Here is a 57,671-nt window from a genome sequence, read left to right on the forward strand (position 1 = left end):
AAGTTGATGGATGTGTGGTGGGGCCCCTATAAGACTCCAAAAAGGCCCCTCTAAATTATAGTTTTCGAACAGTATTATTAATTGCGACAATATAATCACTATCAAACGCATGGCGCAACCCTAAAGAATAAGCAATAACAGCCAATCCAAGTATACTGGAATCTTTATACAGTGCAGGTAATAATAAAAAGATTCCCAGCACAGTTGCTCCTTCTAGCGCTCATTAAAAAATGTAAAACCCACTGCACCAAAGGGTCCTTTAGTCATAAGCTTCACTAATTGTTGTGCGGTATATTTCGGTGAATATTTCATGTCATTTTGAAGCCACCAAATTGCCATCCCAACAACACAGGAAGTGAAGAAACGCAATACCATATCCTTTGGAATATCTGAGTCATGTTCTCCAATTTTAAGCTCAATGTAATTTCGTTCAAGGTTATCCATAATAGTCTGCTGCATTTGTAGGTTAAAATCATGAATACCATGAGGCCCGAACATGGTTTTATAAAAGTCTGCATGTTTTACCATACACTCAAATATCGATTGTAAAACTTCTTCGAGTTTCGAAAGATCTATTTGATGTCCCTGCACATGGGCATATAGGACCATTTTACTTGTCAACTCTTCTAGTGCACCCTCGCTAAGCTTTGCTAACAAATCTTGTTTATCTCTGTAGTGTGAGTAAAATGTTGCCCGATTGATGAGTGCCTCATCTGCGATGTCTTGAATGGTAATAGCATCGTATCCCTTTTCCGCTATCAGTTTGATAAAAGCATCATTTATAAATTTCTTTGTTCGAATAATCCGCAGATCCGCTTTTTTCAACATCTTTTACCTCCCTGTTCGTTATTGTCATTATAGACAACAGATTTCATCCTTTTGTTTCTTATCTTACGTTTATGCCTGAAATGTAAATTGAATTTTGTGGAAAAAACGATATAATTCCATTATAAACAACATGAATTTATTATAAAAGACACATTGTTCGTTATCTGTCTTTTTGTTAAACGAATGCTAGGAGGAATAATTTAAAATACTTACAGTAAAGCAATTTTCAAACAAAAGATGGTTCTAGGTGTTCCTTTAGGCATTATGGCTGCTGTTATCATCGCTAGTTTTGCTTTTATGAAATCTTAGATAATCCACCAATTTTAAGCTTGTAGAAGTGTAGTAAACACAGTTCGAAAGAAGGTTACAAACAAATGAAATCAAAAATAAGAATTAAAGCTATGGTACCTATGTGCCTGAAAAAAACTCACTAACGATTATCTAGATAAAAATGGAATAAAAGTAAAAACTTATATATTGATTGCGCATAATATATATTTAGCAATATATATTATAAAAAGGATTAATGGGGGATGAGAATAATTAAAAAAAATATTATTTTTGCACCAGAAACTTTTAACTTGGCCGAAACTACCAGATCAATAGAAGTAGCGAAGAAATGTTCCGAATACTTTCATTGCATATTTATAGGCTACTCTAGAAAATATGCTTACCTTATTGAAGAAGCTAACTTTGAATTTATCCACCTTGAACCAGTTTTAAGTGAAGACGATGTCACTCAACTCATGAAAGTCGATCAGATGAAGGGCATAAAGCATCCCTTTACATACGAACATCTCAAAAAACGAATTGAGAATGAGAAAAGAATTATAAATGCTTACCGTCCGGCGGTTGTCGTTATCGGAACTACATTAAGTATGTTTATTTCAGCGAGAGCTTGTCAAACACCACTTGTATATATTAAACCACTAGCATACACCAGAACTTTTTTATTAAAAGGACACCTAGAATTACCTTCCATAATTAATAAACCTTTCTTACCTAAAAAAGTCACCATGAATCTCTATAAAAAGGTTGCTTTAGGTATTACTTATAAACCAAAATCTTTTTCTAAATTGGCAAAAGAAGAAGGAGTAAAACTTCCAAAATACACCATAGATGCACTAGATGCCGATTATAATTTAATTACAACCATTCCTGAAATTAGTGGTGTGGACGATCTTCCTACTAACTATAAATATATTGGCCCGGTTTATGCAAAACTGGATATGCCTATACCTTTATTTTTAGATAGTCTTCCCTCAAATCAACCAGTTATTTATTTTGCAATGGGGAGCTCTGGAAGTAAAGAAATTGTCATGAAAATCTTACATGTTTTAAAGAAGCTGCCTGTGATAGTTATATGCCCTATGAAGAAAATACTTGCGTCTAGTGGCAATGTTTTTTCTAGTAATAAGAATATCATCCTTTGTGATTTGCTTCCTGCTCATAAATTGGGAAACATAATAGATTTATCTATTATTCATGGCGGGGAAGGTACAGTTCAAACCGCTTGTTTGTCTGGAAAACCATTTCTTGGTCTTGGACTGCAAGCAGAACAAAAAGCCAATATAAATGAATGTGTTCTCTTTGGTAATGCATTAGCTCTTAAACGAAAAGATATAACAGCTAAGAAACTTGGTGAATTAATAGAATTTTCTTTAACAAATAAAGAGATGCATAATAGGGCAGAAAAAATGCAGGAGCTTTTAGAAAATATTGATGGTCCAGTAAATGCTGCTAACTTCTTAATAAATCATTTCGCTATAACATAAAAGAATAATGGAGGTTTACCATGAATAAAGTATACGATAAAATTATTAGCCATTTGGCTGAAATAACAGGTTATGATCAAAGTGATATTGCTGTAACTGATTCGTTAGTTAATAATCTTGGCCTTGATTCAATGATGATTATGGATTTTCATAGATTAGTAGTACATGACTTTCCTGAGATGAAAGAAGTTGACTTGGAAGAAGTTTTTCAACAAGAGGATACAACTGTAGATAACATTTTATCTTTAGTATATAAAGAAACAGGGATGGAAATAAATCAAGAGACAGCTTCATTACTGGATGATTTCACTGAAGTTAAAGAGTTTCATAAATATCTTAAAAACAGAAAATACATTCCTTATTTCAGAAAAAACCATGGAATAGCATCAAATAGAATTATTATAGATGGAGAAGAGAAGATAAATTATTCCACTTACAATTACCTCGGTATTAATGGTTCAAATATAATTAACCAGGCCGTCATTGAAGCGATAAATCGTTATGGAACGAGTGTTTCTGGTAGTAGGTTACTTAGCGGAGAAATTGAAATCCATGAAAAGCTTGAAAGAAAAATTGCTGAATTCTTAGGTGTAGAAGATGCTCTAATTCAGGTGGGAGGACACAGTACTAACGTTAATACTATAGGGAATATTGTCAATCAAGAAGATTTAATTCTACATGATGCATTGGCTCATAATAGTATTATACAAGGTGCAATTCTTTCTAATGCCAAGCGAAAACCGTTTAAACATAATGATATGGATCATCTAGAAGATGAGCTGAAAAAGCTAAGATCGAAATTCCGCAGGGTTTTAATAGTGGTAGAGGGTGTTTATAGCATGGATGGAGATATCTGTAAATTACCGGAACTAATCAGAATAAAAGAAAAGTATAATGCTATTCTCATGGTGGATGAAGCGCATTCAATCGGTACTATTGGTAAGAATGGTAGAGGTGTTACAAGTTATTATGATGTTAACCCTAAATCAGTAGATATTCTAATGGGAACATTAAGTAAATCCCTTAATAGTTGTGGGGGATATATTGCCGGTAGTAAATCATTTATTAAATATTTAAGATTCAATTCACCTGGATTTATTTTCAGTGTAGGAATGACACCAGCTAATGCAGCTGCGGCATTAGCGTCGTTAACAATCTGTGAAAGTGAAGAAAGTTTATTTGTAAGATTAAAAGAAAACCATACGTATTTCTTAAATGAATTAAAGAAACTAGGAGTTGATACAGGTAAAAGCTATGACACTCCAGTAGTACCTTTAATCATTGGAAACTCTGATGAAGCTCTAAAATTATCGGAAATATTATTTGAAAATGGAATAAATGCGATGCCAATAATTTATCCTGCAGTAAAAGAGAGTGAAGCTAGAATAAGATTTTTTATTTCAGCTGCTCATTCAAGAGAAGACCTGGATATGACTTTAAAAGTAATTAAAGAAAACATTCAAAATTTATCCACGTACAATGAGTCGGTGTTAATACATGTATAAATTACGTGGGAATTTATAAAGATAGGGAGCTTTCTGCTTCCTATCACTTGATTTTAAAAGAAGAGGAGGTTATTAAATGCAATACAGTTTGTTAATGAGCAAGTATCAATCATATACTCCAAACAAACATTATAAGTTACCAGAGAAGTCCATTCGTATAAACATATTAGTTCGATTATCTAAGATTGTAGGGATAAGAGATACTCCTTTGTTCCAATTATTTTTGTTTTCAAAAGTTAAAAACTATATAAGATTTATTGTATTAAGGAAGATATACGGGAATTTTGAGAATGTTCAAGAAATGACAAAAGGAAATATGCATCATAATATATTTCATTCATTTATGGATTTAGGTATCCAGTTAGGGATGATCTCACAAAAAGAGAATGTATACACATTAAATCAAGAATACCTTTTGGCAGTAAAGGACAGAAACAGCTTAGTTGAATTTGAAGACAAAAATTATAGTAAGACTATAGATAAAATACACAGTGATTACAAGTTCATTGAGCGTGTAATTAATACAGAACATAATACAACATTAGGAAAAATAATGGGAAAACTAGATTTTGTTTATATTAAAGAGGTCCTTACCTATTTACAAGAGATTAATGAATTGGACTTTTTTAAACAAATATCCCCTAGCTTTTCAGAAGATTTCTATACAGATCTTGGAGAATTAGCGTTTAATATTTACACAAAAGAAAACTATGCAGCTTTTATTTCTCAAAAACAATTCAAGTCACTTCTAGACATTGGTTGCGGAAATGGTAATTTTATTGATGTTCATTTGAGGTCTGTTGATAAAAAAATTGTTGGTGTAGAAAGACAAAAAAAAGTGTTTGAGAAACTACAAACTAAATATAAAGATAAGTCAAATGTTGTTATACATAACGAAGACATTATAAATCTTTCTTTTGATTGCAAATTTGACATGATCAATATGAGTTATATGCTATTTTATCTTACTCAAGACGAAAAAGAAAAGCTTTTCAAGAAACTAAAAGAAATTTTGCATAGGGATGGTTCTATAATAATTTGCCAGTATTATCCTAATTTTGAAGTATATCAAGAGTTAATTGCTAAGCATAATAAGGATTGGAATCTTATATCTCGCTTTAAATATGATATTTGTAATAGTATTCTCCAAGCTGAAGTTGTATTAAATAATATGCTTATTGATTTTGCTCAAGCGGAGCAGTGGAATCTTTTCCTTCCTCTATTAGATTCATGTGGATTTGAAGTGAGTGAAATCGCACCAGCAGATGATACATATTATTCGTATTTTATTACAATTAAACATAAAAATGGAGGTACAAATGATTAAAGCTACTAACGTTAAAAAAGTCTTTAATGCAAATAAGCAAAATGAATTAAATGTGTTAAGAGGAATTGATTTAGGTATAACTAAGGGTGAACTATGTACAATTATTGGAAAATCAGGGTCGGGTAAAACTACGCTTCTCAAATGCTTATCTGGGCTAGAGAGTGTTACTTCAGGCGATATACAGGTAAACAAAAGAAGTATAGGTAATCTCACTAAAAAAGAGGTAAATGTTTTTAGGAAAAATGATATTGCTTTTGTTTTTCAAGAATATAACTTAATTGATGATCTTACTTTACATGAGAATATCTATTTAGAACATGATGTCACTGAAGAAATTGAAAATCTTATCGATGAGTGGGATATTCGTAAAGCAATTAATTTATTCCCTAATCAATGTTCAGGAGGTCAACAGCAAAAAGCTGCTATATTAAGAGCCTTAGTGAAAAGAGCAAAAATACTGTTCTGTGATGAACCTACAGGAGCGCTTGATGGTAATTCATCTAAGGAGGTCCTAACAGTGTTGCAAAAGCTGCAACGAAGTCATCAAACTACGATTGTTCTTATAACCCATAATGAACAAATCACAAAAATTTCTAATCGCATTATCACTATCCATAATGGAAAAAAGGTTAATGATGTAGTAAATGAAGATATTGAATTGGCGGAGAATTTAGAATGGTAAATCAAAACGTAAAGAAAAAATTTAGAAAACGTACAATAAGAAGATTAAACACTTATAAATTAAAGTTTCTAGTTATATTTCTTGTTGTTTTTGCTACAACTGGCATTTTTATGAGCTTCTTTGTTGGTACTAGTAGTGTTCTACAATCAGTTGAAAAATTCAACAGCAAATATAACGTAGAGGACGGTATATTTCTAACTAATGACGATATTCACGAGAATTTTAAGGATATTTCCTTCGAACAAATTAAATATGGTGAAGTGAGGGAAGATGGAAGTACAGTTCGAATATTCCAGTCAAGAAAAAAAATTAATAAATATCAAGTGACCAGCGGTCGTGATATTCAAAACGATAAAGAGATTCTAATTGACAATAACTATTTAAAAGCAAATAAATTAGCGCTCAATGATGAATTGACCTTTAATGGAGAAAAATTAAAAATAGTTGGAACTGCAATATCACCTGATTATATTACAACAAAAAATAGTAATCTAGTGTTGCAAGCTAATTCTGAAGCTTTTGGTATAGCATTTGTAAATGAAGAAACGTTTAAAAGGTTATTCGCTAATGAGTTCTCTGCATATTACGCTTATACTAGCAATCTAGATGTTCAACAGGTTTCACAAATCGTTAAACCAATTTATATAAATGATTCACAAAACAACACGAGGATACAACAAGTAATAGGTGATGCAAAAGCGCCAAGGGACCTTGCGTTGCTTTTAACATGCTTACTATATCTAATAGTTGGGGTTCTTTTAAGTGTTTACCATTTTGAAGTATCCAAGAAAGAATCAAATAACCTAGCAACATTTAATAAGTTAGGCTTTAACAAATGGATTCTTTTTAAGCATTATATAACTGAAACGAGCTTAACACTTTTAATTGCATGGTTAATCGGTAGTACACTCGGTATACTTTTGATTGATACGATTATGCAAATGAATAGCCAAATATATAATTATCCAATTCTTAAAATTGATTATATATTATTGACAGAATGTTTAGTTTTATCACTAGCTATTGTTTTAGTGATTAACTTTGTTCTAGTTTATCAGTTTTATATAAAATTTAAAAAGAAGAAAAATAAAGTTAAATCTATAAGAAAAAGAAGTAGCAAAATCATGAAATTCATTCCTTTTACTTACCGGTATCGGTTAAAGCGGATAAATAGAAATAAAAAGGAAATGGCTTTGTTTATAGTACTGATTTTCTTTGTAGGTTTACTGATTAATTTTTCGTTTTTATTGAAAGACTCTGTAACTAAGTATGTCGATGACTTAGCATCAGAGAATACTTTTGAAGAAATTTTGTTTTTAAAGCCACCTAATCAACCTGATATCAAAGGTGAAGAGTTTAAACTATATAACTTATATGATGAAGAAGGTATTACACAAAATGTTTATGTAATCGGTTCTGATTCTAAGTATTATAATTACAATCTCAAACTGGAAGATGGAGATGTAATAATTACTCAAGCATTCTCTGATAAATATGGGAAAAAAATAGGAGATAAGTTACTACTAAAAGATGTAACTAATCAAAAAGATTACTCATTTAAAATTAATAAAGTCAACAATGTTACTACAGTGAGTAGTATATATTTAGTTTCCAATAACGGAGAAATGTTCAACCATGACACATATTCAGTACCTGCAGTAGCTCTATCAAAACCATATGATAATGCTAACGATAGTGGGATAGAAGCTACATTGACTAGGAACGAGATAATAACTTCCGGAAAAAATATCTTAGATGTTATAAACAAACAGATCACACTTATTTTAGGGCTTGCTATAGTTCTACAAGTTGCATTACTTTACTCACTTCTTGAGTTCAGTTATCAAAATAGTATGAAATCAATTAAGACATTAAAATTAGAAGGTTATTCATTAAAAGAACTAATGAGAATGCATTTTGCCTTTAGTTTTCCTATTGCGGTTCTAACTATTATTGGATCATACCTTCTATCAAGAATAGGTGTAAGAGTGTTTTTGGATCAAATTATGTTTGACTTTGTCAACTTTGTTGAAGTTACTGATAATTTAAACATTATATTTGTAAGTAACGGAATGATAATTGCCGTATTTACCTTCTTCTTAATAAGAATAAGGTCAAAAATGAAATGCATTTGAAATGATAATGGAGGTAGACGAGTTTATGAATAGAGTCGTAGTAACAGGAATAGGAATTGTTTCACCAAATGGTATTACCAGAGAAAGTACCTGGGAAAGTATTGTTAACCTTGAAAACGGTATCATCTCCTCCAGATATGAAAATACAAACTTTGTTGGGGAAGTAGATGACATTTTTAATGAACCACTTACTACAAAGGATAAGCGGTATATGGATCGTTGTACTCAAATGGCCGTAATTGCATCAAGAGAAGCCGTTAAAGATGCAGATTTATTAATTAATGATGAAAATAATGAAAATATTTCTGTGTTTGTTGGAAGTTCTGTTGGGGGCATTCGTGCCCTCGCAGATGAGTTTGGAAATGCAGCTGTAAAAGGTGTAGATCAAATGACAATGCTTGTAATACCTAGAAATCTAATTAATATGATATCAGCAAATATTAGTATTGATTTAGGTTTAAAAGGTGAATCTCTTGCTTATTCAATTGCCTGTGCTTCAGGAACAGTAGCGATAGGAGAAGCATTTAAAAAAATTCAAAATGGTAGTAAAAAAATAATATTAGCAGGTGGAGCAGAAGCATGTGTTATTCCACAAGTTATAGAAGCTTTTAGAAAGTTAAGAACTTTGACGAACTCTAAATCCGTAGATAAAGCTAGTGTCCCTTTTTCAAAAGATAGATCTGGATTTGTAATGAGTGAAGGGGCGGCCTTTCTTATTCTTGAAGAACTTAATCATGCAAAGGGGCGTGGGGTTCATATCTATTGTGAAATAGAAGGTTATGGAAGCTCATCAGATGCTACTTCATTATTGGCGCCTGACCTTAATGGTGTTACAAGATGTATGGAAAATGCATTAATTGATGCTAAATGCAGTTCCAATGAGGTAGAGTACATAAATGCTCATGGTACATCTACCAAACTAAATGACTTAACTGAATCAAAGGCTATAAAGAAGGTATTTAATCAAAATCCTTTAGTATCCTCGACTAAATCTATTCATGGACATGCTTTAGGAGCAGCTGGAGCAATTGAAACAGCATTATGTTGTATGATGATTAAAAAAGGAAAATTAATTCCCACTATTAATGTATCAAGAGACAGTGTGGGAGAGGATATAGAAGTTAACCTTCTTTTAGAAGAGGTATCTAATTATAATGGTGGTAAGATCTTAAATAATTCATTTGCGTTTGGTGGACATAATGCCTCAATTTTATTATCGAACTTTCAGGATTAATTATGGATATTTTCTTCTGTAAGATAAATAAAAACCAAAGTAATCTTATATCAAGAAGAATTCTCACTAAACGAGCTATACAGAGATTAAAAAAAACTACACATCCTAAAAAAAAGCTTCATATTATGTACAGTGATTTACTTATACAGTATGTGCTGTTCACAAAACAAAGAATGAAATATCCGTTGAGTATAACCTATAATATGCGAGGGAAACCTCTGTTATCGAAAGGCTTCTTTAATATTTCAAATTGTAATGAATGGGTTATGTGTACTTACAGTAATAATGCTGCCGTAGGGGCTGATATTGAGGAATATAAGCGGTGCAATCATGAGTTAGCTCAATTCTTCTTTACTCAAGAAGAACGAAAACACTTATTAACTCTATCACAAAGAGAACAAATTAATTTTTTTACAGATACATGGACTTTTAAAGAAAGTTATGTGAAATGTAAAGGAATCAGTTTATTCGATATTAAAAACAATATCAATTCACCTTTAGTAAGGAATTATTTTATTAAGGATGACAAAGAAATTGAAGGTGAATTATTTTATTATGTACGTGGGGTTATCGAAAATTATAGTTGGTGTTTGTTTAGCAGAAAGAATTTTACTAACTATAATATTGAGTTAGTGTACTATTCGCAACTTATAGAAACTTTAACTAACATACACAGGGGGAATTATGCAGAGCATTTACATGACTAATCACTTTAACAAAATTTATCAACAAAGAGAAGCATTCGCTAATGAAGTACAGCATTTCAAAAACAAAGAATGGGAAAGACCTTGTAAGGATAAGTGGTCTTTTGGAGAAACATATTATCATTTATACTTAATGGTCAGGCGATTTCGACAATTAAATAAGTTATATTTACCACTGTCTAGACCAATTGCTGCAGCAAGAAAAAAGTTACCTTACAAAATCCATAGTAAGGACATATATACTGAATATAAAGAGAAACACAATAAACCAATGAAAGCACCTTTTATTTTGCTACCACCTAAAGGAATAGAAGGTAAAATTTCATTTGAAAGATTAATTAAAGGGTTAGATAATGAAACGAAGAATTTAGAAAAAATACTTTCTAAAATAGAAGATGACATTGCTGGCCACATACGTTTCCCTGATCCAATCGCTCATAATCCAAACTTAATACAAAGTATTCATTTAATAGCTATACATGAAAAACAACATTTCTTTTTATGCAAAAAATATTATAACTTAAATTAATGTGTCTCTATTGAAGATATACTAATTTATTTGGGTCCGGTGGAAATATATGAAGAATAACACGGAGGTTTTAAAATAAAAAATATATTCTAACTTTAATACCATTTATATTAGGACTAGGGTTTGTAGTTAGTTATAATACTATCGGAGCTAAAGTTGCATAGAATGGTACTCTTGTGGAACCATTCTATTTACTACCAATAGGGTATTTATTTCTAGCTATCGGTATTCTTAGTCTTTTTGTAAGTAAAATGAAAAAAGTTAATAAATAGACTAAATAAGAGGACTAAATAAGAAGATCAAACTAGAAAAATAATCTAGTTCGGTCTTCTTATTATTTTAAATTCATTAATAATCGACTTTTCCACATCACTATAGAATGAATCGATATAACTCTTCAGCAAATAAAGATAACTCTTGTTTTTGGTGCGTATTCATAAAAAGCACGTCACTCTTTTTCATTAACATAAGAGAATGGTAACGTACTTTTGACTTCAAAAATAGTCTAAATCCTTAAGTTGATGGATGTGGGGACATATCACATACACTACAGAAAATCTTGAAAAGAGGGAGCAGCTATGTATTATTCATATGAAGATGTGTTCGGTTATTTTCGAGATGGCTATGAGATAAGCGGTGATGTAGTTGCACTTGTTGATCCGTATGTTGTACAAACATTGCAATCAATCATTGGAAAAAGACTTGTGGTGGAAACAATTCGTGGTAGTGTAAATGGGACGCTAAGAAGTGTAAAGCCGGATCATATTGTACTAGAGGAAAAAGAAATACCTACGTTTGTTCGAGTGCAGCAAATTGTGTGGTTTAAGCCTGAGAAATAAAGGTGCTTTTCCGCCGAATTACAAGAGTGAAACTAAAAGCCTACTACTTAACTAGTAGGTTTTTTTATATACAAAAATTTATCATATATGTTAATCTTTATGGGATAGGTGATGAAAATAAATGTTAATATATACCCTCCTATACGTATTAACATGAAGCAATCGAGGTGTTTGTTTTGTTGTTTTATGATCGTATTTCGATAATGGCCCCTCCAGTTCCGTAGCGAAGAAAGCTCTAACTATCTGAGATTTTCTAAGTTATAGGAGGGTATTAGAAAATGAAAAAAGTCTCAGTACCATCATTATGGTTAATGATTATTCTTGTGGCATTCCCACAAATTAGTGAAACAATTTACACACCATCTTTACCAGATATTTCGAAAGCACTACATGTCAGTAATAATGCTATGCAGTTAACGCTTAGCATTTACTTTGCTGGATTTGCATTAGGTGTATTTTACTGGGGATGGTTGTCTGATATTATAGGGCGTCGTTCCGCGATGATTTCAGGAATTGTGACGTATGGTGTTGGTAGCTTATTATGTTACTTAGCCAATTCAATTGAATTCTTGCTGATCAGTCGTTTTATACAAGCATTTGGAGCAAGTACTGGCTCGGTTGTTACGCAAACGATTCTTCGTGAAAGTGTAAATGGGCATAAACGGCATGTCATGTTTGCGCAAATTTCAGCAGTCATTGCGTTCACACCAGCTATTGGCCCGTTAATCGGCGGGTGGATGGATCAAATATTTGGATTTAGAAGTGTTTTTTTAACTTTAGTTTTGATGAGTATTGGGTTATTGGTTTGTACTTGTATGAACTTGCCAGAGACTTGTACGAATGTAACAGCAAAAAAAATAAACATTTTTTCAATCATAAAACGAATGATTCAAGTTCCAAAAGTAATAACATTTGGAGTGCTGATTGGAGGAACAAACGGTATATTATTTAGCTATTACGCTGAAGCGCCATTCATCTTCATTGAGTACTTTATGTTATCACCTGGCGTATTTGGTTTTTTAGGTATAGTGGTAGCTTTCGCTTCTGTTATCGGAGCGCAAATTTCAAAAAGGTTACTTTTAGCTTATCAACCAGAAAAGATTATTTATATAGGTTGCATCGTAATGATAGGAGGAGCTACGCTTTTATCTATTGTTACTTTTACTGGAACGAGTGCAAATATGATATATATGAGTCTTTTTCTTATCGCTCTATTTATATTGCTTTTAGGAATAGGCATTGCTTTGCCAAATTGTTTAAGTCTAGCATTAGTTGATTTTCAAGATGTGATTGGAACAGCAGGTGCCATATTTAGTTTAGGGTACTATGTAATTGTTACAATTACGATATGGGGAATGAGCCAGTTGCATACAGGTTCTTTACTTGTTATGCCTGTATATTTTCTTCTACTTGTAGTTGTCATGACAGTTCTAAGTCGGATGTTTATTTATAATAATAAGATTAAAAAATCTGCTTAAATATAAAACTACAAACATATAAGGTGAAAGGAGTCCCATAGATGAAATGGGACTCTTTTTTTCTTTGTGTGAAATTATGAACTCACATTGTTAGGAAAAGATTAAAGAAAGGGAAAGGAGTAGTTTTGAACATCCTTTCCCTTTAAGACTAGTATTTAGTATTCATGTAACAAACAAATAAATCAATTTTTTTTGATTTATTTGTTGAATTTATAATGAAACAGTGCGTATAATATAAATATCAAAAAAAATTGATAAAGGGAGTGAAGCGCGTGAAAGAAAACTTCGGACAGTTTGAAAAGAAATTTAAAGCACTTGCAGACAAAAAAAGATTAGAGATTATGTACGAGTTATGTCAACGTGGGCAGACGTGTGTTTGTGATTTAACTGAGGTTTTTGGAATTTCACAATCTAAACTATCTTATCATTTAAAAATATTACTTGATGCGAATTTAATTGTAAAAGAAACAAAGGGAACATGGAGCTATTATGATTTAAATGATGAAGAAGTGAATAATTTGTTGTCGGAAGAACTTTGTTGTGTGTTCCGAAAAACTGGCAGAGGGAGTTGCTGCTAAGTTTTTTATTTTATATAAATCAAAAAAAATTGATTAATTAAATTGAGGGAGGAATAGGATATGCAATATGTACATGTGGGGATCAATGTGACGAATTTGGAAAAGTCAATGGAGTTTTACAGTAAAGTATTTGGAGTAACACCAGTGAAAGTAAAAGAAGATTATGCGAAGTTTTTATTAGAAAGTCCAGGATTAAACTTTACTTTAAATGTAAGAGACGAAGTAAAAGGAAATCAAGTAAATCATTTTGGTTTCCAAGTAGAAAATCAAGAAGAAATCAGCTTGCACAAAGAGCGTTTAGAAAAAGAAGGGTTCTTTGCTCGTGAGGAAATGGATACAACTTGTTGTTATGCGGTGCAAGATAAGTTTTGGGTAACGGATCCTGATGGGAATGAATGGGAGTTTTTCTATACGAAGGCTGATAGTGAAGTACACAAAGTAGAAACATCTAGTTGTTGTGTGAATTCAACTTCATGTTGCTAAAACGAAAAGGAGAATAAGATGAAACGATTATCGTTTTTAGATCGATACTTAACCCTCTGGATTTTCCTTGCGATGGCAGTGGGAATTGCAATAGGATACCTATCACCTGGATTTGTGGATGGACTGAATCATTTACAGGTAGGAACAACTTCTATTCCACTTGCAATTGGTTTGATTCTCATGATGTATCCACCGCTTGCGAAGGTTCGTTATGAAGAAATGGGGCGCGTTTTTAAAGATGTGAAAGTACTCATATTATCGCTTGTACAAAACTGGATTATTGGTCCTATCCTTATGTTTGCTTTAGCCATTATATTTTTACAAGATAAGCCAGAATATATGGTAGGGCTCATCATGATTGGCTTAGCACGTTGTATTGCAATGGTTATCGTGTGGAACGACTTAGCAAAAGGGGATACGGAGTATGCGGCAGGGTTAGTTGCTTTTAACTCTGTATTCCAAATGTTATTTTTTTCGGTATACGCATATGTGTTTGTGACAGTGATTCCAGAATGGCTAGGGATTGAAGGTGCTGTCGTTAACATTACAATGATAGAAGTTGCAAAGTCAGTTTTTATTTACTTAGGAATTCCGTTTATCGCTGGTATGTTAACGCGTTTGATTTTTGTAAAAATAAAAGGGCGAGATTGGTATGAAAAAGTATTTATACCAAAGATTAGTCCTATTACATTAATCGCTTTACTATTTACAATCATTGTGATGTTCTCATTAAAAGGTGAAGTCATTGTTAGTGTACCATTTGATGTTGTACGTATTGCGATTCCATTACTCATTTATTTTGTAGTGATGTTCTTTGTTTCTTTCTTTATGGGCAAGAAAATTGGTGCAAGTTATGGGGTAACAACGACATTAGCGTTTACAGCTGGAAGTAATAATTTTGAACTAGCAATCGCTGTAGCTGTTGGGGTATTTGGGATTCAATCTGGAGCAGCATTCGCGGCAGTTATTGGGCCTTTAGTTGAAGTACCCGTTATGATTGCTCTCGTAAATGTAGCACTTTGGTTCCAGCGTAAATATTTCCAAACACAACCAAAATAAATAGTCATAATAAAGGTGGAATTATCATGGATAATAAAAAAATAATTTACTTCTTATGTACAGGGAATTCTTGTCGCAGCCAAATTGCAGAAGGATTTGGAAAGAAATATTTAGGCGACAAATGGAATGTATATTCTGCAGGGATTGAAGCGCATGGTGTGAACCCAAATGCGATTAAGGCAATGAAAGAAGTAGGTGTCGATATTACTGGGCAAACATCTGATAGGATTGATCTTGATATTTTAAACAATGCTGATTTTATTGTAACGCTTTGCGGTCATGCAAACGATGTGTGTCCGACTACACCTTCGCATGTAAAACGTGTTCACTGGGGATTTGATGACCCAGCAGGGCAGGAGTGGTCTGTATTCCAAAGAGTGCGTAATGAGATTGGTGAGCGAATTCAGAAGTTTGCTGAAGTAGGAGAATAGCGTAAAAAAGATCCGATTTTCTTGTTGTGAAAATCGGATCTTTTTCGAATTAAAAACGTTCTAATACAATTTTTCCAATTGTGCGCCCTGATTCAATTAATGTATGTGCTTTTCGAAGGTTTTCTGCATTGATAGGTGTTAAGGTTTGATTTAAGGTAGTTTTAATCATGCCTTGATCTAGCAGTTCGCTTACTTTATTTAATAGGTTGTGCTGAAGAATCATATCATCTGTTTGATACATTGCTTTTGTAAACATAAATTCCCAAACAAATGTAGCACTTTTGCTTTTTAAAATATTTAACTCAAGCGGATGTTCGTTTTCTACAATAGAACAAATTTTCCCTTGTGGTTTAATACTTTCTCCCATACCATGCCAGTGTTGATCTGTATTGTTTAAACAAAAAATATAATCTACATCATTGATTTGCAGTTCTAATAATTGCTCTTTAAAAGGTTTATGGTGATTTATAATATAATCCGCACCTAAGTTTTTAATCCACTCTCTTGTTTCATTTCGCGATGCAGTTGCAATTACATGTAATCCAGCCCATTTTGCTAATTGGATAGCGATGGAGCCTACACCACCAGCGCCGCCGATAATTAAAATGCTTTTTGATTTGTTTTTATCTTTATTTTCAGGTTCAATGCCTAGTCGTTCAAATAACCCTTCCCATGCTGTGATGGCTGTTAAAGGAATGGCAGCGGACTCTGCATTTGTGAGAGATTTCGGTTTTTTACCAACTAGCCTTTCATCTACTACATGATACTCACTATATGTACCTGGTTTTGTGATACTTCCCGCATAAAATACTTCATCGCCCGGTTTAAAGAGAGTACAATCTGCCCCAACTTCAACTACAACACCACTAGCGTCCCACCCTAATATTTTAGGATTCGCTTCTTTTTGAGGTTTTGGTGAACGTACTTTTACATCAACGGGATTTACAGAAATTGCATTGATTTTGATAAGTAAGTCTTTTTCATGTGGTACGGGTCTTGGAATTTCAATATCGATTAAACTATTTTCATTTTCAATAGGTAAATATTCAAGTAAACCAATTGCTTTCATTTTTTTAACCTCCATGAAATAAGTTGTCTTCTATTACCATTATAGGACGTGGAATTAAATTATGTAAGAAGGCACATGAATGTAGTATAGTATCATTCGTGTTACTATATGTATGTAAAAAATGAGTCCGATGCCTTTTGGCATCGGACTCATTTTTAAACAATAGGGAGTAGAAGAACAAGATTTTGTTTCAGATTTTTGGCTATGACATTTTGAATGATTTTTTTAATAGCATCATAAACCATACTAGGCTCAAACCAATGAGAGAATGAGAGAATCCAACAATATAGGTTAATTCTTTAAAATCAGCCCCATTTAGCTGAAGAAGTCCACGAGTTGCCATTGAAGAAAGTGTTAAAATTAATCCAATATTATGGACGATGAACCAAGTAGAAAAACCTTTCACATTATGAAATGAAAATGATTTTGCTAATGCTAAGGCAATTAAGAAAAATAAAAAGCCAAGTACGAGCGTATGTGTATGTAAAAGGTTTAGTAGGGTAGATCCGAGAATACCTTTTGATTTTGCATATTCTCTAGCAAATACACCTGACAATAAGCCGATAACTAAATATGTAAGCGATGCGTAATATAATTTTTTCATTATATACCTCCTGATGTAAAATCCTATTGTATTTTTAAATTATGGTCGTTACATAGTAAAAACTCCTAGTTCTCCAGGAGTCTTGATATAACAATAATTATTTTATCATAATTATTGGGTATTTGATTATATGGAATAATTGAACTTTATGTGAACAAAGAGGGAGTGTGAAAATCAGATTCACTCGGTTCATTACAGAGGGGAATTAAAAAAGGAATGGCTAATGAAATAGATAAAGTATGTAAGGCATTTCTTTTTATTAGCTTGTATAAGTTTCATTTTTCGTGAGATTTTTCTTTTTCTAAAAGAGGGCTTTGGCTTAAAGAAGGTAAATTTTCAATGGATTATGGTCATGAATATATTGATAAAGTTCATCAATATATTTGTAGAAAGGAGGAATTTAAATGAGGAGAGATGATAATAAGATTGGTCACTTTACATCTGAAAAAGGAAAGGAAGACTTTCAAATTGCCTACGATGAATCAATGGCACTTCTTCCAAAGCCTAACGATACGAAAGATATAAAAACTAAATATGGGACAATTCGTGCTTATTACTTTACTAAAGAGGAAAACAAGCATAAGGAACCAATGCTCTTGCTCCCTGGACGTGGTGCATCCACTCCAATGTGGGTACCAAATTTAGAAGGGCTAAGGGAGAAAAGGCCTGTTTACACGATAGATTTACTCGGTGAACCTGGAATGAGTGTGCAAACGAAGGTGATTGAAAACCAAAAACAACAAGCAGAATGGTTAAATGAAGTAATTGAAGGATTAGGTTTAGAAAAAGTGCATATCGTGGGTGTCTCCATTGGAGGTTGGACAACAATGAATTTGGCCAGATATAATTCAGAGCATATTGCTACGGCTAGTTTATTGGACCCAGTCTTTGTATTTGCGCAAATATCCATAAAGACGATTCTTGCATCTATTCCAGCTTCCGTCCCTATTGTACCTAAGTTTATAAGAGAAAAGATGTTAAGCTACGTCTCTGGAGGAGCAGAAACAAATGACGATGAGCCTATTGCTAAATTAATCGAGTCGGGTATGCGCAACTATAAGCTTAAAACGCCAGCGCCTGATCTATTTAGTAAAGAAGACTTAAAAAATATCAATGTTCCAGTGCTTGCATTAATGGCTGAAAAAAGTACAATGCACAATTCAGTAAAAGCAGTTGAAACTGGGAAAAAATACGTTAAAGATATCGATATAGTTAACTGGAAAAATGCATCTCACGCAATCAATGGTGAGTTCTCTAACGAAGTTAATGCCAGAATTCTTGATTTTGTAGAAAAGCATTCTAATGACAACTAGGTTGAAAGTGGAAAATATGTTGTAATAACAACTGTATCTCTATATAGCTATTAAATAGGGTTTAGCTCATTTTTTTCGTTTTGGGGATATTTTAAAATCTTGGCTTGATGGCGATGGGGTACTACCCATCGCCATCAAGTTAAGAAACTTTTATTTCAAAAATGAAAAATAAATTAAATACTCATAGATGTTGATTTAAAATAAAGTTTGATAATTTGTAAAAAAGTTTGATAAAAAGATCTATTTTGTAGAGCATTTCTTTATTCAACAATCGGGCCATTTCGTGGAATAACATCTTTAAAGAAAATTGGATATCTATGTTTAAGTAAAAATCCCAAATCCAATAAAGGATACGGGATTTTTGTTTTTAAATATTGTGTATTACTGTCTAATACGGAGCTTAGATTCCAGCCCACACATCTTTTCCATATCGTCCTTCACGTTGCAATTGGTCTAACCAACTTTTTGCCTCTTGTTCACTTATCCCATGATTTCGCTGATAAGCTTGACAAAGAGTATCCTCTACATCCGGAGCCATTCGACTTCCATCACCGCATATATAAAGATGAGCACCGTTATCTAATAAAGAAATTAACTTGTCTCCATCTTGTTTCATTAAATGCTGTACATATGTTTTGGGATGTCCTTCCAGACGCGAAAAAGCTGTGTGTAAGGATAATATGCCATCCTTTTCATCTTTTTCTAATTCTGTACGATAGAGATAATCCTGTTCAGGATGACGACAACCGAAATATAGATGAGCTTCTCCTAACTTTATGCCTTGCTGTTTCTGGATGCGACGTGATTGTAAAAATCCTCGGAATGGTGCAATCCCAGTTCCTGGTCCAACCATGATAATTGGCGTTTCAGGATTTTTGGGCAACTGAAAACCGGATTGTGGAGTACGAATAAAACAAGCAATATTGTCTTCGTTGTGACGTTGAGCTAAATAGTTAGAAGCGACCCCTTTATATTCGCCTCGTCCACTCCGTGCAGGTCCGCTTACAACACCAACTGTAATACTCAGGCGATCCTGGGCAACGAGTGGTGAGCTTGAAATAGAATAGTAACGCGGTTTGAGTGCAGGGAGAAGTTCTAAAAACCGCTCAAACGGCATTTCACATGCTTCGTACTTTTCGAGAAGATCTAACATGGAAATACGTTTTTTTAATATTTGCTCCTTGTAAATTTCCTCTTCCACTAAAGTTTCTAATTCGCGTTTGTGCGGGGGGCAAACCGTAAAAGATGCCAGTTCCCGTATTTGTGCTCTGGTTGCTGCTTCCTGCATTTCCACACTATAGCTAAGCAGATCACGTAAACTAGCAGGCATATCAAGTGGCAGATGAGCTGCGTTTCGTCCGCTTGCTGTCAGCACTACTTGATCATTTCCATTCAAATTATACCTACGGAGAACGCGGCTGACATTTTCCTCACTGTTGTGTGGAAGCACTCCGAGATGGTCTCCTTCGTGATAAGTAACTCCTTGCGGTAGGGCCACCTCGATATGCCGAGTGCTCCGATCACTGCCAGTTGATTGGAGTTCGCGATTTTCCACAATAGTTGCATTCACTGCTTCGTACGAACGAGCAAGAGGAGACCCTCCAAGGCCACTGACAAACTGAAGGCTTAGGGTACTGCGTTCTTTTTCTACATTTTCATTGAGCTCCAATCCAAAAGCTTTCATCGCATCCGACCACATACTTTGTTTCCATTGATTGAGCTGTTCCTCAAAGTCTCCACTTGCATCTCCCTCCCCGCGTGTTGAGAACCTTGTGGCTCCTTGTTGAGCCATCTGCTCGTCAATATATCTTGGGACATTCTGATAGGTACTGGCCCAGTTATGATCTCCACAGCCAAACACCGCATAATGAACACCTTGTAGCTCACCAGGTTGTAGTTCTTCAAGCCATTGTACGAATTGTCCAGCATTGCTCGGTGGCTTTCCGTTATAAGAAGAAGTAACAATGAGAATGGCCCCTTCTTTCGGTAAGTTACCAATTCGGTCATTTAAAGGCGATACTTCAGTCCGTACGCCATGCAAACTCGCTGTATCCGCAAGTTCCCGTGCTACACCCTCAGCAGTTCCAGTATCAGAGCCGTAAAGAACAAGAAGCAGACGATTATTGAGTCCTTGGAGAGAAGCTGCATTCTGAACTTGCTGTTCCGTCTTGTGGTCCTCCGGCGTTGCTGCTACAGGTATTAGGACAGATGGACGGATGGCAGCTTGATTTCGGAATCGAACCTTTATCTTAAAATCACCTGGCTTTAACGTTAATGTTTGTTTAATGTCCAGCTCATAATTCGCATAATCGATGAATTCAAAATGCTGGAGAAGCATTCCTAGTACGAGAGTGGCCTCATGAAGGGCAAACTGCATACCGATACATGCCCGCTGGCCATTTCCAAATGGCTTATAAGCATGATGAGGAACTTTATCCGGATCTTCAAACCGTTCGGGATGGAATTCTTCTGCATTGTCCCCCCATGCATCTTTATCTCGATGCAACTGTGGAATAAGAACCGTAATCCGATCTTCTCTTTTCTTTACCGGATATTTTCCACCAATCACCGTGTCTTCTTTTGCATAAAGGCTGAATGCTGGTGCGGTAGGCCATAGACGTAGCGATTCATTTAAAATCATCCGGATATACTTAAGCTGCAGAACTTGTTGATATGTCGGAGTGGGCCCTGTTAATACCTGATCTACTTCTTCATAGGCTTTTCTCAATTTATCCAGATTCTTTAATAAGTAATAGATCGCAAAGGATAACAATCCACTTGTTGTCTCGTGCCCGGCTATTAAAAAGGTGATGATTTGGAAACGAATATTTTCATCATCCAGTTTTTCGCCCGTTTCAGGATCCTTCACATTTAACATACGGGAAAGCAAATCATTTTCTTCCTGGTTTCCATTGGCCTTACGCTCGGCAATAATATTATCCACTAAAGAAAACATGGCTTGGATATCATGCTGAAATTGACGTTTCGTTCTCACCATGAGTTTGTCCTGTATATCTAATCGTTGTGTTTGATGCATCGCTTCATCTAGAGCACGGACCATGCTGGTGATAAAAGGATGAGGAGTCTCACGATAATAACTGTTGAATCGGTAATTAAAACCGCATAAACCAATCGTGTCCAATGTAAGACGGGTCATATCCTCCGGGACATCCACTTCTTCATTCGGATTAAGCCGTGCCCATTTTTGAACGAGCTGTACGGCAATATCGACCATCATGGTATGGTAATCCTTCATTGCCCGCTGGCTAAATGTAGGCATCAGAATATTATGAGCTTTGCTCCAGTTAGGCTCGTGTGTTCCACTTGTAAATAACCCGTCTCCAGCAAAGGGACGAACCTTTGCTAAAGGACCTTCTACACTTTTATCGAACCGTGACTGGTCACAGACCTCTGCTACCAGTTCATGTCCAGAAACGATAATGGCGGTACTTCCTGGAGTTTGAAGCCGAAAAATGGGACCGTACTCTTCCGCCAGCTTGATAAACGATAGGAGCGGTTTATCTTTATCAAGTAGAGGTACATTACCTAATGGACCAAACGTTTTAGGTTGTGGAATATCATTAAGCTTTTTCATTAAAAACATCCTTTCAAAAGAGCATGTCTTAGTGATTATTCTTGCTTGAGAAATTTTACCTATCTGCACTACTTTAAAAAGTTTACTTTTAAGATGTGTTTGATAACTTGTTTCCATCTCTTTCTGTCTTTTGTTACAGTTGTAAAGTTCCCCAAAACATGAGTGGGGCCAGTTGATATGCAACGGATGATAACAACATGACAGTGAGTTCCTCCGGATGCTGGTCTGCGAGAACATCCAATTCAATTCCTTTTACAATAAAAGGATAATTTGGTTGGAAAAAGGATTGGGATTAAAAGTTAATCATAGATCGTTTAGCTTTATTTCTATACTTTACCAATATGCTTATGATTATGATGCTGGGTAAAGGATTGATTAATCCAGGCTGATTCTGGGCGATTAGTTTTCCCACTTGCTAACAGAGGGGCCATGTTTCCTCGTGAATTGAAGATTCATTCTTTTATGCAATCAATTCCTACCTATGTACAAATCGTTTTTGTATACATGGAAAAGAGAAGATATGAGGTGTGGTTGAAGAGGAATTTCCAGTTTATAGAAAGTGACTATTATGTTAAAATATCAGAAAAGTCAAATAATAAAAAGGTGGATTAAAAATATGACTATATTAGAAAAAATTAAAGAAAATGTTTCAAAAGTGATTATCGGTAAAGAAGAAGTAATAGATTTGGCAATGATTGCGCTAGTCGCAAATGGGCATGTTTTATTAGAAGATGTACCAGGGACGGGGAAAACAACGTTAGCTAAAACGCTTGCGAGGAGTATTGATGGTGCTTTTCAGCGTATTCAGTTTACTTCTGATACTTTGCCTGGTGATGTAGTAGGATTAGAGTATTTTGATATGAAAGAAAGTGATTTTAAAACGAGAAAGGGCCCTATTTTTGCGAATCTAGTATTAGTAGATGAAATTAACAGGGCAGTTCCGCGGACGCAATCGGCGTTGTTAGAAGTAATGGAGGAGCGAACGGTAACAATTGCGGGTGTAACGCATGTATTACCAAATCCATTTATTGTACTCGCAACGCAAAATCCATTAGAGTCGGCAGGAACATTTACGCTTCCAGATGCGCAGTTAGATCGTTTTCTATTAACGATTCGCCAAGGGTATCCAAATCGTACATATGAAAAAGAAATGTTAAAACGATTTAAAGAAAATAATCCATTTAACGACCTGCAAAGTGTTGTAACTCTCGCTGACATATTGGAGTTACAAGAGCAATCGAAAAAGATTCATGTACATGATGAGGTGGAAGAATACTTGCTTGATATTGTAGAAGCGACGCGGAAACATGAGTTAGTAGAAATTGGAGTGAGTCCGCGTGGGTCGTTAGCGTTTATGAGAGCGGTACAAGCAAGAGCTTTATTAAAAGGAAGAGAGTATGTAACTCCTGATGATTTGAAAGTTTTAGCTGCTCCTGTTTGTGCGCACCGATTAACGCTGACGATTGAAGGAGATATGAAAACAACAAAAGTAGATGTACTGCAAGGGATTTTAGAAAAACTTGCAGTGCCAGTGGAAAGCGTATGAATGAGACGATAATAAAGAAACATCCGTTGTTAGAGCCACTCTTTATAGGCGGAGTTGGTGTGATTTGTCTTATTCTCGTTGTATTTACGAATCAATTTTTCATTGTAGCAATCTTTTTGCTTTATTTGTTGTTAGTCGGATTTTTGAATTTCTATATGAAGGCAATCATGAAAGTAAGATGGGATATTTCTCAAAATCAACAGAGACTGTTTATGAACGAAAGAGGAGAATGTGTCGTACAAATTATCAATGAGGCGCGATTCCCGATTTTTAAAGCAGCTCTTCAGTTTCGCTCTGATGAACAAGTGGAATGGGAAACAGACCAGGAGATGAGGCGTTCGCATCATTCTTATCAAATACCTTTCCAATTAGAAGGAAGAGACATGATAACAGTTACGTTAGAAGGGAATGGAAATGAAAGAGGAAGACAAGGGTGGCAAGCAGCGGAAGTAATACTATCAGATCCGTTTGGCCTTTTAACATATTATTTACCTATCGAACAAAAGAGGCTCCCTGAATTTCATATTCTTCCGCAAATGTCGAAAGTAACAATACCAGAAATGACAACTTGGAAGCACGGGTTTCGCAGAGCGGCTGTTTCTCCGTTATATGATGAAACGAAAATAGTAGGTGTAAAAGAGTATGAAGGGGAACCATTTCGTTCGATTCATTGGGGAGCGACTGCGAAAACTGGAGTGATAAGTGCGAAAAAGTACGAATATACACAAGGTGATCGATATGCATTATATGTAAATCTATTAGGTAAAACAGGATATACACTTCGCACTGATATGGAATATTTAATTCAAGTCGCTGCTGGAGTATGTCGGGAGTTAATTTCACAGGATTGTTCGTTCGAATTATGGATAAATGGTGTACGGGAACAAGGTGTCATTCATTTAAAGGGAGGAAAACACCGGAAACAACTGTATAAAGCGATGGATTTGTTATCCTCATTAACGGAAAAAGATACACCTCTGAATACACATTTTTTCTATCAAACTGGATTTCGCAGACAAGAAGCGGGCTGTATTCCATTAATTATTGGATATCCACCTGAAAAACAAAAAGGATGGGTGCAAATTGTGAAGTAAAGGGAGGAACGGTGAGAAAATTGAAATGGGGATCACGTGTTATATTTTGTTTCATAGCTATTGGTCTTTGCTTTCTATTAGCGCTTGGAATAACGAAAGGTGCTTTTTTTGCAAAGGGACAGATATTAGACACTTCTCAATCAAAGGTAGGAGAGGGTGGTGAACCGCTAACACAAAGAAGATGGATACCAACAGGAGAAGAAGGGACACCGATTGAACCAGAGGAGGGTTCAAGAGTATTATATTGGCTAGAAGGTACATTAGATTTTAATAAAGATGGATATTATAAGAAAGAGGACCACAAAGGAATCCCTCGAGATAGAAAAGTGCCAATTGGTGGCATAGAGTTTCTAGGCGTTAGCACTGAAAATATATTTCTACAAATTGGCATCGTTGTCTTAGTAGTGTTCATCCTATTTTTCATCTTTCGTCGTATGCGGAATAAGAAGCAGGAGATTCATCATATTGATTTGAAGCAAAAAGAAATACGAAAAGTTGAGGGGCATGTAGAACAAGAGGATCAAGATAGCTCAATCCTTCCAATAGAAGAAGTGCGTGCAATGTTAATCAAATGGGAAATGACATTACCGAAGTTTGAAAAAAGAAGATTACAAGAGACGGTCCAACAATGGTTTTCCCGTATTCATAAAGGTGATCCTATTATTCCAATCTATGAAAAAGTAAGATATGGGGAAGGGACTGCTTCTAATGAAGAATTACAGATGATGCGGAGATGGATAAATGAACATGTAAAGTGAAGTGAACCCGAATAGTGGTACATGAGAAAACACCTCCTGAATTCGCATACTAAGTATGCAAATTCAATGGAGGTGTTTTTCGTTTGAAGACAAGAGTTCATTACCGAGAAGAAACAAAGTGGAAAGTGATTGAGATTAAAAGAATGGTTATTCAAATCATACCATTATGGAGACGCTCGGAATAAAAAACGTTAAAAAATTGACATTGAATATCATTTTCATTTAATATGAAGTCGTCACATTTAATTGGGCATGATTTTTATGAAAAAAGTCTACTTTTTTATTTATGTAATAGATTTCCATTAAGGTATCACTTTCAAAAACTATCACTGATTTTTTTATGAATTTAAACGTAGGAAGGGATAATATAAAAATGAACTGGAAAAAAGGCGGATTATGGGTTATTATTTTTTTCATTGTAAAAGGTACGATTTCTACACTTTTAATTGTTACAGGTGCTCAATATTTTAATTTATCATATATGCAATTTTTCGTACTCATACTGATCTTATTACTGATTTCTCTAATAGGTCGTAAATTCCTTTATAGACATAAACAAACCAAAAAGCAAAAAGAGATAAATATATAATAAAACCCCAGAGACCTTTGGATTTCTGGGGTTTTACTTCGACAGTCTTTTTTGTTGAACTAGCTTTAGTTGCACAAGAAATATCACTATTTGGTACTGGTTAGTCAACCTTAAGATCAATAACTATAAGGCTTCCAAAACTACACCAATAATATTGATGAATGATTACCCTTTGTACATGAAATAAATTTGATTTGCAATATAATCTGAACTAAAGTGTAGTCCATTTCTTATCCACCACATTATGATACCTACTAATGAGGCTGTTTTTATATCAACCGCAACATAATTATTAGGTAACTCTTTTTTCGTATTCTCTCTTCTCGTTTCTATTAATTCCTTTAAAAATAAAAACAATTGCTCTTCAAATTGATTCATTTTAAATAAAACAAATAAATAACCTCGGTGGGTATATAAGTAATCAAGTAATTGTGTTAGCTTTTGTTTTTCTGATAAATCTTTTTCGTGTATTAAATCAGCAATTTTATTAGAAAGCTCATTTAAAATCTCATTCGTAATTTGGTCTAGTAAATCTTGAATATCTTGATAATGTAAGTAAAATGTTGTCCGATTTAATCCTGCTTTAGTTGCGACTTTCTGAACAGTTAAACTTGAAACACTAGGATCCTCACACAAGAGAGAAAAAACAGCATTTTTGAACATTTCCCTTGAACGAACTGTACGAGGGTCTTCTTTTTTAGGTGTAGACATTTTTAAACCCCTTTATAGATTTTTCCTTGACTTACTCGACATTGCATACTCTCTATGTCGAGTAGTGAACATTTTCAAAAAAACTGTTCATGGTCAAAGAAAATATATTTTGTTACCATTAATTTTATCGACATGGTGTCGATAATTCAAGGTGGGAATGAAGGAGTTTATTCATGCAAAAAGAAATATCAGAAAGAAATAAAAAAGTCATATTAATTGTCTTAATTGCTGGCTGTTTTTTATCAACATTAAATCAGACACTATTAAATGTGGCAATGAGTAATTTAATGGAAGTGTTTGATGTTAAAGCTGCAACTATACAATGGTTATCAACAGGTTTTATGCTCGTAAACGGTGTTTTAGTACCAATTACAGCATTTTTAATGAAACGTTTTACAACAAGGCAGCTGTTTATTAGCTCGATGTTCTTTTTGTTTATGGGGACTGTGTTATGTGCTTGTGCCATGAACTTTAGCATGCTGTTAACAGGAAGAATGATTCAAGCAATTGGGGCAGGAATTATGATGCCACTCATGATGACGGTTATTTTATATTTATATCCAAGTGAAAAGCGTGGAAGTATTATGGGAACCATCATTTTTGCACCAGCCATCGCTCCAACATTGTCTGGCTTTATCATTGAATATGTATCATGGAGATGGCTATTTATTGGATTAGCTCCATTTGTATTAATCGTAATTATTCTTGCGTTTAAATATTTAATGAATGTTGCAGACACAACAAAAGCAAAATTAGATATCGTGAGTGTTATGTTATCAACGATTGGCTTTGGTTGTATTTTATTTGGATTTAGTAGTGCAGGAAGCAAAGGGTGGGCTCATCCAGTTGTTATTACAACAATTATCATCGGGATAATCGCTACAATTCTATTCTGTTTACGTCAAATAAAGTCTAAGGATCCGTTATTAAATTTATCCGTATTTAAGTATAAAATTTTCACTCTTACATCAGTCATTAACATACTTATTACGATGATTATGTATGCGGATTTAATTCTTTTACCAATTTATTTGCAAAATGGGCGAGGTTTTACCGCATTTGAATCAGGCCTACTTCTATTACCTGGAGCTGTGATTAATGCCTTCTTATCACCTATCACAGGTAAACTGTATGATAAATATGGAGCGAAACCACTTTTTATTACAGGTTTAGTATTTATCATTATTTCAATGTGGGGTGTAATTGATTTGACTGAATCGACAACTTATATGTATGTAATGGTTCGTACTATTATTTTACGAATTGGATTAAGTTTTATTTCGATGCCTTTAAATACAGCGGGGTTGAATGCTTTACCAAGAGAACTTGGTTCGCATGGTTCAGCAGTAAATAATACCATCCGCCAATTAGCAGGCGCTATTGGAACCGCAGTTGTTATCACGGTGTATACAATACAAGCAACTTCTAATGCTTCGGAGTTATCTATGGAAAATGGAAATATTTCAGCTATGCAACTAGCGAAATTATCTTCTATCTTTAGTTCAAGTGATGCCTATGTATTTATGCTATTCTTATCCTTTGTGGCATTCATTTTTGCATGTTTCATGCCTAAAAAAGCAGCGATTCAAAAATGTGAAAGTGAATCACATAACTAAAGGCATTAACATTATGATGCACTGTATGTAAAATGAAAGCATATCTGAGGTTTCTCAGATATGCTTTGTTGTTGTTCAAAGACGGCAGTCTGATTAGGTAATTTATAAAATAAACTCATGATATTTATAAAAAAGTTGTCTGAATGGTGTTTTAAACCATACCACTAGTTAAAGAAAATACATATGTAGTGGACCTGTTGAAATAAATGTAATTATGTGAAAATGATAATAAGGGGGCAAGGCAGTGTTTAATGATTTTAAGTTTGTAGATAATCGTCCTGTTTATATTCAAGTAAAGGATTATTTGAAAAAAATGATTATGAAAGGCCAACTATTGGAGCATCAGAAGCTCCCATCTACCCGAGAATTAAGCAAATTATTATCGGTTAGCAGAACGACTATCCTTACTACTTACGCAGAATTAGAGCAAGAAGGCCTAATTTATGCGATAAAGGGAAAAGGAAATTTTGTCGGAAAAGTCGATGCATCTAAAACGCCGTCTATCGAACTAAATTGGGAAACAAGGCTCAATGAAGTGACCTTCCAAGCTGATGAATTAGATTTAATGAAGCACGGTGTTCGCTGGGAAAAAGGTATGATTTCGTTCAATAGTATTGCCCCGGATGAAAAACTTTTTGATGTCGAAAATTTTAAACGAGCTTTTTTGACGAGGTTATCGAGTGAAGGGGATATCATTTTGAACTACGGATATGCCAAAGGTTATAGACCTTTAATTCAGTACCTTCTTCATTATATGGAAATGAAAGGAGTAGACATTTCCAATAAAGATATTCTTATCACGAATGGCTTTACTGAGGGGCTTGATATTTTATTATCTGCCCTAGCTAAAAAATCGGGGCGTATTCTTTGTGAAAATCCTACCCATCATACAGCATTAAAGCTGTTTCGATTACATGGATATGAAATCCATGGGATAGAGATGAAGGATGATGGGATTGATATTGGGAAAGTTGAGAAAAGTTTATCTGAAACAGATTTTGATTTTGCCTATCTAATTCCCTCCTACCATAATCCTACTGGAATTGTAACCTCCTCCGAAAAAAGATCTGAAATGATGAAGCTTTTTTCAAAATACCAAATTCCAATTGTAGAGGATGGCTTTAATGAGGAGTTACGTTATTCAGGCTCACATTTAGCGCCGTTATTGACGTTTTCTGGACCCGGGAACAACGTTATTTATATTAGTAGTTTTTCAAAAGTTCTTTTCCCGGGCTTACGTGTCGGTTGGATTTTAGCGGATAAGAAATTAATCCACTACTTGGAAAGTATGAAAAGAGCGCGTAATATTCATACGTCCACATTAGATCAAGCGGTACTTTATCAATATTTACATGACGGCTATTTCGAAAAATATTTAAAAAAGGCCAAGGCCATTTATAAGAAAAAATATGAACTAGCCCTTCATTCTTGTAAGAAATACATTCCATATAAAAGAATGACTGGAGATGGAGGACTTCATCTTTTTATAGAATTAGAAGAAGGAATACATGCACGTACACTTTTGAAAAAATGTTATGAAAACGGAGTTGTTTTTTCTCCTGGAGATGTCTTTTACACAGATGGAAAGGGAAGCAATACATTTCGATTAGGATTTTCTCGGTTAAAAGAAGAGGATATTCTAAGTGGAATTAAAATAATTGGTGATACGTTGAAAAATGAATATGAGGAGTTGGAAAAATGAGAGTCGGCGTTATTATGGGAGGCGTGTCCTCCGAAAAACAAGTGTCCCTCATGACGGGGGAAGAAATGATTGCGCATTTGGATAAGAATAAGTATGAAATTGTCCCTATTACACTACACGATAAAAAAGAGCTTGTTGAAAAAGGAAGCAATCTTGATATTGCATTGTTAGCACTTCATGGAGAATATGGGGAGGACGGCACAATTCAAGGTACATTAGAAACGCTAGGCGTTCCATATACAGGAAGCGGCATGCTATCAAGCGGCATTTGTATGGATAAAAATCTTTCGAAAAAAATGATTCGTTATGACGGAATTGAAACGCCAGACTGGATTCATCTTTCAAATAGGGAAGAGCTTCAGCTTGATGAAATAGATAAAATGGGATATCCGTTAGTAGTAAAACCAAACTCAGGTGGTTCCAGCGTAGGAGTAAAAATCGTATACGATAAGGAGACTTTACTTGCCTCCCTTGAAGATGTATTCAAATGGGATGCTGAAATCGTGATTGAAAAATATATAAAAGGTGAAGAAATTACATGTTCTATTTTAGACGGAAAGCTTTTACCGATTATTTCGATTCAACATACAGCCGAATTTTTTGATTATCATGCGAAATATGATGATGTCGCTACGATTGAAGAAGTTGTAGAACTTCCGCTTGCAACATATGAACGTGTCGCAGAAGCTGCAATGGCGTGTTATAAAACATTAAAATGTAGTGTTTATGCGAGAGTAGATATGATGATAAAAGATGGGATCCCGTATGTGATGGAAGTGAATACATTACCGGGGATGACAAAGAATAGTTTACTGCCTAAAAGTGCACATGCAGCGGGAATTTCTTATAACAAGCTATTGGATACCATTATTGAAACTTCTTTACAAGTTAGAAGGAGCGAAGGTTTCTAATAACGTAGTTACTCGAATTTTGTATTAGAAAATGTAATATGGTGTGAAGTTAATGTGATTACACCTAGGGGGAATCATGCATGACCGATTGGTCTCAATTAGATAAAGAATATGTAATGTCTACGTACCACCGCATGCCAGTTGCTATAGAAAAGGGAGAAGGTTGTAAGCTTTATGATGTGAATGGTAAAGAATATCTCGATTTATTTTCTGGTGTGGGAGTGAATATATTAGGTTACAATCATCCTAATATCATAAAAGCTACCTTTGAACAAAGTACGAAATGTTTACATCTTCCCTTTCATTTCTTAAACCCGGTGGCTATTGAATACGCAAAAAAACTAGTTGATCATTCTTTAAAGAACGGGAAAGTCTATTACACAACCTCTGGTGCGGAGGCTACTGAGGCAACTTTAAAATTAATCCACAAGTATAGACAGATAACGAAACAAGAACGTGATGGAGTGATTGTACTTAAAGAAAGTTTTCATGGACGTACGTTAGGTGCTCTTCACTTTACAAGACAAGAAAGTATATATCAAAATTTTCCGCGTACATCTATTCCTGTATATGAAGTGGAACGAGAAAATTTAGAGGAGCTAGAAAGAACGATACAGAAGGAAAACCCAATTGCTATTATGCTAGAGCCAGTGTTAGGAAGTGGCGGGGTATATCCTTTGTCGGGTGAATATGTAAAAGGTGTAGAAGAACTTTGTAGACAATATAACTTGTTATTTATTGTTGATGAGGTGCAAAGTGGGATGGGGAGAACTGGAAAGTTGTTTGCTTATCAGCATTTTGATATTACACCTGATATTATTCAATTTGGTAAGGGAGCAGGTGGCGGTACACCGTTAGGGGGAATAATAGTAGGTTCACGACTTTATGATATATTCTCACCAGGTGATCATGGAACGACATTTGCACATTCAGCAATGGGTACGGCTTTAGGTTTAGCTGTATTAAATACATTAATTGATGATGGTTTAATGGGAAAGTCTTATGAAACGTCATTATATTTAAATACTAAACTTCAAGAAATTCAGAAGGAAAACCCTTATCTTATTAAAGAAGTACGTCACTGTGGGATGATGTTTGGAATTAGTATTCATGATACGAATGAAAATGTGAAAAAACTACAATTAGAATTATTGGATAAAGGAATGTTAGTCGATGTTACACAAGGGAATATTATTCGTCTACTTCCCCCTTATATTATTACAAAAGCTGAAATCGATGAATTTATTCAGCAATTTATTTCTTGTATCCAAAAATCAGTTGCATTGATAAGCTAATTGTTCTTCTATTTACGATTGTGATGTTTGAATAAAGTCGTACTGTTATATCCCTTTAGCTATTATTATAGTTAAAGGGTATTTATTTTTGATGGAAGGTATGGAATAGAAGAATAGGGTGTAGATTTAAAATAAAGTTTGATAATTTCCGTAGTTTTTTCAGAATAAATTAGTTGAAAATAAAAGACTACATACTATACGCGAAAGAGTATAAAACAAAGGAATTATATAAGGGATTAATTGGTTTCGAAGGAGGACATAGCCTATAGCAGGAGGCGTATCCACAGATGTAAAGCATTGAGGTTCTTAAAAATAAGAATAATCAACTAAACAAAGGATTATAAATTGGGGTACCACCACATTGCCATCAACTTAAGAAAACAAGTCACCAAAAAAATGATAAATAAGCTTCTTCGTTACAAGAAAGCCTAAAAATTTCGTTCTAGAGGTGCAATAAAACTTTAGCTTGATAGTTATGTGTCTCTACCCCAAATTGTTCAATGTAATTAAAATAAACTTTTCCTTTGTCACAATTATTGAATTCAAGGAGAGTGGATGCAGATGCATGCTGAAATTAAATTCATTCATCACGTCGGTCATGTAGTCTCCGATATGGAAGCTGCACTCGAGCTGTACAGAAAACTGGGGTTTGTCTGTTCGCCGCCGTCTTATCCAGCGATGGCCGAAAATGAAGGAGAACCTCCGAAGCCATTCGGAGCAGCCAATTCGCATGCCGAGTTTTTAGGAAGCTTCATCGAAATCGTAACGGTTGCCGAGAAAGGCGCGAGGATTCCGAGCAATGCAAAACTCGTTCCGCTGTAGGCACCGCCGAATGTGCTCCAAGCAATAATCGGAAAAATTAAACGCACTGTCGATACTGTCTCCAGATGTCTGTCCCGTTATGAAGGAGCGCATATTCTTTGTTTCGGTACTGAGGCCGCTGACCAGACAGCGGATCGTTTCCAACGGAGTGGAATCAGTCATAGCGGCGTTAACACCGTGCAGCGACCTCTTGAGATGTCCGGGGGGATTCAACTTATTCCCGTGCGCTATTTGGAAATTGACGGGGACAACGTGCACGAAGGTCGTCTGGCTGCAGCGGAAAATCCTCCCTTAGCCATAATGAAGGAGCAAATACCTCCGAACCATCCGAATGGGGCGACGGATCTAGTCGAATCAATCTTATGCGTAGACGATTCTGAGCTGGACGAATTCACTAGGCGATACGGCCGATACTTGGATTGTGAGGTCCGGACGGATGGAGTGACGCACATCTTCAACTTGGAAGGAGCTGGCATCACAATCGTTCCCGGATCGCGGTTGTCAGAGCTGCTACCAGGAGAAGTGGCCCCCCCCGGTGTCGGGATTCGCCGGGTACGCGGTAGCAGTGAGCGACATCTCCCACACCCGAAGTTATCTCGAAGAGAATGGTTTACCGATAGCGGAGACGAACTCGGGCGACCTCTTCGTACCGGCGGCCTCGGCGCTTGGTGCTGCTATTGTGTTCAGGAAAGCGTAGCCGCGAAAAGCAAACAATCTGCAGTAAATTGAAACAGGGGTAGATTAAGACTTAAAAAATACTAATTTCCTGTAAGTGTTTTAAAAGGCACAAAACAACTGTTTACGGTATAAAAAAGTGCTATTACCAAGAGGGGTTTTTTTACTTCCCTTTAGGATAGCACTACACTACATTATAAAAAAGTCAGATCATTTATAATAAAGTTGGATAAAAATATTTATTTTGATACAGTTGCTTATATTCAAGGAGGTAAAATATGGATTTCATTTCACCGAAAGAAGCGGTGTTAAAGGTGAAACGGTGGCCTAAAGATACGATATCGGCGGGTCGTCGTCATACCGTTGGTCTTAAATCTGACGGTACTGTGACGGCTGTGGGTGATAATAAATATGGTCAATGTGATGTAAGTGGCTGGTACGATATTGTGGCGGTCGCGGCTGCTAATGTTCATATGGCGACGAACACGGGTAATGCTCATACAATCGGTCTTAAATCCGACGGTATTGTGGCGGCTGTGGGTTGGAATCAGCATGAACAATGCGATGTAAACGACTGGCGTGATATTGTAGCGATATCGGCGGGTTGGCGTCGTACCATTGGTCTTAAATGTGATGGCACGGTGGTAGCAGTGGGCCGAAAGAATGAAGGTGCATGCAATGTAAGTAGCTGGCGTGATATCGTAGCGGTTGCGGCGGGGGACTGGCATACAATTGGTCTTAAATTGGACGGCACGGTGACGGCTGTGGGGAATAATCGGTATGACCAATGCAGTGTAAGTGGCTGGTGCGATATCGTGGCGGTCGCGGCTGGTTATCTTCATACCGTTGGCCTTAAATCTGACGGCATGGTGACGGCTGTGGGGAATAATAAAAATGACCAATGCGATGTAAGCGACTGGCGCGGCATTGTGGCGATAGCGGTGGGTAGTAATCATACTGTCGGTCTTAAATCTGACGGTACTGTGGTAGCAGTGGGTTGGAATCAGTATGGCCAATGTAATGTAAGTGATTGGCGCGATATTGTAGCGATATCGGCGGGTTGTGCTCATACCGTCGGTCTTAAATCTGACGGCACGGTGGTAGCAGTGGGTGATAATGAGTATGGTCAATGTGATGTAAGCGACTGGCGTGGCATCCGACTACCCGGCATTAGTTTTTAATAAAAATAAGCCAGAGAATTACTGAACGAGTTAATAGGCATTGTTTTAGAAATAAGGTTATTCCATTAAAGGGAGTTCTGATTGAGCAAGGAACAAAAAAATATCAAACTTTCTTATAATAGAATGATTCAATTGAATATAAAAAAAGAGTGTTTTGGTTCATCTTTTGTCACACACTCTAAACCTACCATAAATTTACTATTTGATACTCTGGTAAGTACAAATGAATGGAGGGAAGGTGTTCATATGAGTCATCCTAAACATTATGTTTCAGCGGGTGTTGTTGTCGTAAACGATGAGGGGAAGATCCTGTTAATTCGTGGTCCACATCGAGGATGGGAGCAGCCAGGGGGGCAGGTTGAAGAAGGAGAATCTATTCAAGATGCTGCTATTAGGGAAGTGAAAGAAGAAACGGGAATTGATATTCATGTGACAAGATTTTGTGGTATATATCAAAATTTAAGTTCAGGTGTTTGTGCGACTTGTTGGCTAGCAAAACCGATAGGTGGCAAGTTAGAAACAAGTAGTGAGAGTTTAGAAGTCGGATTCTTTACGGTTGAAGAAGCATTACAGATGGTGACGTGGTCAAATTTCAAAGAGAGAATTGTAAAAAGTTTAGATGAAAAAGAGCAACCTTTTTTTGTGGTGTTTTAATCTATAGTAGTAAGGGTATAGTTTGATAAAAAACAGAGAGGGCATAGCTCTCTCTGTTTTTTATCTTGCACTAACAGGTAATTATGCCCCAATGATTAAAGTATCACTCTATCTGTTGTTAGAGCTGCATCCTACTATTGTTCAAAGGCTCGCATGTCTTATCTAGCATTAAATTATAAGTCAGTCCAAGTAATACTAAAAAGCCCCCGATTATTTTACCAATAGATACATCATTTGATGTGAAGAAATCAATCATAACGCCCATAAATAATTGACCTACAAAAATCAATAACGTTAAATAGAAAGATGAGATTTTAGGAGTAATATAGTTTGATAGCACGATTACAATAACACCTACTAAGCCTCCTAAATATACTACAAATGGTATAGATTGTAATGTTGTAGTTGATACGTGAAGAGATTCATTGCTAAAGAGTAAAAATAAGAAAGAAAAGAACAGTCCTGTAATATAGTTGAAAAATGTTCCTTGGAAAATTCCAATCTTTGCTGCTAAGTTAGCATTAATAATTCTTGCAACTACAATAGAGATTCCAACTAATATGGCAATACAAATATATAACATAACTTTATCCTCCATTAAAAAATAGTCATTACAATGATTCCTGAAGAAATCAGTAGTAATCCAAACATTTTTTTCTTTTCAAATTTCACGACTTTCATACCTAATAAGCCGAAATGATCGATAATAATAGAAGAAACAGATTGCCCAAGTAAACTTAATGCAATTGTGATAGAGACGCCAAGCGTTGTGAAGCTTATGTTACTAAACAGTACAGTAAATACACCAATGGCTCCTGCGCTATAAAGATAAAGTGGTATCCCTTTTTGCATACGAAGCTTAGATTTACTAGCAAGTAAAACAATGACAATGGCAACTAATCCGACAATATGAATTAGGACACTAGACATATAGTTACCTGTGATTTCAGATAAGATCCCATTTAAAGGAATCATAATGGCGATAAGAGCACCTATAATAATTGAGAGTAAATTATACAATGACGTTTCCCCCTTATAAATTTACATGTAATGTATCATGATTAAATCATGAGCAACTATGACATATGTCATAGTGAAAGGAAGAAATTTTATTTATAATGAAAATGAGTTATAAGGGTGGGGGATGTATGAAGAAAATATGTAATTCATATAAGTTAGATGAGTTTGTGAAGCAGAATCATATTGAATCGTTTTTTAGCGATGACATGAAATCATATATGGAATTATTACTTTTTAAAAAGAATGAACATATTTGTAAGGAGAATGAAGATATTCACTATCTGTATTTCTTTGTAGAAGGAAAAGCAAAGGCTTATAACACATTAAGTAATGGAAAATCTGTCTTGTTATGTTTTTATGATAGCTTGCAAATATTGGGGGATGTAGAGTTAATCCACTCCCAAAAAACAGCTTCAAATGTACAAGTGATGGTGGATTCTTATTGCATTGGAATACCATTAGAGAAAGTTAGAGAACAATTGCTTCAGGATGCAACCTTTTTACGATATATTTGTGGCTCTTTATCTCAGAAGTTAAATAGACTTTCTAAAAACAGCACGATTAATTTACTGTATCCTCTTGAGAATAGATTAGCGAGTTACATTCTTGCGACTGGAGAACATGCTACCAAAGATGAACAAAGAATTATATTTAATGGGAATTTAACGGAAACATCGGAATTATTAGGAACAAGCTATAGGCACTTATTACGTACATTAAATACTCTTTGTGATAAAAGTGTAATAAGAAAGAATAAAGGGTGCTTTGAAGTGATAAATATAGATCGTTTAAAAAAGCTTGGAGCTGATGTTTATAAATAAACGGAGTGTAAATTTAGTTATCCGATTTCTTCTAGAGTTATGTGCTCTAGTATCACTAGGCTATTGGGGGTTTCAAGTTGGGAAAAGTGTGTATACAAAATTTGTTTTTTGTATTGGCTCACCACTCATGTTTGCGATATTATGGGGAGCTTTCATAGCACCTAAAGCATCGTTAAAGTTGCCAGAACCGTATAGGTTTCTTCTGGAATTAATACTCTTTGGAGTTACCTCATTCGCTCTATATGTTGTTAATCAAACAATCTTAGCTATTATCCTTGGAATGGTGTTTATAATGAATCGTATTTTCATTATTGTTTGGAAGCAATAATGAAAAATGTTAACTAGGTTAGCAGAAATAGTAGGTTGATGCCATACAATCCTTATTGTAGAAAATTAGTAATTATGTTTAATGGAATCTGAAAAAGAGACACTTAATGATGAAGAAATTTTCCCATCATTGAGTGTCTCTTTTTTGTGTATATAAATCAATTAGAATTGTTGTTATTTCCCTTGATTTGTAAAAAGAAAATGGATATGATGGAACCAAACATATGAACATGTGAACAAATATTCATATGTTGGAGTGATGAAACGAGGGGATAAAAATGTTAGACGTAATTATAGTAGGAGCTGGTCAAGCAGGGTTAGCGATGGGGTATTATTTACGGCAAGGAAATTATAAGTTTGTATTATTAGATGGAGAAAAAAGAATTGGTGATTCATGGAGAAATCGATACGATTCTTTACAATTGTTTACGCCAAGAGGCTACTGCGCATTACCAGGGATGAATTTAAATGGAAATCAAAATGAATTTCCTAGTAAAGATGAAATTGCAAATTATTTAGAAGCGTATGCGAAACATTTTTCTATACCTGTGAGGTTAAATATAACTGTTCTAAAAATAAGGAAAAAAGGAAATGAGTTTGAAGTTTATACCCCGAAAGAGATTTTACAATCGAAACGAGTTATTATCGCATCAGGTGCTTTTCAGAGGCCTTTCATTCCTGCCATGTCTCAAAATTTCTCAAATGATATTTTTCAAATCCATTCTTCACAATATCATTCACCAAAACAAATTCCTGAAGGGCCAGTTCTTGTCGTTGGAGGGGGGAACTCTGGTACACAAATTGCGACAGAACTTGCAGCGTCTCGCGAGGTTACGATTGCGACAAGCCAACCTTTTACATTTTTACCACTTACAATAATGGGGAGAAGTATGTTTACCTGGCTTGAGAAAATAGGACTATTATATGCTGGAACTAATACAAGGCGGGGAAGATGGTTTCAGAAACGGAAGGATCCTATATTTGGTTTTGAATGTAAGGAGCTCATCCGTAATGGGGGGATAACAGTAAAACCAAAAGTCATAAGTACATTACAGGATAAAGTAATTTTTTCAGATAGTAGTACATGCCATATTCAGAATGTAATATGGTCCACAGGGTTTATACCAAATTATGAGTGGATTGAAGTGAAAGGGGCATTGAATCAAGCGGGATTACCTATTCACACAAGAGGTGTTAGCGGAGTACGAGGATTATACTATATTGGATTACCTTGGCAGCATCAAAGAGGGTCCGCACTTCTTTGCGGGGTGGGACGAGATGCAGAATTTGTGTTTTCAATGATTGAAAGGGAAGTGGAGGAACTTTCATAAAAAAAGGATCGGTAACAAATTGTACCGATCAAAATATATGTACATCAATTAGGAGAGGTTAAACTTGATTACATTTATTGTACCTTATTCTGATAATTCCGAAAACAAAAAAGTGATCTCTATATGTTGAGAAAGTTTTTTACACCGAAATATATGGAGAATTAAGAGTACTTTAGAGAATAAGATGTATTCTTTTGGAGTGATATGTGATAGATTTATAGCAAATATACACATTTGGCTAATTATGTAAAAATTTCTGCGGTATATTTATGAATAAAGCGAGGGATACAATGTGAAATTCGATGATCGGCGTTTATTGGGAGTTAGATTAGGCTCTTTACTTATAACAGAAGAAAATCAATATTTAGTAATAAAGAAAAAAGAACATTATTCTTTATTAAACATTGATAGCTTAGAGTGTACACCTCTTGAAGTATCACTTGAGCACCTTGAAGAAATGCTTTATGAGGACTTTCAAGAAAGTATAAAAGAGATTATTGCGCCTGAGCACTTGAAAATCGTAGCTAAAAATATTATATAAAGAAAAAAGCGGAATAGTAATTTGATAGAAAATGTTAGGAGGGGATATGAATGAAAATACGTATTCATGAAAAGGAAAATTCTAAAGTTGCTATTATAGAAAGTACTGATATCGTAATAGAGGATGTACAAGGGGCATTAGACTTAATGGCATCCATCAATTATGAGCATGATTGTCAAAAAATATTGATGAAAAAAATGAATATGACAGAGGGATTTTTCAACTTAAGAACTCGTCTAGCGGGTGAAATTTTACAAAAGTATATGAACTACGGCGTAAAATTAGCTATTGTTGGAGACTTCAATGTATATAATAGTAAAAGTCTTGCGGATTTTATATATGAGTGTAATAAAGGAAAGGCAGTATTTTTTTTAGCAGATGAAGAATCTGCTTTAAGTGCTCTACACTCTGTATAGTATTGGATTTTTATATTCTTGTCAGAATGAAAAAAGCTAGTCTTTTGCTAGCTTTTTTATTATAACCTTTTCACCAAATTTTTTTATAGTTCTAATAAGTTAACAATCTCTCCAATCATTCCTTCATTTTGATGAACACCTAAATCCGAGTTTGTCATAATGACAGCGCCAGTACCTCTATAAGGATATGCAACCATCATGCATTGAAATCCAACGCCCCAACCAAGTGACGAAATTTCTATTTCTTCATTTGGATTATCTAGAAATACACCTAATCCAGTCCACTTTGAACAACCTTGTGGAGAAATCATTTCTTTTGTTGTTTTTGAAGAAAGACCGAGTTTACTATTTCCTTGTAAAGACTGGGTGATTTCTATTACTAAAGCGGCTAAATCAGTCGGAGTTGACCAAACTCCTGCAGCAGCTGAATATGGATAAGATGGATACTTTTCATCTACTACATGCCCGTTTTTATCGTGACCACAAGCGAAACGCTTATTAGTGATCGTTTGCTTAGGAAAGTCTAGTGTACTATTATTCATATGTAAAGGTTCAAATATGAATTTTTGTAATAATAGATTAAAAGGTTCTCCAGTAACGTCTTCTATGAGTTGTTCTATTATACAAAATCCAGCATCTGAATAGTGAAAGGTGCTTTCTGGTTCATGTTGAATCTCAATTGGGACTGGGCAATAAGATGTGTGCCCTTGAAGAATTTGAAGAATGGTAGGGTTGCCTTTTTCAGAACGATATATATCAAAGCTTTTAGGTGGATCAATGATTCCTGATTGATGGCTTAATAGATTTCGTAAGGTGACTTTTTTATTAGAGGTAAATTGATTGTCAGGAACTTTCCATGAGGTAAGCCTATTATTCACATCATCATCTAAATCCAGTATTCCTTGGTCTGTTAATTTCAATACGAGCATCGCTGTAAGGAATTTACTTATGGAACAAGCGTTGAAAATAGAATTTATGTTCACTTCTCTAGCTGCCCCCGATTCAAGTGATCCAAAGCTTTCAGTATGTTCTAATTTTCCATCACGAATCATGGCTAAGCTTAGTCCAGTTACAGAATATTTCTTCATTCTTTCATATATATGTAATGTTCCTAGTGCCATATGATTACTCTCCTTTTTAGTATTATGTTCATTATACAATATAAGGAATAGAAAAGGCTGATGTAATAATCAGCCTTTCTGTTATATATTCCATTTTAAAATAAGTCCCGCATGTACAAGTCCGCCGCCAAATCCGTATAAAAGTAAAGTATCACCATTCTTGATTTTTCCATCCTTTAATCCGATATCAAGTGCTAGAGGGATAGAAGCAGCAGAAGTGTTTCCACAATATTGTAGACTCATAAGTGTGTTATCGAGAGAAATGTCAGTTCGTTCACAAATGGATTCAATCATTCTTAAATTAACGCTATGTGGAATAAACCAATCAACATCTGTTACATCTAAATGATTTTTTTCTAGCAATTGTTGAACGCCTTGCGGAACTGTGTTTACAGCCCATTTGTAAACCGCTCTTCCGTTTTGCACAAGGTAAGGGGTGTCTTGTAATGGAGTTCCATTCATTGTTTTGGATAAGGCAGTCTGATATAAGTTAATTCCGCCAGAACCTTTAGATCCCATATGAGTTCCTATGAAACTTGGATTGTTTTCATCATATTCTACAAGAGCTGCACCAGCGCCGTCTCCGAAAAGGATGCAAGTTGTGCGGTCGCTATAATCTGTGATTTTTGAAAGGGTTTCAGCTCCAATCACAAGTATCTTTTTGTTAGTCCCGGAAGTAATAAGCCCGTTAGCAACAATTAATCCATATACAAATCCAGCACAAGCTGCACTTAGATCAATTGCTCCTGTATGAGGTATTTCAAAATGAGCCTGAACTTGACTTGCGGTATTAGGGAACATGTAATCCGGTGTAGCAGTTGCGACAATAATACAATCAACATCATCAATAGACACATGGAATCGATCGATTAAGTTTTGGACTGCTCGGATACATAGTGTTGTAGAGAATTCTTCAGAGGAAGTAATTCTTCTCTCATGCATACCGGTTCGCTGTACAATCCATTCATCGGTCGTTTCAACAAGATCTGATAAACCTTCATTTGATAGAACTTTCTCGGGTACATAAGCACCAACAGCTGTAATTCTTGCTTTTGAATGCATAAAATCCCTCCTTATTACAACTAGGTTTTAATACTTGGTTATAATTATAAGGGAGTTTTCTTATTAATTCAATTATTTGTAAAATTAAGTTACTAATTATGTGATTTGAATATAGAATTGAAATTGAGATAAATAGACAAGGCGAATGCAATATATCTATTAAAAAATAAAGAGAAGTACCCTCATTTATTTCGAAATGAGGGTACTGATATTATGATGTTTTAGAGAGTTTTTTGTATCCTAATATGTATAAAGTCCATATCGACATAATGATTGGAATGATAATTGTCTTCATTTCAATTTGTTTTTTGAAAATGAGCAAGCCTGCTATATCGAATAGTAAGTTCAATGCGATGCAAAGAACAATAAATTGTAGTAAAAATTTGAGGTAACGAATCATAGTTTATACTCTCCTTTGCATAAATGTTTTAACTATAAAATACATATTGTGGTAAAATTTGAATATTGTAAGTGTTGATTCGAATAAATAGATTGTAAGGAGATGAGGATATGGAGTTTTGGACTGTTTTACCAGTATTTGCATTTGGATTCATTTATATTGTAGAGAAACTAAAGCAAATGGAGAAAAGAACGGATGCAAGATTAAAACATATAGAAACGAGATTAGAGTTAATTACAAAGGAAATGGGAATTAGAGAAGTAGAACCTGAAATTAATCATGAATTAAGGCAGCTTGTGAAAGATGGAAAAACAATCACAGCGATTAAGAAAGTGCGTGAAAAATTTGGGTATTCATTGCTTGAAGCGAAGGAGTATGTGGATGCTTTATAATACTGTAAATAGACCATTAATGTAATAGATGAGATGGAAGAAAAAAGATAAGCAAATTTGCTTATCTTTTTTACTTTGTTAAAGTATTACACCTGAAAAGTGTCCCTTTAATACTATTTTTTTATTTTGATTTGTACATAAAAAAGATGTAATAATAGCTGTTTTATGGTTTTCTTGCTGTTCATATTGTTCAATTTTCGCTTCACAAATGATTGTATCTCCTGTAAATACAGGTCTTATGAACTCAAAATTCATTGTACGGGCAAGTACGTTATGATCTCCACCTATTTTTGTTGGTAGAGTCGCGGTTAGTAACCCTTGCGTTATAAGTCTTCCCTGTTCGTCTGGGGTTACATGGTGAACTCCTTCATCACCTGAAATCTCTGTAAATAATTCAACATCCTTTACTGTAAAGGTTCGTTCAAATGTAATGATATCTCCTACTTTTAAAGCCATATAAATCTTCCTCCCGCTAAAATGTATTAAGGTTGCTTTCGATCTGAATATTGAAAATATATCGAGCGATATTTAACCATTGTGTAAACCGTCCTTCGTTATGATTAGATGATTGCTAACAAAGGGTGTATGTTCAATAGAGTGTTTCTCTCATTACAAATTTTGTTCTTTTTGAGATAGATTGTTCCTGTTTTTTTCATATTAGTGAACCATTCTCGTATTCACATAAGCGGCCAATACAACATGCCCAACGATAATAATAGGAACAATGATTTGTGTATTTGGTGTAGTGAAGACGCTGCCGATTGTTGCAGCAACACCAGCACCTAAATTGTAAAGCCCAACTATGTTTGCTAGTTTTTTCTTATCTTTGACGCGTCTTTCATTAAAACCAGATAAGAGCCAAGTATATTGCTTTACGCCTATAAAGTAAGATAATGCGAAAGAGATTATAGCGATCATACATAATGATGGAGAAGCAAAGAGAGCCATCGTTTCACCTCCGAAATCATTCTTACGTGCATTCTATAAATCGTCTAGCCCTGTTAGAGAGCTTCCGATCTTTTAACCATATAATTGATGATTCAGACTGGAACGGAAAATCTATTAAATCTACAATTCTAATAAATTCTTGCGGGATATACGATATGGCACTTTTGGGGAGAATTGAGGCTCCGATTCCTGCCATAATGAGCATAAGTACGAATGCAGAATCAGGGCATTCACATGCTATATTTAATTTTATACCACGGCGATTGCATTCATCAATGACGAGTTGATGATAGCTATCTTCTTTATCTTTATGTAACAGTAAAAGAGGGATACGATGAAGTTCGTTTATGGAGATTGGAAGTTGTGAGTGATGTAGTTCCCATTTAGCGGGCGCGACTAATACGAACGGTTCTTTTGATAAACAAATGCTTGAAAAAATCTCTTTATTAAAAGGGGTACGTAAGACAGCGAACTCGATATTCCGATTTGCTAGATGCTCTGTTAAGTATAAAGGGCCTCCTTCCCATATTTTTAAGTTCACATTCGGATAATTTTCTTGAAAATAACGGATTTTTTCAGATAGAAAAGGAATGCAAGAATGAAATGCTCCAATAGATAGATTTCCCCTTAGCCCTTCACCGGTATCTTTAATCTCTGTAATGGTTTCCTCTAATTGTCCAATAATACTTTTTGCTTTTATATATAAAATTTTACCTTCTTCCGTTAAATGCATATTTCGGCCGTTTCTTTCGAATAGGTTTACTGATAATTCTTGTTCTAGTAATGATAGTTGTCTACTTAAAGGTGGCTGTGCCATATGCAGTCGATGAGCAGCACGCGTAAGCTGCCTTTCTTCAGCAATTGCAATAAAATATCGAAGTTGTCTTATATCCATTTTTAACCCTCTTTCTATACCTTTTTTGTATACAAAAACAACCTTATAAATAGTTTTTATATAATACGTCACATGATATCATAAATGAAAGATTTTAAATATAGAAAATTCTAAAAATTAAAAATATAAAAGTGCTTTTTAGTAGGTTCATAAATGAAAAAGTATATGATGCCGTTTCGAGGAGGAAATTTTTATGAAAGTTTCGTTATTTATTACGTGTTTATCAGATGTGTTTTTTCCTCAAGTAGGTAAGAGTGTTGTGGAAATTATGGAGCAATGCGGAGTAGAAGTGGATTTTCCTGAAGGCCAGATTTGCTGCGGTCAACCTGCTTACAATAGTGGATATCAAAAAGAAGCTAAAGCGGCAGCAAAGCAAATGATACAAGCATTTGAGCATAGTGAATATATTGTCACTCCTTCTGGATCTTGTGCTAGCATGGTTCATCATTATTATAAAGAGCTGTTTAAGGACGAGCATGAATGGTATGAAAAAGCAGTACATTTCGCGAATAGGACGTATGAGCTAACAGATTTTTTAATGAACGTACTTGGAAAAAGGGATTTGGATTGTAAGTTAGATAGGACAGCAGTTTTTCACCAATCTTGTCATATGAGCCGCGGACTTGGGATAAAAGACGAACCGCTAGAGCTACTTTCACAAGTAAAAGGGCTAGATGTAAAACAATTACGATACTGTCAAGATTGCTGCGGATTTGGTGGGACTTTTGCGGTGAAAATGAGTTCGATTTCTGAAACAATGGTTGATGAAAAAATAAAATATATTGAGGAGGCGGAGGCTGATCTTTTAATTGGAGCTGATATGGGGTGTCTTATGAATATCGGCGGGCGACTTAGTAGGAAAAATAAAGAGATTCAAGTGTTACATATAGCAGAAGTACTGGCGAAGGGGCTGGAGAAATGAGCGTAGTGCAGGGACTAGAATTTTTGGGAAGAGTAGACAAAGCATTGCACGATTCGCAAATGAGAAGTGCGGTTCCGTTTACGCAAGATAGGCTTCGGATAGGAAGGGAACAAGCTACATCTGAATTAGGGAATATTGATGAATGGCGTGAAGCAGCATCTGAAATTCGGATGCATACAATTGAAAATTTAGATAGTTATTTAGAACAATTAGCTACAAATGTTCGGAAAAATGGGGGACATGTTCATTTTGCTTTGAAAGCCGAAGATGCCGTATCGTATGTTTCTGAAATTGCAAGAAAAAGAGGGGCAAAATCAGTTATTAAATCGAAGTCTATGGTTTCGGAAGAAATACATCTCAATCAAAACTTAGAAGAGATGGGACTGAAAGTGGTAGAGTCCGATCTTGGAGAATATATCATTCAATTAGCAGGGGAAGCACCATCACATTTAATTGCCCCGGCCATTCATAAGACGAAAGAACAAGTTGCAGAGCTTTTTTCTAAGGAAGCTGGAAGAGAAATACCGGTTGATACAGATCAACTACTACAATTTGCTAGGGAGCAATTACGTAAAGAATTTTTAGAAGCGGATATTGGTATCTCGGGTTGTAATTTCGCTGTTGCAGAATCTGGATCTGTCGTCCTTGTAAGTAATGAAGGAAATGCTCGCCTTACGACTACATTGCCAAAAGTTCATATCGCTATTATGGGAATGGAACGTCTTGTCCCGACATGGAAAGATCTTGATGTTGTCGTTTCGATGTTAACAAGGAGTGCCACCGGTCAAAAAATTACATCCTATGTAACTGGAGTGAATGGACCACGTTTACCGGAAGATAAGGATGGACCTGAAGAATTTCATTTAATTATTTTAGATAATGGTCGATCCGATATTTTAGGAACCGCTTACCAAGAAGTGCTTAAGTGTATTCGCTGCGGTGCGTGTGTAAATGTTTGCCCTGTATACCGTAATATTGGAGGGCATGCGTATGGAAGTGTGTATAGCGGTCCGATTGGTGCGGTACTAGCGCCTTTATTAGAAGGATATGAAGAATTAAAAGAATTGCCTTTTGCATCTAGTTTGTGCGGAGCATGTACAGATGTTTGCCCCGTGAAAATTCCGTTACACGACCTTCTCATTGAGCATCGGAAAGATGAGGTGGAACAAGGATTTATAACGAAATTTGAGCAATTAGCTTTTAAAGGTTTCGCGTTTATGGCGAGTCATCCTTTTGTTTATGAGAAAGGTGTTAAAATGGCACATGCTGGTTTATCTATTTTTGCAAAAGACGGTTATATTGCGAAAGGACCAGGTCCATTAAAGGGATGGACAGAGAGTAGGGATTTTCCAAAACCTGCGAAACAATCATTCCGAGATTGGTGGAGAAAAGAAAAGAGGGATTCATAACATGACAGACGTACAAGAATCTTTTTTAAACAATATTGCACGTAAACTAGGACGAAACCGCCGCTCTAGTGTAACTCCGCCTAAGTGGAAAAATGATCCGCTTAGACACTTTCCTAAAGATATAGATCACGAAAGTTTAGTAGAACAGTTTATTGCAAATTTACATGCATTACATACAGAAGTAAGTCACATATACCGCTCAGAAATAGAGAATACCCTTCAGTACGTTGCGGAGAAGTTTGATGTTCAATCGGCGGTGTACTGGGATGATGAGCGATTGCATCAGCTTGAAATAGGAAAGTATTTAACAAGAAATCTCGTTTCTTATCGAATGTGGCAGAGTAAAGATGATGAAAGGGAACTACGAGATTATGTATCTCGGGTTGAAATGGGAATTACTTATGCTGAAATGGGACTAGCAGAAACGGGAACAGTGGTTTTATGGAACGGCGGTGGGCGTGGTCGTTTAGTTAGTGTTTTGCCACCAGTTTATGTGGCAATTCTTTCGGAACAAACAATTTATAGACGTTTAACAGAAGGGGTGGCTGCAGTGCATGAACACGTTCCAAATGGGCTACCTGCTTGTATTAACTTTATCACTGGCCCAAGCCGGACAGGTGATATTGAAATGGAGTTAGCTTTTGGAGTTCACGGCCCTGGAAAGGTTCATGTCATTTTATTAAAGGATTAGAGAGAAAAATAGTATACGAGGGGGAGTGGAGAGTTTGATGAAGAATAAATTCCGCTATTATGTTTTTACGATGCTTACGTTAATTACGATGGTGAATTATATTGATCGCGGGGCCATCGCCTATGCACAGTCTTTTATTATAAAAGAATATGGCTTTGACCCGAAGGAATGGGGAGCGATATTAGGGTATTTTGGTTACGGTTACATGATTGGTTCTTTATTAGGGGGTATTTTTTCAGATAAAAAAGGACCAAAGTTTGTATGGATTGTAGCAGCAACGACATGGTCTATTTTTGAAATTGCGACCGCCTTTGCTGGAGAAATAGGGATGGCTGTTTTTGGAGGCTCTGCTTTAGCGGGATTTGCTCTATTCCGAGTTTTATTCGGATTCACAGAAGGACCATCTTTTGCGGTTTCGAATAAGACAGCAGCGAACTGGGCAGCGCCAAAAGAAAGAGCTTTTCTAACATCCCTTGGTTTTGTTGGCGTCCCATTAGGCGCAGTATTAACTGCACCTGTAGCGGTTTTGTTACTCTCTTTTACAAGCTGGAAAATGATGTTTTTCATCCTTGGTGCAATTGGAATTGTATGGGCGATTATTTGGTATTTTACTTTTACGAATATGCCTGAAGATCACCCGCGAGTAACGAAAGAAGAACTAGCTGAAATACGAAGTGCTGAAGGAGTGCTTCCATCAGTAACAGTTGAGAAAGGAACGAAAAAAGAGCCGTGGTATTCCTTTTTTAAAGTGCCGACATTTGTTTTTGTTACATTAGCATATTTTTGTTTCCAGTATATTAATTTCTTAATATTAACTTGGACGCCAAAGTATCTGCAAGATGTATTCCATTTTCAATTATCTTCTCTTTGGTATCTTGGCATGATTCCTTGGCTTGGCGCTTGTATTACTTTGCCACTAGGAGCGAAGTTATCTGACCGTATTTTACATAAAACAGGAAACCTTCGTTTAGCTCGAACAGGGTTGCCGATTATCGCTTTATTCCTTACAGCGGTTTGCTTTAGTTTCATTCCAATGATGGATAATTATGTTGCCGTATTAGCACTCATGTCACTTGGAAATGCATTTGCTTTCTTGCCAAGTTCATTATTTTGGGCAATCATTGTTGACACTGCTCCTGTTCAAGCGGGAACCTATAGTGGAATTATGCATTTTATTGCAAATATCGCGACAATCTTAGCTCCTACTTTAACGGGATACTTAGTTGTAAGCTACGGATATCCTTCTATGTTTATTGTAGCTGCAGTATTAGCCGCTATAGCAATGGGAGCGATGTGGTTTGTGAAACCAGGGCAGCAAACTAGGCCTGAAAGTTTGTTTAACTGGAGGAGTAAGGAGAGATTGGAAGAGCCGCGAGCGAATATTTAAAATCATTTTCACGGAAAACGAGTTGTATGTAAACTCGTTTTTTCGTTTGTCTAAAAGGTATGATTTTTGTGGTAAAATATGAGATAAGTGGGAAAATTTAAAAGGGCTGGGGTAATGTATGTATACAGTTGGGCAGTTTTCAGCAATATGTGGTGTATCGGTTAAAACATTACATCATTATGATGCAATTCATCTTGTAACACCTTTGCATACTGATGCAGTAACAGGGTATCGATATTATGATTATGAGCAAATAAAAGCTTTACAATATATAAAAAAGTTAAAGAGTTTCGGTTTTTCATTACAAGAAATAAAGAAGGTTTTACAAAGCTGTGATAATAGAGAGTTAGAGAATCGGTTACGAGAGAAAGCTCTACAATTAGAAAAGAAAATGATAAAAATAAAGCAAACTTTAGGACAAATCAATCAATCTATTGATGAGTTGAATACTAATGCTCCGTTTGTAACAGTTTCAAATATAACAGAATGCTTTGAAGAGATACGAGAAAGACAATGGATTTACGGCATTCGTGAAAAAGTATGTACACGAGAAATCGATTTTGTTGTAAAAAAATTGTTTGAAAGGTTATATGCATATGGGCTAGAAGTAGATGGGAAAATGATGACAGTTTTTCATCAATTTAATAAAGGGAATGTACCAATAGATTTAGAAGTTTGTGTACCTATAAAAGAGTACGATTGTGAGCTTTCAAATGTTCGGTGTTTAGAAAGCGGAAAACATATTTGCGCGATTGTAAAAGGCCCCTATTCGGAATTAGGAATCGCATATGAAAAAATAATGAATTTCATTCGGAAAAAGGGATATGTATTGAGGGATTCACCTTTTGAAGTGTATGAACAGGGGGTGCTTGCAGAAAAAATAGACTATAAAAACATTCGACCGGATTTTAAGCATACTCCGTTACAATTTATAACGAAAGTATGTTTTCCTATATATTCGTAATTGACCCTCCTGTTACAGGAGGATATATCCTAGCCTTAGTAAGAGAAAAGGAGAGGGTTATATATGTATCATCCAAGGTTACGCGGAACACATTATGAGATGGGAAAGCATTATGGGAGCATTTTATATAAAAATGGATTTCGGTTTCCAAAAGTGTCAGAAGAAAAATTAGCTTTCGGGAGACAAAGTCATGCTCTATTAAAAGACTTTTACCCAGAACTTATAGAAGAAATGAAAGGATTCGCTGAAGGTTGTCATGTAACGGATGAAGAGGTAAGTTCTTTTATATTGAGTATAGGTGTATTTGAGCCAGAGGGGCAATGTAGTATATTTGCATTTTATAACAGTTCAGAAGTGATTATGGGAAGAAACTATGATTTGATTTTAGATATGAAAAAATATACAGAGAGTTCTCTTGTTTGTCCTAACAATAAATATTCGTACGTTGGACATTCTGATGTATTTTTAGGGAAAGTAGATGGGATGAATGAACAAGGATTGGCAGTAGCAATTACACTTGTACAAAGTGAATATAAAGAAGTGGGATTAAATTTTTATGTGGCAGTTCGAAAAATATTAGAAAGTGCAAGTACGATAGAAGAGGCGATACATATTTTAAGAGAATTCCCATCTTCCATCTGTAATAACTACCTATTAGTAGATAGGTCAGGGGATATGGCAGTAGTAGAAAAAGCGCCACATAACATGTTTGTACGGAGGCCGGGAGAGGATGAAAGTTTTATCATCTGTACGAATCATTTTGTAAGTAAAGAAATGGTAGGTTTACAACAAAATATTGATCATGATTGGAGTAAATCTCAAAATAGATATACGTATATGGAAGAACAGTTAAGGGAAAATTCGCAGTTAAATCGAGAAAGTGTACAGGGCATCTTATCGAATAGTAAGGAGCATGTCTGTTTAAACTTAAAAAAATATAATTTTGGAACATTATATTCAGTTGTATATGAGTTAAATAGTTTTAGAATACATCGTGCAGAAGGGCAGCCGAATCGCTGTAAATATAAAGAAGATAAAAGATTGATAGAGAAAATTCATAAAAAAGAGAAGAGGAATATAGAATGAAGCTTTCTGAATTTCAGCAATATGTATCAAACTTTAGTAAAGAAAAAGGGTTTGCTGATACGACAATCGAGAAGCGTACGATGTATGTAATGGCTGAACTTGGAGAACTAACAGAAGCAATCATAAAGCGTAATGATAATAAGGATGCCAAAAGAGAAATAGGTTTAGAAATGTTCGATGTCATTTGGAATGTATGTGATTTAGCGAATAAACTAGAAATTGATTTGGAGGAAGCGTTTCAGGAAAAGATCGAAATCAATAGCGGGAGGGTATGGTAGTTTGTGTAAAGTTAAATAAGTATGGGAGGGATTATATATAAAAGATTCATATAGAGGTTCGAAAAGAAAGTTAACTTTAATTGTGTTCATTTCAATAATTGGTGTAGTAGCTATAGTTGCTATGTTAATACTTCAAGGAATATGGGTACCGAATTATTTCAATGCAAATAAATTTTCAGTGAAAGGTGTAGATGTAGCTTCATATCAAGGGGAAGTAGATTGGGGAGAGTTAGAAGGACAAGGAATGAAATTTGCTTTTATAAAGGCAACGGAAGGAAGTTCTTTTGTGGATCAATATTTTTCAGAAAACTGGGATCATGCTAGTAGGACAAATATGCGTATTGGTGCGTATCACTTTTTTAGTTTTGATAGTAAAGGTGACTCGCAAGCTGAGCATTATATACGAACTGTACCAAAAAATGAACAAGCCTTACCACCAGTAATTGATGTGGAATTTTACGGTGATAAAAAAGCGAATCCTCCTAAGCGTGAAGATGTTGCAAGAGAACTAACGATGATGATACAAATGTTAGAAAAGCATTATCAAAAACGGGTTATATTGTATGCTACGCCAGAGGCATATGATTTATATATAAAGGATAATTATCCAGAATGTGATATATGGATACGGAGTATTTTGACAAAGCCAAGCTTGTCAGATGATAGAAACTGGACGTTTTGGCAATATAGTAATAGAGGTAGACTAAAAGGATATAGCGGAAAAGAAAAGTTTATTGATTTAAATGTGTTTCGTGGTACTGTAGAAGAATTTGAAAAGTATGGTATGAAGTAGCTTCTAATACACTATACGGGGCAGAATATAAATAAAAGGTTAAAGATATCGAAAGAAGTGTAGCTGAGTATGTTAAATATATTATGAATAAAAGTAATCTTTATATATGATTTAAAAATATCCCGATGCCTTTATAAGTATCGGGATATTTTTAATGTATTGGTTTGGAATAACGCTTGATTAAAAAGTTTTGCGATTCCGTATTTAAAGAGAATCCATTATGAAAAAAAGTTGATGAGATTATTTTGCAAAAATATGAATCTCATCAAGCTTACATAATAACAGCAGAAGTTTCAGAAGGTGCGGAATTTTTAATATAAGTAAGAACTCTACTCAATATAGAAGGTCCCTGGGTAGAAAAAAGAGGGAACTTTTTCATAACTAATTCATATGAGGTATGACTTGTTCGGTTGAAAGTTATTATGTAAGGGATGCGTCATCTACTTTTGAAACTTTCTGCCCATCTTTATAGTCAAGGCAAGAAACTTCAATTAATAAACCATTAAATACTGTAAAATAAAAACCATAACTATTACCTCTCATTGCATAAGGTGCCTTGTCAATTTCAATGCCTCCAGTTACTAAACGGTTATATGCTTGATCAACTTCACTTGAAGTTTCTACTAAAAATCCAATATGAAAAGCTTCAGGATATGTAGCAGTCTTTCCCCCCTTAAATGCTTTTGGATCACTTAACACGAGAATAAATCCATTCTCATCACTCATAACTACAAGGGCCTTTCCTTTCTGTTCTATAAATTGAAAATCAAAGAACGTCTCAAAGAAATGTCTAGCTTCTGATAAGTCGTCAACACATAGATTTAGATGGTTTAACTTCATTCAATCATCTCCTTTTAAACAGGAAATCCCTATAGTAATAACATTTGAAAGGGAATAGGCCGGCCATGGATTTCTGTTTCGTTATAGTTAAGTCAACCAAACTATATATATGCTACATAACATTAAAATTATTCTATTCGATCTTTCCAGTAGTATGCGATTGTATAACTCTCTTTTGGAATGGCTAACTTTGTTTGATTTGCGATCCTTGTAAAGGCTGTCGTTTTTTATGAAGGTTGTTTTCGTAAACTTTGTTGCTTTAAGATAGTTTTTATTAATTAGAATTTTTATAATAATCGGTGTATAATATATATAGTTGACTTACTGGTTAGTTGGAGGTGATTGTTATGAGTTTGCTTAACATCTCATTTGTGATGTTGATGGCAGTAGGATTATTACTGTTTGTTTACGGGTTACAGAAAAAATTCCAACTATCAATGCTTTTTGGTGGGATGGCTTTCTTGGCTCCAATATTTTACCTCATTGGTTGGACTCCTTTTTTACCTTTTGTTGCTCCAATTGCACTGGCAATTTCATATTTTGGGAAGAAAAAGATAGATCCAGCTTAAAGCAGGCTCTTCGAGGGGGCTGTTTTTTCTTTCTGTATTTAAGCGTTTATCCGTATGTTATAGGAGGGATTCACACCTTCTCGCTAAATTTATTAATTGCATACTAAAAAAAATATGTTAATATAGGGTTGCTTATTAAATTAGTTAAATAAGTTTAGGTGCAGAGACTTATTAAACATTTTTAATAAGTTCAACTCATTCGAGAATAAAGGAGATGACGGCATGAAAACTGAGAAAGAAAAGATGTTAGCGGGAGAGATGTATATTCCAGATGATGCAGAATTAGTAGCTGATAGGGTCAAGGTAAGAAGATTAACGCGTCTTTATAATGAGTCTATAGAAAAAGGGGATCAACAGTGCTTCTCTTTATTAGAACAGCTTTTAGGTTCTTCAGCTGATGGGAAACCACATATTAACGCTGATTTCCGTTGCGATTACGGCTATAATATCCACGTTGGAAAAAACTTTTTCGCCAATTTTAATTGTGTTATTTTGGATGTTTGTGAAGTGGAAATCGGTGATAATTGTATGATGGCACCAGGTGTCCACATTTATACGGCTACGCACCCTTTACATCCAGTAGAACGAAACTCTGGTAAGGAATATGGAAAGCCTGTAAAAATTGGAGATAATGTTTGGATTGGTGGAGGAGCTATTATTAATCCCGGCATTTCAATTGGAGATAATGTCGTGATTGCCTCTGGCTCAGTTGTGACAAAAGGTGTACCTCATAATGTAGTCATTGGTGGAAACCCAGCCAAAATCATCAAAAAGCTAGATTTGTAGGAATCGGGTTCGTTTTCTACTGAATAATAAACTGTGGACATATCGTATAGGTAGTATGAAAGGTGTTTAATATGAAAGAATATTGCGAGGAGAATCATACAAAGGCATTGCTTGCTTCTCGAGACGCTCTCTTTCTCTTATTTGCTTTGCCGGGCGTTGCATTTGCTACATGGGTTTCTAGAACAGCATCTACCCGAGATATTTTAGCGGTGTCGAATGCGGAAATGGGATGGATTTTGTTTGGTCTATCCGTCGGCTCAGTCATTGGTTTACTAAGTGCAAGTCATTTCATTGACCATAAGGGAGCAAGGGACGTTATTGTAGGCAGTATGTTCTTTATGATTGTTGGATTATTTTGTTTAGGAATGAATATTTATGTTATTTCTAGCATTGGAGCTTTTTGTAGTTTAGTTGTGTTTGGAGTAGGATATGGATTGGCTGAGGTTGCATTGAATGTAGAAGGTTCTGCTATCGAGAGGGAATTGGGAGTTACACTCCTTCCGAAATTCCACGGTTTTTTTAGTGTAGGAACTTTAGTAGGAGCACTTAGTGGTTCTGTTGCAGCGTTGCTTCATATTCCTATTTTGTATCAGTTTCTTGCGGTTTCCATTGTATCTATATTATTCGTATGTGTGTTGTATCGGTTTCTTCCATCTGGGACAGGAAAGAAGGAGAAGAGGAAGGAAAAGAAGCGAGTACAGCATACGTCCTTACGCATGGAAAAGAAGATTTTTTTAATTGGTGTTTTTGTTCTTGGAATGGCGTTTGCAGAAGGAAGTGCAAACGATTGGCTACCTATAGTGATGGTAGACGGACATGAACAAAGTGCCGTAACAGGTTCTATTATGTACACAGTTTTTGTGTTGGCGATGACATTCGCTCGTATGATCAGTGGTTATTTCCTCGATCGCTTTGGTCGTGTTACTGTAGTGCGCACTACAATTGTTATGGCTATCATCGGGATTTCAATCGTGATATTTGGGAATCAGCCATTTCTTCTGTCCGTTGGTGTCATACTGTGGGGAATGGGAGCATCTTTAGGTTTTCCTATTGGTTTATCTGCTGCTGGAGATGACAGTGAGAATGCGACTTCTAACGTTGCTATTGTTTCTCTGATCGGTTATACAGCCTTTTTAGTTGGGCCACCATTTTTAGGGATACTAGGGCAATTCTTTGGAATACGCAATGCTTTGTTGGCGGTTTTATTATTTGTTCTCTTATCTGGTGTCGTATCGTTTGCTACTAGAGAAAATAAATCGGGCTGAGTAAGTTATGTAATAATTACGTGAAAATAGTAAAGATATATGAGCTGAGAATAAGCTATATGTAACGAGAAATATGTACATTCTATTGCTTTAAAAAATGATGTATGTTATATTGTCAACGCAACTTATTAAATGTGTTTAATAAGTATGTTAATTGAGGCGGTGAACAGTGTGAGTGAGCAATTTGTTACTCCAAAATCCATTAAGGAGGCTATCCTCCGTAGTATTCGTACAACTCTTTTAGAGCATGGAAGTGCAACAAAAGTTGAACTCAGCAATAAATTAGAAGTCAGTTTCCCGACGATAAGTAAATTTATAGAAAAAATGAAAAAAGACGGTGAAATCGTTTTAGTCGGTTTAGATGATTCAAGTGGTGGAAGAAGAGCAAAGCGATATGCATACAATCCTGAACATATGCTTGGTTTAGCGCTATTTTTAGAGAGAGATGAGACAAACTATACAATTTTTAACTGTTTAGGGGAAGTAAAAGAACAAGGAAGTACTTCAAGTGTCTTGCTTGATAATGGCCTAACCTTATTATCTGAACATATAGAAAGTCTTATAGCTACGTTTCCAAAAATAAGCGCGATATCAATTGGTGTTCCTGGTGCGGTTGATAATGGTCGTATTTTTTATATACCGGGATATGAAAAATTCCAAAATTTTAATTTGAAAAAGCACTTGGAGGATCTGTTTTCTATACCTGTTGTAATAGAAAATGATATGAACGCGGCGGTTCTTGGATTTCATAAACATACTGGAAATAATGATAATGTATCTCTTGTATATTTGTATTCAGGTCAAAATGGTCCTGGTGCGGGGATTATGGTAAATGGAGATGTCGTACGAGGAAGTACGTTTTTCTCAGGAGAAATATCCTTCGTTCCTCAATATGATAACAAAAATTTTCTACAGGCTTTGAAAAGTGAATCTAATCATTCGAAATTTGTGGAACATAATATAGACGCTATTAGTCGTTTAATATCTACGTTTATAGCTATTATTAACCCTCATGCATTTATTTTTTGTAATGATGAAGTGAATCCGTTAATGATAGATCAAATTGTCAAAAGGTGTCCATCGTATATTCCGGTAGAACATATTCCAAAAATAACGTTGAGTGATTGGAAAGAAGACTATTTATACGGATTACAAAGTCTTGGATTGGATCTTATGATTACTAGAACAAACAAAGAAAACTAATTATTGATTCTATAATAAAAAGTGAAGGTGTCGATTATGAAAATTGAACATGTGGCGATTTGGGTTAAAGATTTAGAAACAATGTGTGCTTTTTATAAACAGTATTTTCATGGTGAAGCTAACACTTTGTACCATAATCCAGAAAAACAATTCGAATCTTATTTTATAACTTTTGAAAGTGGTGCACGTCTAGAAATTATGAGCCAGGTAGGGATAGACGATAAAGTGGACACGAAAGCAATCGGATATGCTCATATCGCTTTTTCTGTTGGTAGCAAAGAAAAGGTAGACAAATTAACAGAAAAATTAAGGGGAGCTGGATACCCTGTTTTGAACGGGCCGCGTACTACAGGGGACGGTTATTATGAAAGTGTAGTAAGTGACCCTGAAGGAAACCAAATTGAGATAACAATCTAACTTTGAATTTGTAGGAACTTATTCATAATTATACGATATAAAATTTCGTTAATCCCCCAAATGTT

Annotated in this window: 58 protein-coding genes and 5 pseudogenes; 47 read left to right on the forward strand and 16 right to left on the reverse strand. The window is 35.2% G+C overall.

Annotated elements, in window-relative coordinates:
* Positions 1–58: 58 nt before the first annotated feature.
* Positions 59–202 (reverse strand): annotated as a pseudogene (locus CN373_RS22325) (HoxN/HupN/NixA family nickel/cobalt transporter); the annotation flags it as partial.
* An 11-nt stretch (positions 203–213) separates the two neighbouring features.
* Complete coding sequence (locus CN373_RS22330; RefSeq protein ID WP_000913192.1) at positions 214–828, reverse strand: TetR/AcrR family transcriptional regulator; 615 nt, start codon at positions 826–828, stop codon at positions 214–216.
* Positions 829–1,361: 533 nt separating this feature from the next.
* On the opposite strand from CN373_RS22330, the gene CN373_RS22335 reads away from it, so the two are divergent.
* The 15 genes and pseudogenes from CN373_RS22335 to arsC all read left to right on the forward strand — a co-directional run bounded on the left by CN373_RS22335 (position 1,362) and on the right by arsC (position 15,587).
* Complete coding sequence (locus tag CN373_RS22335) at positions 1,362–2,603, forward strand: glycosyltransferase (RefSeq protein ID WP_001220176.1); 1,242 nt, start codon at positions 1,362–1,364, stop codon at positions 2,601–2,603.
* 20 nt (positions 2,604–2,623) lie between these two features.
* Entirely contained in the window at positions 2,624–4,108 is a 1,485-nt protein-coding gene (locus CN373_RS22340) for an aminotransferase class I/II-fold pyridoxal phosphate-dependent enzyme (protein WP_098360173.1), read from the forward strand.
* A gap of 76 nt (positions 4,109–4,184) precedes the next feature.
* Entirely contained in the window at positions 4,185–5,435 is a 1,251-nt protein-coding gene (locus tag CN373_RS22345) for a class I SAM-dependent methyltransferase (RefSeq protein ID WP_098360174.1), read from the forward strand.
* Entirely contained in the window at positions 5,428–6,117 is a 690-nt protein-coding gene (locus tag CN373_RS22350) for an ABC transporter ATP-binding protein (protein WP_000588491.1), read from the forward strand. The genes CN373_RS22345 and CN373_RS22350 overlap by 8 nt, the downstream gene beginning before the upstream one ends.
* Entirely contained in the window at positions 6,111–8,252 is a 2,142-nt protein-coding gene (locus CN373_RS22355; RefSeq protein ID WP_000248032.1) for an ABC transporter permease, read from the forward strand. Before CN373_RS22350 ends, CN373_RS22355 begins: the two co-directional genes overlap by 7 nt.
* Positions 8,253–8,277: 25 nt before the next feature.
* Positions 8,278–9,486, forward strand: a complete 1,209-nt coding sequence (locus tag CN373_RS22360) for a beta-ketoacyl-[acyl-carrier-protein] synthase family protein (protein ID WP_001082776.1) — start codon at positions 8,278–8,280, stop codon at positions 9,484–9,486.
* Between the two features lie 2 nt (positions 9,487–9,488).
* Positions 9,489–10,193 (forward strand): 4'-phosphopantetheinyl transferase family protein, encoded by a 705-nt coding sequence (locus CN373_RS22365; RefSeq protein WP_000350758.1) that lies wholly within the window; start codon positions 9,489–9,491, stop codon positions 10,191–10,193.
* A complete protein-coding gene (locus CN373_RS22370) occupies positions 10,171–10,719 on the forward strand; it encodes a DinB family protein (protein WP_240519122.1) in 549 nt (182 codons plus the stop codon). Before CN373_RS22365 ends, CN373_RS22370 begins: the two co-directional genes overlap by 23 nt.
* 86 nt (positions 10,720–10,805) lie before the next feature.
* Positions 10,806–10,991 (forward strand): annotated as a pseudogene (locus tag CN373_RS22375) (DUF3955 domain-containing protein).
* A gap of 306 nt (positions 10,992–11,297) precedes the next feature.
* Positions 11,298–11,558 (forward strand): YuzF family protein, encoded by a 261-nt coding sequence (locus CN373_RS22380; protein WP_000291828.1) that lies wholly within the window; start codon positions 11,298–11,300, stop codon positions 11,556–11,558.
* A 278-nt stretch (positions 11,559–11,836) separates the two neighbouring features.
* A complete protein-coding gene (locus tag CN373_RS22385) occupies positions 11,837–13,036 on the forward strand; it encodes a multidrug effflux MFS transporter (protein ID WP_000758021.1) in 1,200 nt (399 codons plus the stop codon).
* 272 nt (positions 13,037–13,308) lie between these two features.
* Positions 13,309–13,614 carry an arsenical resistance operon transcriptional regulator ArsR gene (gene arsR, locus CN373_RS22390; protein WP_000662011.1) on the forward strand — a complete coding sequence of 102 codons (306 nt, stop codon included), beginning with the start codon at positions 13,309–13,311 and terminating at the stop codon, positions 13,612–13,614.
* A gap of 60 nt (positions 13,615–13,674) precedes the next feature.
* Positions 13,675–14,097, forward strand: a complete 423-nt coding sequence (locus CN373_RS22395) for an ArsI/CadI family heavy metal resistance metalloenzyme (protein ID WP_001200464.1) — start codon at positions 13,675–13,677, stop codon at positions 14,095–14,097.
* Between the two features lie 18 nt (positions 14,098–14,115).
* Positions 14,116–15,156, forward strand: coding sequence for an ACR3 family arsenite efflux transporter (arsB, locus tag CN373_RS22400; protein WP_098360175.1), 1,041 nt, complete (start codon positions 14,116–14,118; stop codon positions 15,154–15,156).
* A 26-nt stretch (positions 15,157–15,182) separates the two neighbouring features.
* Complete coding sequence (arsC, locus tag CN373_RS22405; protein ID WP_098360176.1) at positions 15,183–15,587, forward strand: arsenate reductase (thioredoxin); 405 nt, start codon at positions 15,183–15,185, stop codon at positions 15,585–15,587.
* 49 nt (positions 15,588–15,636) lie between these two features.
* Here arsC and CN373_RS22410 read toward each other — a convergent pair whose 3' ends face one another.
* Both CN373_RS22410 and CN373_RS22415 read right to left on the reverse strand, forming a co-directional pair.
* Entirely contained in the window at positions 15,637–16,656 is a 1,020-nt protein-coding gene (locus CN373_RS22410; RefSeq protein ID WP_098360177.1) for a zinc-binding alcohol dehydrogenase family protein, read from the reverse strand.
* A 202-nt stretch (positions 16,657–16,858) separates the two neighbouring features.
* Positions 16,859–17,260: a DUF2871 family protein gene (locus tag CN373_RS22415; protein WP_098360178.1), complete on the reverse strand. Its 402-nt coding sequence runs from the start codon at positions 17,258–17,260 to the stop codon at positions 16,859–16,861.
* Positions 17,261–17,664: 404 nt separating this feature from the next.
* On the opposite strand from CN373_RS22415, the gene CN373_RS22420 reads away from it, so the two are divergent.
* Positions 17,665–18,573, forward strand: coding sequence for an alpha/beta fold hydrolase (locus CN373_RS22420; RefSeq protein ID WP_002057024.1), 909 nt, complete (start codon positions 17,665–17,667; stop codon positions 18,571–18,573).
* Between the two features lie 400 nt (positions 18,574–18,973).
* Here CN373_RS22420 and CN373_RS22425 read toward each other — a convergent pair whose 3' ends face one another.
* Entirely contained in the window at positions 18,974–22,168 is a 3,195-nt protein-coding gene (locus tag CN373_RS22425; protein ID WP_113745341.1) for a bifunctional cytochrome P450/NADPH--P450 reductase, read from the reverse strand.
* A 616-nt stretch (positions 22,169–22,784) separates the two neighbouring features.
* Here CN373_RS22425 and CN373_RS22430 point away from each other — a divergent pair.
* From CN373_RS22430 to CN373_RS22445, 5 genes and pseudogenes are all read left to right on the forward strand, one after another.
* Complete coding sequence (locus CN373_RS22430) at positions 22,785–23,714, forward strand: AAA family ATPase (protein ID WP_235674876.1); 930 nt, start codon at positions 22,785–22,787, stop codon at positions 23,712–23,714.
* Positions 23,711–24,808, forward strand: a complete 1,098-nt coding sequence (locus CN373_RS22435) for a DUF58 domain-containing protein (RefSeq protein WP_098360180.1) — start codon at positions 23,711–23,713, stop codon at positions 24,806–24,808. Before CN373_RS22430 ends, CN373_RS22435 begins: the two co-directional genes overlap by 4 nt.
* Before the next feature lie 11 nt (positions 24,809–24,819).
* Positions 24,820–25,566, forward strand: a complete 747-nt coding sequence (locus CN373_RS22440; protein ID WP_098360181.1) for a hypothetical protein — start codon at positions 24,820–24,822, stop codon at positions 25,564–25,566.
* Between the two features lie 83 nt (positions 25,567–25,649).
* A pseudogene (locus tag CN373_RS25345) lies at positions 25,650–25,768 on the forward strand (IS3-like element ISBt2 family transposase); the annotation flags it as partial.
* Positions 25,769–25,939: 171 nt separating this feature from the next.
* Positions 25,940–26,155 (forward strand): hypothetical protein, encoded by a 216-nt coding sequence (locus tag CN373_RS22445; protein ID WP_001104099.1) that lies wholly within the window; start codon positions 25,940–25,942, stop codon positions 26,153–26,155.
* A gap of 165 nt (positions 26,156–26,320) precedes the next feature.
* Here the strand turns inward: CN373_RS22445 and CN373_RS22450 are convergent, their stop codons facing one another.
* Entirely contained in the window at positions 26,321–26,866 is a 546-nt protein-coding gene (locus CN373_RS22450) for a TetR/AcrR family transcriptional regulator (RefSeq protein ID WP_098360182.1), read from the reverse strand.
* Positions 26,867–27,039: 173 nt separating this feature from the next.
* Here CN373_RS22450 and CN373_RS22455 point away from each other — a divergent pair, with 173 nt between their 5' ends.
* The 7 genes and pseudogenes from CN373_RS22455 (at position 27,040) to CN373_RS22485 (ending at position 35,722) form a co-directional block, all read left to right on the forward strand.
* Positions 27,040–28,482, forward strand: a complete 1,443-nt coding sequence (locus tag CN373_RS22455; RefSeq protein WP_098360183.1) for a DHA2 family efflux MFS transporter permease subunit — start codon at positions 27,040–27,042, stop codon at positions 28,480–28,482.
* Positions 28,483–28,726: 244 nt separating this feature from the next.
* Positions 28,727–30,184 carry a PLP-dependent aminotransferase family protein gene (locus CN373_RS22460; protein WP_000481316.1) on the forward strand — a complete coding sequence of 486 codons (1,458 nt, stop codon included), beginning with the start codon at positions 28,727–28,729 and terminating at the stop codon, positions 30,182–30,184.
* Positions 30,181–31,095 (forward strand): D-alanine--D-alanine ligase, encoded by a 915-nt coding sequence (locus CN373_RS22465; RefSeq protein WP_001263728.1) that lies wholly within the window; start codon positions 30,181–30,183, stop codon positions 31,093–31,095. The genes CN373_RS22460 and CN373_RS22465 overlap by 4 nt, the downstream gene beginning before the upstream one ends.
* A gap of 80 nt (positions 31,096–31,175) precedes the next feature.
* Positions 31,176–32,390, forward strand: coding sequence for an aspartate aminotransferase family protein (locus tag CN373_RS22470; protein WP_000133095.1), 1,215 nt, complete (start codon positions 31,176–31,178; stop codon positions 32,388–32,390).
* A gap of 612 nt (positions 32,391–33,002) precedes the next feature.
* Positions 33,003–33,941 (forward strand): annotated as a pseudogene (locus CN373_RS22475) (VOC family protein).
* A 224-nt stretch (positions 33,942–34,165) separates the two neighbouring features.
* Entirely contained in the window at positions 34,166–35,068 is a 903-nt protein-coding gene (locus CN373_RS22480) for an RCC1 domain-containing protein (protein ID WP_098360184.1), read from the forward strand.
* A gap of 246 nt (positions 35,069–35,314) precedes the next feature.
* Positions 35,315–35,722, forward strand: a complete 408-nt coding sequence (locus CN373_RS22485) for an NUDIX hydrolase (protein ID WP_098360221.1) — start codon at positions 35,315–35,317, stop codon at positions 35,720–35,722.
* Positions 35,723–35,840: 118 nt separating this feature from the next.
* Here the strand turns inward: CN373_RS22485 and CN373_RS22490 are convergent, their stop codons facing one another.
* Complete coding sequence (locus CN373_RS22490) at positions 35,841–36,305, reverse strand: DMT family transporter (protein WP_098360185.1); 465 nt, start codon at positions 36,303–36,305, stop codon at positions 35,841–35,843.
* 14 nt (positions 36,306–36,319) lie between these two features.
* Complete coding sequence (locus CN373_RS22495) at positions 36,320–36,742, reverse strand: DMT family transporter (RefSeq protein ID WP_000282523.1); 423 nt, start codon at positions 36,740–36,742, stop codon at positions 36,320–36,322.
* Positions 36,743–36,870: 128 nt separating this feature from the next.
* Between CN373_RS22495 and yeiL the strand changes: the two genes are divergently transcribed.
* The 5 genes from yeiL (at position 36,871) to CN373_RS22520 (ending at position 40,178) form a co-directional block, all read left to right on the forward strand.
* A complete protein-coding gene (gene yeiL, locus CN373_RS22500) occupies positions 36,871–37,563 on the forward strand; it encodes a transcriptional regulator YeiL (protein ID WP_098360186.1) in 693 nt (230 codons plus the stop codon).
* On the forward strand, positions 37,550–37,891 hold the full coding sequence (locus CN373_RS22505) for a YrdB family protein (RefSeq protein WP_000470457.1): 342 nt from the start codon (positions 37,550–37,552) through the stop codon (positions 37,889–37,891). The genes yeiL and CN373_RS22505 overlap by 14 nt, the downstream gene beginning before the upstream one ends.
* A 277-nt stretch (positions 37,892–38,168) precedes the next feature.
* Positions 38,169–39,221, forward strand: coding sequence for a flavin-containing monooxygenase (locus CN373_RS22510; protein ID WP_098360187.1), 1,053 nt, complete (start codon positions 38,169–38,171; stop codon positions 39,219–39,221).
* 292 nt (positions 39,222–39,513) lie between these two features.
* Complete coding sequence (locus tag CN373_RS22515; protein ID WP_000666954.1) at positions 39,514–39,762, forward strand: hypothetical protein; 249 nt, start codon at positions 39,514–39,516, stop codon at positions 39,760–39,762.
* A gap of 50 nt (positions 39,763–39,812) precedes the next feature.
* Positions 39,813–40,178: a DUF4180 domain-containing protein gene (locus CN373_RS22520; protein ID WP_098360188.1), complete on the forward strand. Its 366-nt coding sequence runs from the start codon at positions 39,813–39,815 to the stop codon at positions 40,176–40,178.
* 83 nt (positions 40,179–40,261) lie between these two features.
* Here CN373_RS22520 and CN373_RS22525 read toward each other — a convergent pair whose 3' ends face one another.
* The 3 genes from CN373_RS22525 to CN373_RS22535 all read right to left on the reverse strand — a co-directional run bounded on the left by CN373_RS22525 (position 40,262) and on the right by CN373_RS22535 (position 42,761).
* Positions 40,262–41,299 carry a serine hydrolase domain-containing protein gene (locus CN373_RS22525; protein WP_098360189.1) on the reverse strand — a complete coding sequence of 346 codons (1,038 nt, stop codon included), beginning with the start codon at positions 41,297–41,299 and terminating at the stop codon, positions 40,262–40,264.
* An 81-nt stretch (positions 41,300–41,380) separates the two neighbouring features.
* On the reverse strand, positions 41,381–42,361 hold the full coding sequence (locus CN373_RS22530) for a ketoacyl-ACP synthase III (protein ID WP_098360190.1): 981 nt from the start codon (positions 42,359–42,361) through the stop codon (positions 41,381–41,383).
* Positions 42,362–42,572: 211 nt separating this feature from the next.
* Positions 42,573–42,761: a hypothetical protein gene (locus CN373_RS22535; protein ID WP_098360191.1), complete on the reverse strand. Its 189-nt coding sequence runs from the start codon at positions 42,759–42,761 to the stop codon at positions 42,573–42,575.
* A 110-nt stretch (positions 42,762–42,871) separates the two neighbouring features.
* On the opposite strand from CN373_RS22535, the gene CN373_RS22540 reads away from it, so the two are divergent.
* On the forward strand, positions 42,872–43,153 hold the full coding sequence (locus CN373_RS22540) for a hypothetical protein (protein ID WP_098360192.1): 282 nt from the start codon (positions 42,872–42,874) through the stop codon (positions 43,151–43,153).
* 78 nt (positions 43,154–43,231) lie between these two features.
* Here the strand turns inward: CN373_RS22540 and CN373_RS22545 are convergent, their stop codons facing one another.
* The 3 genes from CN373_RS22545 to CN373_RS22555 form a co-directional block, all read right to left on the reverse strand.
* Entirely contained in the window at positions 43,232–43,609 is a 378-nt protein-coding gene (locus tag CN373_RS22545; protein WP_098360193.1) for an FAS1-like dehydratase domain-containing protein, read from the reverse strand.
* Between the two features lie 201 nt (positions 43,610–43,810).
* Positions 43,811–44,101: a DUF3784 domain-containing protein gene (locus CN373_RS22550; RefSeq protein ID WP_098360194.1), complete on the reverse strand. Its 291-nt coding sequence runs from the start codon at positions 44,099–44,101 to the stop codon at positions 43,811–43,813.
* Between the two features lie 22 nt (positions 44,102–44,123).
* Positions 44,124–44,996 carry a LysR family transcriptional regulator gene (locus CN373_RS22555; protein ID WP_000354833.1) on the reverse strand — a complete coding sequence of 291 codons (873 nt, stop codon included), beginning with the start codon at positions 44,994–44,996 and terminating at the stop codon, positions 44,124–44,126.
* A 193-nt stretch (positions 44,997–45,189) separates the two neighbouring features.
* Here CN373_RS22555 and CN373_RS22560 point away from each other — a divergent pair, with 193 nt between their 5' ends.
* The 8 genes from CN373_RS22560 to CN373_RS22595 all read left to right on the forward strand — a co-directional run bounded on the left by CN373_RS22560 (position 45,190) and on the right by CN373_RS22595 (position 52,526).
* Positions 45,190–45,918, forward strand: coding sequence for a (Fe-S)-binding protein (locus CN373_RS22560; RefSeq protein WP_098360195.1), 729 nt, complete (start codon positions 45,190–45,192; stop codon positions 45,916–45,918).
* Positions 45,915–47,327: a LutB/LldF family L-lactate oxidation iron-sulfur protein gene (locus CN373_RS22565; protein ID WP_098360196.1), complete on the forward strand. Its 1,413-nt coding sequence runs from the start codon at positions 45,915–45,917 to the stop codon at positions 47,325–47,327. Before CN373_RS22560 ends, CN373_RS22565 begins: the two co-directional genes overlap by 4 nt.
* A gap of 1 nt (position 47,328) precedes the next feature.
* A complete protein-coding gene (locus tag CN373_RS22570; protein ID WP_098360197.1) occupies positions 47,329–48,018 on the forward strand; it encodes a LutC/YkgG family protein in 690 nt (229 codons plus the stop codon).
* Between the two features lie 37 nt (positions 48,019–48,055).
* The gene (locus CN373_RS22575) at positions 48,056–49,405 is read left to right on the forward strand and encodes an MFS transporter (RefSeq protein ID WP_002057142.1); all 1,350 of its coding nucleotides are present in this window, start codon (positions 48,056–48,058) and stop codon (positions 49,403–49,405) included.
* A gap of 118 nt (positions 49,406–49,523) precedes the next feature.
* Positions 49,524–50,369 (forward strand): MerR family transcriptional regulator, encoded by an 846-nt coding sequence (locus tag CN373_RS22580; protein WP_098360198.1) that lies wholly within the window; start codon positions 49,524–49,526, stop codon positions 50,367–50,369.
* 63 nt (positions 50,370–50,432) lie between these two features.
* The gene (locus CN373_RS22585; RefSeq protein WP_098360199.1) at positions 50,433–51,455 is read left to right on the forward strand and encodes a C45 family autoproteolytic acyltransferase/hydolase; all 1,023 of its coding nucleotides are present in this window, start codon (positions 50,433–50,435) and stop codon (positions 51,453–51,455) included.
* Complete coding sequence (locus tag CN373_RS22590; RefSeq protein ID WP_098360200.1) at positions 51,452–51,733, forward strand: MazG nucleotide pyrophosphohydrolase domain-containing protein; 282 nt, start codon at positions 51,452–51,454, stop codon at positions 51,731–51,733. The genes CN373_RS22585 and CN373_RS22590 overlap by 4 nt, the downstream gene beginning before the upstream one ends.
* Positions 51,734–51,812: 79 nt before the next feature.
* Entirely contained in the window at positions 51,813–52,526 is a 714-nt protein-coding gene (locus CN373_RS22595) for a glycoside hydrolase family 25 protein (RefSeq protein ID WP_113745339.1), read from the forward strand.
* 420 nt (positions 52,527–52,946) lie between these two features.
* On the opposite strand, the gene CN373_RS22600 is transcribed toward CN373_RS22595, so the two are convergent.
* The gene (locus CN373_RS22600) at positions 52,947–53,366 is read right to left on the reverse strand and encodes a VOC family protein (RefSeq protein WP_098360202.1); all 420 of its coding nucleotides are present in this window, start codon (positions 53,364–53,366) and stop codon (positions 52,947–52,949) included.
* Between the two features lie 137 nt (positions 53,367–53,503).
* Positions 53,504–53,584: pseudogene (locus CN373_RS25350) on the reverse strand (DUF402 domain-containing protein); the annotation flags it as partial.
* Between the two features lie 129 nt (positions 53,585–53,713).
* On the opposite strand from CN373_RS25350, the gene CN373_RS22605 reads away from it, so the two are divergent.
* The 5 genes from CN373_RS22605 to CN373_RS22625 all read left to right on the forward strand — a co-directional run bounded on the left by CN373_RS22605 (position 53,714) and on the right by CN373_RS22625 (position 57,606).
* Positions 53,714–53,935, forward strand: a complete 222-nt coding sequence (locus CN373_RS22605; RefSeq protein WP_098360203.1) for a hypothetical protein — start codon at positions 53,714–53,716, stop codon at positions 53,933–53,935.
* Between the two features lie 222 nt (positions 53,936–54,157).
* Positions 54,158–54,721 (forward strand): maltose acetyltransferase domain-containing protein, encoded by a 564-nt coding sequence (locus CN373_RS22610; protein ID WP_098360204.1) that lies wholly within the window; start codon positions 54,158–54,160, stop codon positions 54,719–54,721.
* Between the two features lie 71 nt (positions 54,722–54,792).
* Positions 54,793–55,986, forward strand: coding sequence for an MFS transporter (locus CN373_RS22615; RefSeq protein ID WP_098360205.1), 1,194 nt, complete (start codon positions 54,793–54,795; stop codon positions 55,984–55,986).
* A 171-nt stretch (positions 55,987–56,157) separates the two neighbouring features.
* On the forward strand, positions 56,158–57,189 hold the full coding sequence (locus CN373_RS22620) for an ROK family transcriptional regulator (protein ID WP_113745340.1): 1,032 nt from the start codon (positions 56,158–56,160) through the stop codon (positions 57,187–57,189).
* A gap of 36 nt (positions 57,190–57,225) precedes the next feature.
* Positions 57,226–57,606 (forward strand): VOC family protein, encoded by a 381-nt coding sequence (locus tag CN373_RS22625; RefSeq protein WP_098360207.1) that lies wholly within the window; start codon positions 57,226–57,228, stop codon positions 57,604–57,606.
* Positions 57,607–57,671 lie beyond the last annotated feature (65 nt).

Source organism: Bacillus cereus, assembly GCF_002561295.1.
Taxonomy (GTDB): domain Bacteria; phylum Bacillota; class Bacilli; order Bacillales; family Bacillaceae_G; genus Bacillus_A; species Bacillus_A cereus_S.

Coding starts and splice junctions, on each gene's coding strand:
- CN373_RS22340 (WP_098360173.1), top strand. CDS start 2,624: ATGAATAAAGTATACGATAAAATTATTAGCCATTTGGCTGAAATAACA.
- CN373_RS22575 (WP_002057142.1), top strand. CDS start 48,056: ATGAAGAATAAATTCCGCTATTATGTTTTTACGATGCTTACGTTAATT.
- CN373_RS22490 (WP_098360185.1), bottom strand. CDS start 36,305: ATGTTATATATTTGTATTGCCATATTAGTTGGAATCTCTATTGTAGTT.
- CN373_RS22615 (WP_098360205.1), top strand. CDS start 54,793: ATGAAAGAATATTGCGAGGAGAATCATACAAAGGCATTGCTTGCTTCT.
- CN373_RS22565 (WP_098360196.1), top strand. CDS start 45,915: ATGAGCGTAGTGCAGGGACTAGAATTTTTGGGAAGAGTAGACAAAGCA.
- CN373_RS22415 (WP_098360178.1), bottom strand. CDS start 17,260: ATGAAAAAATTATATTACGCATCGCTTACATATTTAGTTATCGGCTTA.
- CN373_RS22445 (WP_001104099.1), top strand. CDS start 25,940: ATGAACTGGAAAAAAGGCGGATTATGGGTTATTATTTTTTTCATTGTA.
- arsC (WP_098360176.1), top strand. CDS start 15,183: ATGGATAATAAAAAAATAATTTACTTCTTATGTACAGGGAATTCTTGT.
- CN373_RS22365 (WP_000350758.1), top strand. CDS start 9,489: ATGGATATTTTCTTCTGTAAGATAAATAAAAACCAAAGTAATCTTATA.
- CN373_RS22335 (WP_001220176.1), top strand. CDS start 1,362: ATGAGAATAATTAAAAAAAATATTATTTTTGCACCAGAAACTTTTAAC.
- CN373_RS22485 (WP_098360221.1), top strand. CDS start 35,315: ATGAGTCATCCTAAACATTATGTTTCAGCGGGTGTTGTTGTCGTAAAC.
- CN373_RS22455 (WP_098360183.1), top strand. CDS start 27,040: ATGCAAAAAGAAATATCAGAAAGAAATAAAAAAGTCATATTAATTGTC.
- CN373_RS22420 (WP_002057024.1), top strand. CDS start 17,665: ATGAGGAGAGATGATAATAAGATTGGTCACTTTACATCTGAAAAAGGA.
- CN373_RS22570 (WP_098360197.1), top strand. CDS start 47,329: ATGACAGACGTACAAGAATCTTTTTTAAACAATATTGCACGTAAACTA.
- CN373_RS22510 (WP_098360187.1), top strand. CDS start 38,169: ATGTTAGACGTAATTATAGTAGGAGCTGGTCAAGCAGGGTTAGCGATG.
- CN373_RS22410 (WP_098360177.1), bottom strand. CDS start 16,656: ATGAAAGCAATTGGTTTACTTGAATATTTACCTATTGAAAATGAAAAT.
- CN373_RS22395 (WP_001200464.1), top strand. CDS start 13,675: ATGCAATATGTACATGTGGGGATCAATGTGACGAATTTGGAAAAGTCA.
- CN373_RS22550 (WP_098360194.1), bottom strand. CDS start 44,101: ATGGCTCTCTTTGCTTCTCCATCATTATGTATGATCGCTATAATCTCT.
- CN373_RS22625 (WP_098360207.1), top strand. CDS start 57,226: ATGAAAATTGAACATGTGGCGATTTGGGTTAAAGATTTAGAAACAATG.
- CN373_RS22585 (WP_098360199.1), top strand. CDS start 50,433: ATGTATCATCCAAGGTTACGCGGAACACATTATGAGATGGGAAAGCAT.
- CN373_RS22580 (WP_098360198.1), top strand. CDS start 49,524: ATGTATACAGTTGGGCAGTTTTCAGCAATATGTGGTGTATCGGTTAAA.
- CN373_RS22520 (WP_098360188.1), top strand. CDS start 39,813: ATGAAAATACGTATTCATGAAAAGGAAAATTCTAAAGTTGCTATTATA.
- CN373_RS22425 (WP_113745341.1), bottom strand. CDS start 22,168: ATGAAAAAGCTTAATGATATTCCACAACCTAAAACGTTTGGTCCATTA.
- CN373_RS22435 (WP_098360180.1), top strand. CDS start 23,711: ATGAATGAGACGATAATAAAGAAACATCCGTTGTTAGAGCCACTCTTT.
- arsB (WP_098360175.1), top strand. CDS start 14,116: ATGAAACGATTATCGTTTTTAGATCGATACTTAACCCTCTGGATTTTC.
- CN373_RS22540 (WP_098360192.1), top strand. CDS start 42,872: ATGGAGTTTTGGACTGTTTTACCAGTATTTGCATTTGGATTCATTTAT.
- CN373_RS22370 (WP_240519122.1), top strand. CDS start 10,171: ATGCAGAGCATTTACATGACTAATCACTTTAACAAAATTTATCAACAA.
- CN373_RS22530 (WP_098360190.1), bottom strand. CDS start 42,361: ATGCATTCAAAAGCAAGAATTACAGCTGTTGGTGCTTATGTACCCGAG.
- CN373_RS22350 (WP_000588491.1), top strand. CDS start 5,428: ATGATTAAAGCTACTAACGTTAAAAAAGTCTTTAATGCAAATAAGCAA.
- CN373_RS22535 (WP_098360191.1), bottom strand. CDS start 42,761: ATGATTCGTTACCTCAAATTTTTACTACAATTTATTGTTCTTTGCATC.
- CN373_RS22525 (WP_098360189.1), bottom strand. CDS start 41,299: ATGGCACTAGGAACATTACATATATATGAAAGAATGAAGAAATATTCT.
- CN373_RS22480 (WP_098360184.1), top strand. CDS start 34,166: ATGGATTTCATTTCACCGAAAGAAGCGGTGTTAAAGGTGAAACGGTGG.
- CN373_RS22610 (WP_098360204.1), top strand. CDS start 54,158: ATGAAAACTGAGAAAGAAAAGATGTTAGCGGGAGAGATGTATATTCCA.
- CN373_RS22555 (WP_000354833.1), bottom strand. CDS start 44,996: ATGGATATAAGACAACTTCGATATTTTATTGCAATTGCTGAAGAAAGG.
- CN373_RS22470 (WP_000133095.1), top strand. CDS start 31,176: ATGACCGATTGGTCTCAATTAGATAAAGAATATGTAATGTCTACGTAC.
- CN373_RS22600 (WP_098360202.1), bottom strand. CDS start 53,366: ATGAAGTTAAACCATCTAAATCTATGTGTTGACGACTTATCAGAAGCT.
- CN373_RS22380 (WP_000291828.1), top strand. CDS start 11,298: ATGTATTATTCATATGAAGATGTGTTCGGTTATTTTCGAGATGGCTAT.
- CN373_RS22355 (WP_000248032.1), top strand. CDS start 6,111: ATGGTAAATCAAAACGTAAAGAAAAAATTTAGAAAACGTACAATAAGA.
- CN373_RS22505 (WP_000470457.1), top strand. CDS start 37,550: ATGTTTATAAATAAACGGAGTGTAAATTTAGTTATCCGATTTCTTCTA.
- CN373_RS22450 (WP_098360182.1), bottom strand. CDS start 26,866: ATGTCTACACCTAAAAAAGAAGACCCTCGTACAGTTCGTTCAAGGGAA.
- CN373_RS22385 (WP_000758021.1), top strand. CDS start 11,837: ATGAAAAAAGTCTCAGTACCATCATTATGGTTAATGATTATTCTTGTG.
- CN373_RS22590 (WP_098360200.1), top strand. CDS start 51,452: ATGAAGCTTTCTGAATTTCAGCAATATGTATCAAACTTTAGTAAAGAA.
- CN373_RS22330 (WP_000913192.1), bottom strand. CDS start 828: ATGTTGAAAAAAGCGGATCTGCGGATTATTCGAACAAAGAAATTTATA.
- CN373_RS22605 (WP_098360203.1), top strand. CDS start 53,714: ATGAGTTTGCTTAACATCTCATTTGTGATGTTGATGGCAGTAGGATTA.
- CN373_RS22465 (WP_001263728.1), top strand. CDS start 30,181: ATGAGAGTCGGCGTTATTATGGGAGGCGTGTCCTCCGAAAAACAAGTG.
- yeiL (WP_098360186.1), top strand. CDS start 36,871: ATGAAGAAAATATGTAATTCATATAAGTTAGATGAGTTTGTGAAGCAG.
- CN373_RS22545 (WP_098360193.1), bottom strand. CDS start 43,609: ATGGCTTTAAAAGTAGGAGATATCATTACATTTGAACGAACCTTTACA.
- CN373_RS22430 (WP_235674876.1), top strand. CDS start 22,785: ATGACTATATTAGAAAAAATTAAAGAAAATGTTTCAAAAGTGATTATC.
- CN373_RS22345 (WP_098360174.1), top strand. CDS start 4,185: ATGCAATACAGTTTGTTAATGAGCAAGTATCAATCATATACTCCAAAC.
- CN373_RS22560 (WP_098360195.1), top strand. CDS start 45,190: ATGAAAGTTTCGTTATTTATTACGTGTTTATCAGATGTGTTTTTTCCT.
- CN373_RS22360 (WP_001082776.1), top strand. CDS start 8,278: ATGAATAGAGTCGTAGTAACAGGAATAGGAATTGTTTCACCAAATGGT.